Source organism: Kitasatospora sp. NPDC001225 (assembly GCF_053597855.1).
Map to the genome: position 1 here is coordinate 1 of NZ_JBSFJC010000021.1, position 55,959 is coordinate 55,959.

The 55,959-nt window shown below is 73.5% G+C and carries 50 protein-coding genes and 1 pseudogene (1 of these 51 only partly in view); 22 read left to right on the plus strand and 29 right to left on the minus strand.

Translation table 11 applies throughout. The annotated features are described in order from the left end of the window. Positions 1-236: pseudogene (locus ACWDCZ_RS09790) on the minus strand (hypothetical protein); the annotation flags it as partial. Positions 237-955: 719 nt separating this feature from the next. Between ACWDCZ_RS09790 and ACWDCZ_RS09795 the strand changes: the two are divergent. From ACWDCZ_RS09795 to ACWDCZ_RS09805, 3 genes are all read left to right on the plus strand, one after another. Further along, complete coding sequence (locus tag ACWDCZ_RS09795) at positions 956-1,375, plus strand: MerR family transcriptional regulator (RefSeq protein ID WP_449815662.1); 420 nt, start codon at positions 956-958, stop codon at positions 1,373-1,375. Between the two features lie 134 nt (positions 1,376-1,509). Further along, complete coding sequence (locus ACWDCZ_RS09800) at positions 1,510-3,141, plus strand: BCCT family transporter (RefSeq protein WP_049659793.1); 1,632 nt, start codon at positions 1,510-1,512, stop codon at positions 3,139-3,141. 120 nt (positions 3,142-3,261) lie between these two features. Continuing rightward, positions 3,262-3,441, plus strand: coding sequence for a hypothetical protein (locus tag ACWDCZ_RS09805; protein WP_049659792.1), 180 nt, complete (start codon positions 3,262-3,264; stop codon positions 3,439-3,441). A gap of 115 nt (positions 3,442-3,556) precedes the next feature. Here the strand turns inward: ACWDCZ_RS09805 and ACWDCZ_RS09810 are convergent, their stop codons facing one another. Further along, a complete protein-coding gene (locus tag ACWDCZ_RS09810) occupies positions 3,557-5,317 on the minus strand; it encodes a DUF2398 family protein (RefSeq protein ID WP_449815663.1) in 1,761 nt (586 codons plus the stop codon). 225 nt (positions 5,318-5,542) lie between these two features. Here ACWDCZ_RS09810 and ACWDCZ_RS09815 point away from each other — a divergent pair, with 225 nt between their 5' ends. Continuing rightward, complete coding sequence (locus ACWDCZ_RS09815) at positions 5,543-6,262, plus strand: lysoplasmalogenase (protein WP_449815664.1); 720 nt, start codon at positions 5,543-5,545, stop codon at positions 6,260-6,262. Between the two features lie 108 nt (positions 6,263-6,370). Here the strand turns inward: ACWDCZ_RS09815 and ACWDCZ_RS09820 are convergent, their stop codons facing one another. The 7 genes from ACWDCZ_RS09820 to ACWDCZ_RS09850 form a co-directional block, all read right to left on the minus strand. Further along, positions 6,371-6,994, minus strand: coding sequence for a hypothetical protein (locus ACWDCZ_RS09820; protein WP_049654489.1), 624 nt, complete (start codon positions 6,992-6,994; stop codon positions 6,371-6,373). 210 nt (positions 6,995-7,204) lie between these two features. Continuing rightward, complete coding sequence (locus tag ACWDCZ_RS09825; RefSeq protein WP_049654497.1) at positions 7,205-8,047, minus strand: exodeoxyribonuclease III; 843 nt, start codon at positions 8,045-8,047, stop codon at positions 7,205-7,207. Positions 8,048-8,134: 87 nt separating this feature from the next. Continuing rightward, positions 8,135-9,925 (minus strand): gamma-glutamyltransferase, encoded by a 1,791-nt coding sequence (gene ggt, locus ACWDCZ_RS09830; RefSeq protein ID WP_449815665.1) that lies wholly within the window; start codon positions 9,923-9,925, stop codon positions 8,135-8,137. A 139-nt stretch (positions 9,926-10,064) separates the two neighbouring features. Next, positions 10,065-11,171 carry an ROK family glucokinase gene (locus ACWDCZ_RS09835; protein WP_049654486.1) on the minus strand — a complete coding sequence of 369 codons (1,107 nt, stop codon included), beginning with the start codon at positions 11,169-11,171 and terminating at the stop codon, positions 10,065-10,067. Continuing rightward, positions 11,168-12,070, minus strand: a complete 903-nt coding sequence (locus tag ACWDCZ_RS09840; RefSeq protein ID WP_234348494.1) for an ATP-binding cassette domain-containing protein — start codon at positions 12,068-12,070, stop codon at positions 11,168-11,170. Before ACWDCZ_RS09840 ends, ACWDCZ_RS09835 begins: the two co-directional genes overlap by 4 nt. A gap of 38 nt (positions 12,071-12,108) precedes the next feature. Next, positions 12,109-13,155, minus strand: coding sequence for an ABC transporter permease (locus ACWDCZ_RS09845; RefSeq protein ID WP_449815666.1), 1,047 nt, complete (start codon positions 13,153-13,155; stop codon positions 12,109-12,111). After that, a complete protein-coding gene (locus ACWDCZ_RS09850; RefSeq protein ID WP_049654482.1) occupies positions 13,152-14,171 on the minus strand; it encodes a sugar ABC transporter substrate-binding protein in 1,020 nt (339 codons plus the stop codon). The genes ACWDCZ_RS09845 and ACWDCZ_RS09850 overlap by 4 nt, the downstream gene beginning before the upstream one ends. Before the next feature lie 362 nt (positions 14,172-14,533). On the opposite strand from ACWDCZ_RS09850, the gene ACWDCZ_RS09855 reads away from it, so the two are divergent. Next, positions 14,534-15,616 carry an alpha/beta hydrolase gene (locus ACWDCZ_RS09855; protein WP_241853029.1) on the plus strand — a complete coding sequence of 361 codons (1,083 nt, stop codon included), beginning with the start codon at positions 14,534-14,536 and terminating at the stop codon, positions 15,614-15,616. A gap of 80 nt (positions 15,617-15,696) precedes the next feature. Here the strand turns inward: ACWDCZ_RS09855 and ACWDCZ_RS09860 are convergent, their stop codons facing one another. Continuing rightward, positions 15,697-17,307 carry a PucR family transcriptional regulator gene (locus tag ACWDCZ_RS09860; protein WP_074004317.1) on the minus strand — a complete coding sequence of 537 codons (1,611 nt, stop codon included), beginning with the start codon at positions 17,305-17,307 and terminating at the stop codon, positions 15,697-15,699. 299 nt (positions 17,308-17,606) lie between these two features. Between ACWDCZ_RS09860 and ACWDCZ_RS09865 the strand changes: the two genes are divergently transcribed. The 6 genes from ACWDCZ_RS09865 to ACWDCZ_RS09890 all read left to right on the plus strand — a co-directional run bounded on the left by ACWDCZ_RS09865 (position 17,607) and on the right by ACWDCZ_RS09890 (position 24,881). Further along, positions 17,607-18,494: an FAD binding domain-containing protein gene (locus tag ACWDCZ_RS09865; protein ID WP_049654028.1), complete on the plus strand. Its 888-nt coding sequence runs from the start codon at positions 17,607-17,609 to the stop codon at positions 18,492-18,494. After that, positions 18,491-18,979 (plus strand): (2Fe-2S)-binding protein, encoded by a 489-nt coding sequence (locus ACWDCZ_RS09870; RefSeq protein ID WP_049654030.1) that lies wholly within the window; start codon positions 18,491-18,493, stop codon positions 18,977-18,979. The genes ACWDCZ_RS09865 and ACWDCZ_RS09870 overlap by 4 nt, the downstream gene beginning before the upstream one ends. After that, the gene (gene pucD / locus ACWDCZ_RS09875; RefSeq protein WP_449815667.1) at positions 18,976-21,342 is read left to right on the plus strand and encodes a xanthine dehydrogenase subunit D; all 2,367 of its coding nucleotides are present in this window, start codon (positions 18,976-18,978) and stop codon (positions 21,340-21,342) included. Before ACWDCZ_RS09870 ends, pucD begins: the two co-directional genes overlap by 4 nt. Positions 21,343-21,625: 283 nt before the next feature. Then, positions 21,626-23,125 carry an NCS2 family permease gene (locus ACWDCZ_RS09880; protein ID WP_449815668.1) on the plus strand — a complete coding sequence of 500 codons (1,500 nt, stop codon included), beginning with the start codon at positions 21,626-21,628 and terminating at the stop codon, positions 23,123-23,125. Positions 23,126-23,272: 147 nt separating this feature from the next. Continuing rightward, on the plus strand, positions 23,273-24,487 hold the full coding sequence (locus ACWDCZ_RS09885) for an XdhC family protein (RefSeq protein ID WP_449815669.1): 1,215 nt from the start codon (positions 23,273-23,275) through the stop codon (positions 24,485-24,487). A 100-nt stretch (positions 24,488-24,587) separates the two neighbouring features. Continuing rightward, positions 24,588-24,881, plus strand: a complete 294-nt coding sequence (locus ACWDCZ_RS09890; protein WP_049654035.1) for a hypothetical protein — start codon at positions 24,588-24,590, stop codon at positions 24,879-24,881. 18 nt (positions 24,882-24,899) lie between these two features. Here the strand turns inward: ACWDCZ_RS09890 and ACWDCZ_RS09895 are convergent, their stop codons facing one another. From ACWDCZ_RS09895 to ACWDCZ_RS09955, 13 genes are all read right to left on the minus strand, one after another. Beyond that, on the minus strand, positions 24,900-25,520 hold the full coding sequence (locus ACWDCZ_RS09895) for a LysE family translocator (protein ID WP_049654038.1): 621 nt from the start codon (positions 25,518-25,520) through the stop codon (positions 24,900-24,902). 94 nt (positions 25,521-25,614) lie between these two features. After that, positions 25,615-25,812, minus strand: a complete 198-nt coding sequence (locus tag ACWDCZ_RS09900; RefSeq protein ID WP_049654040.1) for a type II toxin-antitoxin system VapB family antitoxin — start codon at positions 25,810-25,812, stop codon at positions 25,615-25,617. 97 nt (positions 25,813-25,909) lie between these two features. Then, the gene (locus ACWDCZ_RS09905; protein WP_449815670.1) at positions 25,910-27,664 is read right to left on the minus strand and encodes an SDR family oxidoreductase; all 1,755 of its coding nucleotides are present in this window, start codon (positions 27,662-27,664) and stop codon (positions 25,910-25,912) included. Further along, positions 27,661-28,584 carry a M24 family metallopeptidase gene (locus ACWDCZ_RS09910; protein ID WP_449815671.1) on the minus strand — a complete coding sequence of 308 codons (924 nt, stop codon included), beginning with the start codon at positions 28,582-28,584 and terminating at the stop codon, positions 27,661-27,663. The genes ACWDCZ_RS09905 and ACWDCZ_RS09910 overlap by 4 nt, the downstream gene beginning before the upstream one ends. 13 nt (positions 28,585-28,597) lie before the next feature. Then, the gene (locus tag ACWDCZ_RS09915; RefSeq protein WP_117492621.1) at positions 28,598-29,686 is read right to left on the minus strand and encodes a PDR/VanB family oxidoreductase; all 1,089 of its coding nucleotides are present in this window, start codon (positions 29,684-29,686) and stop codon (positions 28,598-28,600) included. A 48-nt stretch (positions 29,687-29,734) separates the two neighbouring features. After that, positions 29,735-30,652: a metal-dependent hydrolase gene (locus ACWDCZ_RS09920; protein WP_049657802.1), complete on the minus strand. Its 918-nt coding sequence runs from the start codon at positions 30,650-30,652 to the stop codon at positions 29,735-29,737. A gap of 254 nt (positions 30,653-30,906) precedes the next feature. Beyond that, entirely contained in the window at positions 30,907-31,686 is a 780-nt protein-coding gene (locus tag ACWDCZ_RS09925) for an IclR family transcriptional regulator (RefSeq protein ID WP_449815672.1), read from the minus strand. Positions 31,687-31,937: 251 nt separating this feature from the next. After that, complete coding sequence (locus tag ACWDCZ_RS09930) at positions 31,938-33,398, minus strand: catalase (RefSeq protein WP_380738575.1); 1,461 nt, start codon at positions 33,396-33,398, stop codon at positions 31,938-31,940. A 116-nt stretch (positions 33,399-33,514) separates the two neighbouring features. Then, entirely contained in the window at positions 33,515-34,711 is a 1,197-nt protein-coding gene (gene alc / locus ACWDCZ_RS09935; protein WP_449815673.1) for an allantoicase, read from the minus strand. A 10-nt stretch (positions 34,712-34,721) separates the two neighbouring features. Next, the gene (gene allB, locus ACWDCZ_RS09940; RefSeq protein WP_388047877.1) at positions 34,722-36,128 is read right to left on the minus strand and encodes an allantoinase AllB; all 1,407 of its coding nucleotides are present in this window, start codon (positions 36,126-36,128) and stop codon (positions 34,722-34,724) included. Between the two features lie 147 nt (positions 36,129-36,275). Then, positions 36,276-37,418, minus strand: a complete 1,143-nt coding sequence (locus tag ACWDCZ_RS09945) for a glycerate kinase (protein WP_449815674.1) — start codon at positions 37,416-37,418, stop codon at positions 36,276-36,278. Positions 37,419-37,859: 441 nt separating this feature from the next. Then, a complete protein-coding gene (locus ACWDCZ_RS09950; RefSeq protein WP_449815675.1) occupies positions 37,860-38,747 on the minus strand; it encodes a 2-hydroxy-3-oxopropionate reductase in 888 nt (295 codons plus the stop codon). A 107-nt stretch (positions 38,748-38,854) separates the two neighbouring features. Continuing rightward, a complete protein-coding gene (locus ACWDCZ_RS09955) occupies positions 38,855-39,700 on the minus strand; it encodes a TIM barrel protein (protein WP_449815676.1) in 846 nt (281 codons plus the stop codon). Between the two features lie 272 nt (positions 39,701-39,972). On the opposite strand from ACWDCZ_RS09955, the gene ACWDCZ_RS09960 reads away from it, so the two are divergent. From ACWDCZ_RS09960 to ACWDCZ_RS09990, 7 genes are all read left to right on the plus strand, one after another. Next, positions 39,973-40,227 (plus strand): thiamine-binding protein, encoded by a 255-nt coding sequence (locus tag ACWDCZ_RS09960; protein WP_063780213.1) that lies wholly within the window; start codon positions 39,973-39,975, stop codon positions 40,225-40,227. After that, positions 40,224-40,604, plus strand: a complete 381-nt coding sequence (locus tag ACWDCZ_RS09965) for a helix-turn-helix domain-containing protein (RefSeq protein ID WP_449815677.1) — start codon at positions 40,224-40,226, stop codon at positions 40,602-40,604. The genes ACWDCZ_RS09960 and ACWDCZ_RS09965 overlap by 4 nt, the downstream gene beginning before the upstream one ends. 248 nt (positions 40,605-40,852) lie before the next feature. After that, positions 40,853-41,356: a 2-oxo-4-hydroxy-4-carboxy-5-ureidoimidazoline decarboxylase gene (gene uraD, locus ACWDCZ_RS09970; protein ID WP_449815678.1), complete on the plus strand. Its 504-nt coding sequence runs from the start codon at positions 40,853-40,855 to the stop codon at positions 41,354-41,356. 105 nt (positions 41,357-41,461) lie between these two features. Beyond that, complete coding sequence (gene uraH, locus ACWDCZ_RS09975; RefSeq protein WP_049653752.1) at positions 41,462-41,797, plus strand: hydroxyisourate hydrolase; 336 nt, start codon at positions 41,462-41,464, stop codon at positions 41,795-41,797. Between the two features lie 32 nt (positions 41,798-41,829). After that, a complete protein-coding gene (gene pucL / locus ACWDCZ_RS09980) occupies positions 41,830-42,750 on the plus strand; it encodes a factor-independent urate hydroxylase (protein ID WP_074004302.1) in 921 nt (306 codons plus the stop codon). 333 nt (positions 42,751-43,083) lie between these two features. Continuing rightward, positions 43,084-44,625: a nucleobase:cation symporter-2 family protein gene (locus ACWDCZ_RS09985; protein WP_449815679.1), complete on the plus strand. Its 1,542-nt coding sequence runs from the start codon at positions 43,084-43,086 to the stop codon at positions 44,623-44,625. A 67-nt stretch (positions 44,626-44,692) separates the two neighbouring features. Next, entirely contained in the window at positions 44,693-46,078 is a 1,386-nt protein-coding gene (locus ACWDCZ_RS09990) for an 8-oxoguanine deaminase (RefSeq protein ID WP_117492640.1), read from the plus strand. Between the two features lie 296 nt (positions 46,079-46,374). Here ACWDCZ_RS09990 and ACWDCZ_RS09995 read toward each other — a convergent pair whose 3' ends face one another. After that, complete coding sequence (locus ACWDCZ_RS09995; RefSeq protein ID WP_074004300.1) at positions 46,375-46,776, minus strand: allophanate hydrolase-related protein; 402 nt, start codon at positions 46,774-46,776, stop codon at positions 46,375-46,377. Positions 46,777-46,909: 133 nt separating this feature from the next. After that, positions 46,910-48,562 (minus strand): malate synthase A, encoded by a 1,653-nt coding sequence (aceB, locus tag ACWDCZ_RS10000; protein ID WP_449815680.1) that lies wholly within the window; start codon positions 48,560-48,562, stop codon positions 46,910-46,912. 202 nt (positions 48,563-48,764) lie between these two features. Here aceB and ACWDCZ_RS10005 point away from each other — a divergent pair, with 202 nt between their 5' ends. Both ACWDCZ_RS10005 and ACWDCZ_RS10010 read left to right on the plus strand, forming a co-directional pair. Continuing rightward, positions 48,765-49,562, plus strand: coding sequence for an IclR family transcriptional regulator (locus ACWDCZ_RS10005; protein ID WP_049653741.1), 798 nt, complete (start codon positions 48,765-48,767; stop codon positions 49,560-49,562). 174 nt (positions 49,563-49,736) lie between these two features. Then, positions 49,737-50,519: a hypothetical protein gene (locus tag ACWDCZ_RS10010; RefSeq protein ID WP_143204634.1), complete on the plus strand. Its 783-nt coding sequence runs from the start codon at positions 49,737-49,739 to the stop codon at positions 50,517-50,519. 138 nt (positions 50,520-50,657) lie between these two features. Here the strand turns inward: ACWDCZ_RS10010 and ACWDCZ_RS10015 are convergent, their stop codons facing one another. Next, positions 50,658-51,953 carry an esterase/lipase family protein gene (locus ACWDCZ_RS10015; protein WP_449815681.1) on the minus strand — a complete coding sequence of 432 codons (1,296 nt, stop codon included), beginning with the start codon at positions 51,951-51,953 and terminating at the stop codon, positions 50,658-50,660. 210 nt (positions 51,954-52,163) lie between these two features. Between ACWDCZ_RS10015 and ACWDCZ_RS10020 the strand changes: the two genes are divergently transcribed. Further along, a complete protein-coding gene (locus ACWDCZ_RS10020) occupies positions 52,164-52,493 on the plus strand; it encodes a MoaF-related domain-containing protein (RefSeq protein ID WP_049658181.1) in 330 nt (109 codons plus the stop codon). Positions 52,494-52,610: 117 nt separating this feature from the next. Here the strand turns inward: ACWDCZ_RS10020 and ACWDCZ_RS10025 are convergent, their stop codons facing one another. Further along, positions 52,611-53,753: an alpha/beta hydrolase gene (locus ACWDCZ_RS10025; RefSeq protein WP_449815682.1), complete on the minus strand. Its 1,143-nt coding sequence runs from the start codon at positions 53,751-53,753 to the stop codon at positions 52,611-52,613. A gap of 261 nt (positions 53,754-54,014) precedes the next feature. Further along, positions 54,015-54,635: a TetR family transcriptional regulator gene (locus ACWDCZ_RS10030; protein WP_380738600.1), complete on the minus strand. Its 621-nt coding sequence runs from the start codon at positions 54,633-54,635 to the stop codon at positions 54,015-54,017. 137 nt (positions 54,636-54,772) lie between these two features. Here ACWDCZ_RS10030 and ACWDCZ_RS10035 point away from each other — a divergent pair, with 137 nt between their 5' ends. Further along, positions 54,773-55,537, plus strand: coding sequence for an SDR family NAD(P)-dependent oxidoreductase (locus tag ACWDCZ_RS10035; protein ID WP_117492648.1), 765 nt, complete (start codon positions 54,773-54,775; stop codon positions 55,535-55,537). A 126-nt stretch (positions 55,538-55,663) separates the two neighbouring features. Here the strand turns inward: ACWDCZ_RS10035 and ACWDCZ_RS10040 are convergent, their stop codons facing one another. Continuing rightward, on the minus strand, positions 55,664-55,959 hold the 3' portion of the coding sequence (locus ACWDCZ_RS10040) for a GNAT family N-acetyltransferase (protein ID WP_449815683.1). Its footprint extends 196 nt past the window's final position; only the last 296 of its 492 coding nucleotides appear in the window; the start codon falls outside the window, past its right edge; the stop codon is at positions 55,664-55,666.

Here is a 55,959-nt window from a genome sequence, read left to right on the forward strand (position 1 = left end):
GGCGCGGCCGGGACCGGCGCGGCGAGCGCCCCGGCGGCGGAGGCCGCCCGCAGCAGCGTCCAGCGGTCCACGCCGTCGGCACGCGCGCCGTCCCGGGCGGCCCGCGTCGGCTCGGCCCGCCTCCGGTCGGCCCTGCTCCGATCGGCCTGCCTCCGGTCGGTCTGCCTCCGGTCGGCGGGCGTCGGATCGGCCGGCGTCGGGACTGCTTCGTTCGGGGTGCGGACCTCGTCGTCCATGAACGGCGTTCCTTCCGTTTCAGCGTGGTCGGTTTCGGCGCAGCGCGCGACCGCGGCCGCCGCCGGGGCCCGCGGGCCGTCCTGGACGGGCTTCCGCTCCCCGGTCTGACCTACTCACCGGTGTGGACTCCTACCGTTCCCATTGTGTCGGCGAAACCCCGCCCCGCAGCGGAGCACCCCATGTCAGCCACCCCGCCCGCCCGGATCGTCCGGGGTCCCGGCCCGGAACCGCCGCTCGCCCACGGGGCCGGGGTCAGCGCCCGGACACCTTCGATCTGGCCGGATACCCGCTCGGCGCCGCCGTCGCCGTCCGGATCGCCACCCGCCGCCCCGGGCGGGTCCGCTCGCTGCCACTGCTCGCCGGCGTGGCCGGGGCCCGGCCCGGTGGCGGACGCTCTCCGAGCTGTTCATCGACCTGGCCGACCGGCCGGACGAGCTCGCCCCGCTGCGGGAACATCCCAAGTCCCCGGTGCCGGACGGCTTCCGGCAGCGGTTCCGGCCCGCCGCCCGGACCGACGTCCGCGCCGAACCGGCCGCGACAGGCGTCCCCACCCTGGTCGCCGGCCGGGCTGATCCCCGGCGCGCGCCTGGCCGAACTCACCTGCGGGCGCCTGCCGGTGGCCGGGGCGCTGCCCGAACTGCGCGACGTACTGCCGGAGTTCCTCAGGAGCCGAGCCTCCCGGGGGAACACCCCGGCAGGCGGCGGCGTTCGCCCGGTCATGCGCATCGGAGAACTCGCCCGCCTGACCGGGGTGTCCACCCGCCTGCTCCGCTACTACGAGGAACAGGGCCTGCTCCAGCCGGACCGCACGGCGGCCGGCTACCGCGAGTACGGCGAGGAGGACACCGTCCGGGTGTGGCAGGTCCGCAGCCTGCTCGCGGCCGGTCTGAGCACCCGGGTGATCGCCGAGCTGCTGCCCTGCGCCACCGGTCCGGTCCCCGTCCTGGAGGCCTGCCCGGAGCTGCTCGCCATCCTGCGCGGCGAACTCGCCGACCTGGACTCCCGGATCGAGGACCTCAGCCGCAGCCGCCGGGCGCTCTCCCACTACCTCGCCACCGCGCGCGACTCCGGGCCCGACCACGGACGGCAGCACGGGCCCGAGCACCGGCACGACTACGGCGAGGAGCAGGCGGCCTGACGGGACGTAGGTCCCGACCCCGCGCTTCCCCGGCGCGCCGTCCCTCCGCTCACGGAGCGGACTGGACATAGTGCGACATACAGCTTGAATCCGAGCGTGCCGACGCACGCCGAGTATGTCGAGGGGTCCATCCGATGAGCAGCCAGCCGCCCCAGTCCGACCAGCCCGTGGAGGAGCCCGACGAACCCGCCGCGACCCTTCCGGCCGACCGGGCGGTGTTCGGCATCGGCGCCGTCCTGGTCCTGGCGGTGGTCGCCTGGGGCGTCTTCGCCGAGGACTCGCTCGGCCGCACCTCCGACACCGCGCTCGGCTGGGTGCTGCACAACTTCGGCTGGCTGTTCGTGGTGGCCGCCGACGTCTTCCTGGCGCTCAGCGTGCTGCTCGCGTTCAGCCGCTTCGGCCGGATCCGGCTCGGCCGCGACGACGACGAGCCCGAGTTCTCCACCCTCGCCTGGATCGCCATGATGTTCAGCGCCGGGATGGGCATCGGCCTGATGTTCTACGGCGTCGGCGAGCCGCTCCAGCTCTTCGCCACCCCGCAGCCGGGCTCCGGCCTGGAGCCGCAGAGCGCGGCCGCCGCCCAGCAGGCCCTGGAGTTCTCGCTCTTCCACTGGACCCTGCACCCGTGGGCGATCTACGCGGTCGGCGGCCTGGCCCTCGCCTACACCACCTTCCGCAAGGGCCGGGGCAACCGGGTCTCCGCCGCCTTCGTCCCGCTGATCGGCCAGCGCGGCGCGGACGGCTGGGCCGGGCGGACGATCGACCTGCTGGCCGTGTTCGCCACCGTCTTCGGCTCCGCGACCAGCCTCGGCCTCGGCGCGCTCCAGGTCGCCGACGGGCTCGGCTACATCACCTCCGTCCGCAACACCCAGAACGCCCAGCTGATCATCATCGGCTCGCTGACGGCCGCGTTCGTGGTCTCCGCGTTCTCCGGGGTGCACAAGGGCGTGAAGTGGCTCTCCACGGCGAACGTCGTGCTGGCCTCGCTGATCATGGTCTTCGTCTTCGTGGTCGGCCCGACGGTGTTCGCCCTGGACGCGATCCCCTCCTCGGTCGGCGGCTACCTCTCCGACCTGCTCGGGATGTCCACCCAGACCGGCGCCTTCACCGACGAGAGCTGGCTCGGCTCCTGGACGATCTTCTACTGGGCCTGGTGGCTCTCCTGGGCGCCCTTCGTCGGCACCTTCATCGCGCGGATCTCGCGCGGCCGCACCATCCGGCAGTTCCTGCTCGGCGTGCTGCTGGTGCCCAGCGGGGCCACGGTCATCTGGTTCTGCGTGATGGGCGGCACCGCGATCCGGCTGTCCACCACCGGCGCGGCCGACCTGGTCGCGACCATCCCGCAGGGCCCGGAGGCCTCGCTGTTCGAGATGCTGCGCGCGCTGCCGCTCGGCTCGGTGACCAGCGTGGTCGCGGTGCTGCTGGTGATGACCTTCTTCATCACCAGCGCCGACTCGGCCTCGCTGGTGCTGGGCTCGCTCTCCAGCCGGGGCTCGCTGCACCCGCGCACCTGGCTGGTGGTGGTCTGGGGCGTGCTGATGGGCGGGGTCGCGGCGGCCCTGCTGCTAGCCGGCGGGCTCACCGCGCTCCAGAACGCGACGATCCTGGTCGCGCTGCCGTTCGTGGTCGTGATGCTGCTGCTGTGCGTCTCGCTGGTGAAGGAGCTCCGCGAGGACCCGGCCGCCGCCCCCGCCCGCTTCCACCCTCCGCACGGCCTGCGGGACGCCGTCCGGGAGGTCGTCGGCGAGTCGGGCACACGCCGCTGACCTGCGCGTACGCCTCGCCCGGTGACGGGTGGGGCGTACGCGGCCAACCGACGCCCAACCCCCGTCCGGACTTCACCCGCACGTACCGACCGTTCACGCCGCCCTGGAAACCTCCCTGTCATGAACGCCAGCCCTCAGGCGCCCTACCAGGAACCGCGCTTCCCCCTGCCCCAACGGCACCGCCGGCTGCTCGCCGTCACCGCCGTACTCACCTCCATCGCCCTCGGCACCCTGGGCGTCGGCGCCACCGTGGAAACCGTCGAACACGGCCCCCTCGCGAGCGCCTCCGCCAGCAAGTAGCCCCTGCTCCACCCAGCACCGCGGTCCCGTTCCGGGCCCGGTGCTTCTTGCTTTCCGCTCACCGGCGGCGGAGCCGGGGCGGCGCGGTGGGCGCCGCCGCCACGGCGGCGGTCCGCTACGCCGGCTGTCCGGGGCGGGAGTGGCGGCCGGTGCCGGGGGTGGGGTGGAGGTCGGGGGCCGGGGCGTAGCGCGCGGCCGGGGGGCGCAGGCGCCAGGCCGGGGGGCGGGTGGGGTGGGGGGTGGGGGTGATCAGGGCGAGGCGGTGGAGCACGTCGAGGGCGTCCCGCCGCAGGGCGGTGCGGTCGGCGAGGTAGCGGGCGGGGAGGCCGAACTCGTCCGCGATGTCGCCGAGGACACCGTCTATCAGCGCGTCCGGGATCGGGACGTCGCCGGCCACCGGCTCGTCGGGCAGCGGGCGGACCTCCTCGACCAGGCGCTCGACCAGCAGCAGGGCGGCCTGGGTGAGGGTGCCCCCGCCGGGGAGGGCGAGGTCGGTGAGTTCGGCGGCCGGGTCGAGCAGCGCGACGCCCTCGGCCCGCAGTTCGGCCTCCAGTCCGAGGAACTCGGCGAGCGCCGCCGGGCCGCTGAGCCGGTGCTCGTCCAGCCAGGCGCGGTGCTCCTCGGGGAGGTCGGCGGCCAGGACGGCGGGCGTCTCGGCGAGCAGGCGGCGGACGGCGGTGGCGGGCTCGGCCTCGGCGGCGCGGCGGATCAGGTCGGCGGCGTCGTCGGCGAGGGCGGGCGGGCCGGCCGGGACGGCCCGGGCGAGTTCGCGGTCCACGGTCAGCACGAAGGAGTCGTCGGCCGGGCCCTCGGCCGGCAGCTCGCCGAGCACCTGCCAGCCGGCCAGCGCGGCCAGCGCCATGGCGAGGTCGGTCGGTTCGGCGGTGAGTTCGGGGGCGGCGGTGTTCATCGCGTCGAGCAGCCGCCGGTAGCCGAGCTCCTCCGGGGCGTCGACCAACAGGGCTAGCGCGAGGGCGAGTTGGGCGTACCCGGCCGGGGTGAACGGAGTGCCGGTGACGGGGTGTTCGAGGCGGCGCGCGGCGCCGGGGCCCAGGCCGGCCTTGCAGAGCCGGGCGTGCCAGGGGCCGACCACGAGGCGGTAGCCGAGCAGGGTGTCGAAGCGCTCGGCGAGCCAGTCGCGGTGACGGCGGATCAGCGGGAAGCCGTCGGCGTGCGGGCCGGAGGCGGTGACCAGCGGGTGGGCGAGCAACAGCCGGGCGGCGATTCGGCGTTCGGCCGCCGGGAGCTCCTCGCCGGAACGATCCTGCGCCACGCCGGTGGGCGGTGCCACCCGCGTGCGTTCGGGCCTGCGGTGCCGGCCCGGCCGGCCCGTCTTGGCCCCCGACCGGACGACGGGCAGGGCGGCGTCGTCGCGCCGGGCGCGGCGCAGTCCGCCCTCGGTGCGGTCCTCGCGGGGGCGTACGGGCGTGGCCAAGTGCGCGGTGGGGCCGTGCCACCAGCTGACGCCGGGATCGGCGGCGGGCTCGGCGGCGGTGCCGAGGTGGCGGGCGGGGTAGAGGCCGAAGGAGGCGGTGCAGAGGTCGTCGGCGGTGCCGGGGGTGGCGGCGGCGAACCAGTGGGCCAGGCGCAGCAGCCCCGGGTCGGGCGAGAGCGTCGTGTCGACGGCCGGAGCGGCCGACGCCTGCGGGCCGTCAGCACCGCTCCCCATGGCCGCCCCCGGCGTCCTGTCAGCGGGACCGGAGGAGCGGCCCGCGTCGGACCCGGAGGCACCACCGGCGTCGGGACCAGCCTCGGGACCGGCTTCGCGTACGGCGAGGACGGCGGCGGCGGTTCCCCGCCCTGCCCCGCCCGTGCGTCCGTCCGGCCTGCCGGCGGCCACCCGGGTGGCGCCGACCGCGTAGTCCTGCTGATCCATGTCGGGGTCCAGACTAGACGGTGCCCGGGCCACCCGACCGCAGCAACCGCCCTCCTGAGGAACTCTCCGCAAGAGCCCTCGAAGCGGCCGCCCGCGCTCCGCTCACCGGCCGCCCCGTCATCCGCCGCACCCCGCCCGGGTTACGCACCGGTAACCGACCCTTCCACCGCCGGTCCGGCTCCTCTAGGGTCGGTCCGAAGCAGCGGATCACCGAGAGGCGCACGCATGACCGTCCGTACCACCACCCGCGTCGGCCTCGGGGCGCGCCTGCGCTCGGCCACCGGCCTGCTGGGCGGCTTCGCGGCCACCTCGGCGGCGCACCTGGGCGCGATCGCCTCCGGCGCCTCGGTGCTCCAGAACGCCACCAAGCCGGCCTTGATGCCGCTGCTGGCCGCGCACAGCGTGGCGGCGGCCGCGAAGGCCGGGCGGGAGGCGCCGAAGCTGCTGGCACCGGCGCTGCTGCTGAGCGCGGGCGGCGACGTGCTGCTCCAGCTGAAGAACGACCCCGCGTTCCTCGCGGGCATGGGCTCGTTCGCGGCGGCGCACGTCTGCTACGTGACGATGTTCGTCCAGCGCGGCGCGCTCACCGACCGCCGCCGGGCCCTGGTGGTCGCGGCCGCGTACGCGACGGCCTGGGTGGCCCTGGTCGGGCAGCTCTGGCCGGACCTCGGGGACCTGCGCGTCCCGGTGGCCGGCTACAGCCTGCTGCTCGCGTCGACGGCCGTCACCTCGGTTGGGCTGGGCTGGCGGACCGGGCTGGGCGGGGCGCTGTTCCTGCTCTCCGACACGCTGATCGCCACCCAGCTGGCGAAGTGGCGGGAGCTGCCGGGCCATCAGTTCTGGATCATGGCGACCTATGTGCTGGCCCAGTACCTGCTGGCCGACGGCACCCTCCGGCACCAGGACCGGCTGCACCGCGAGGGCGCCGAACCGCGGACCGCCTGACGCACCGGAGAACCGGAGAACCGGCACGCCGTCCCGACACGCCGCCGCGCCGCCGATCCCGTCGGGATCCAGCGGCGCGGCGCAGGGGCGCAGTGGGGCGCGAGGCCTTCAGGCACCGCGCCTCCGCAGCAGCCAGAAGCCGCCGACACCGCCCGCGACCAGCGCGAGGCCGCCGGCCAGCTCCCCCGGGTTCGCCGCGACCGAGCCACCGAGGCCGGTCTGCACGGCGCCGTGCGGGGCGACCTGCTGGTTGCCGGCGCCGGACTGCCCGAGCGAACCAGCCCACTCCCCCGCGGCCTCGCCCCACTCGCCGAGACCCGGGTTCTTCTGGGGGTTCTTGTCGCCGCCCTTGTCGCCGCCCCTGTCGGGCACGGCCACGGTGGTGACCGTGACGCTGGTGGCGAAGGCCCCGCCGTCCGGGCAGGTGCCGTCGACCTTGCTGTCCCCGGCGTGCTGGCCGGCCAGCCGGGCGGAGCCGCTGTGCTTGCCGTCGGGGCCCAGGGTGAGGGTCGCCGGGCCTCCCTCGAAGGCGGCGGAGCGGGCGGTGATGGTCTTGGCGTCGGGCTTGTCCGACTTCTCGCAGGAGACCGTGACCGTCACGGTCTGGCCCGGTGCGGCCTGGGACGGGCTGACCGACGCGGAACCGTCCCTGGCGGATGCGAGGGGGGCCGTCAGGCCGGTCAGCGCCGTCGCGCCGATCAGGGCGGCGGCGGCCGTACGCATGGGGCGCATACCGGAACCTCCGGGATTCTCGGGCGCAGCCGGGGACTCCCATGTCCACGTGGTCGAGCAACTGCACCCGGTCATTCACCGACGGTAGGGACGCGCCCCACGCTCGGCCAGCGCTCACGACCGTTCGGGTTACGACCTGTGACCCGTCGTGACGCCCGCGGCGGGGCTCAGCCGTGGCGCTCACGCGGAGTGGCGCTCACGCGGTGCGGCTCAGAGGTCGAGGTCCACCACGACCGGCGCGTGGTCCGAGGTGCCCTTGCCCTTGCGGGCCTCGCGGTCCACGTAGCTGTCGGTGACGGCCTCGACGAAGGGCTTGTTGGCGTAGGTGAGGTCGATCCGCATGCCCCGGTTCTTGGGGAAGGCCAGCTGGCGGTAGTCCCAGTAGGTGTACGGGTGGTCGTACTTGAGCGGGCGGGGCAGCACGTCCTGGAGGCCGATCCCGTCGAGGGCCGCCAGTGCGGCGCGCTCGACCGGGGTGACGTGGGTGAGGCCCTCGAAGGCGGCGGCGTCGAAGACGTCGTCGTCGGTCGGGGCGATGTTGAAGTCCCCGAGGACGGCGAACGGGCGGGGGCCGGCGGCGTCCTCGGTGGCGGCCTTGCGCAGCGCCTCCAGCCACTCCAGCTTGTACTGGTAGTGCGCGTGGCCGACCTCGCGGCCGTTCGGCACGTAGACCGACCAGACCCGGACCGGGCCGCAGGTGGCGGCGATGGCGCGCGGCTCGACCTCGGGCAGCAGGGCGCCGTCGGCGAAGTAGCCGGGCTGGTCGGGGAGGCCGCGCACGACGTCGTCCAGGCCGATCCGGGAGACGATCGCGACGCCGTTCCAGCGGCCGTTGCCGTGCGCGGCCGTCTCGTAGCCGAGCTCGCGGACCGCCTCGTACGGGAAGGCGTCGGCCGCGCACTTGAGCTCCTGGAGGCAGAGCACGTCGGGCTTGGCGCTCTCCAGCCACTCCAGGAGCTTGGGCAGCCGCGCGGTGACGGAGTTGATGTTCCAGGTGGCGATGCGGACGGTCACGGCGGGCGGCCTTCCCGGTGGTTCGGTGCGGACGGACATGCAGTCGGGCATACGGACGGGGTGGGCCGCCCCTCGTGCGGGAGGCCCACCCCGAACATACCGCCCGGCACCGACAGGCCGGCCCGGTCAGCCCGCGGGCCGGACCACCGCAGCCGAGCCGCCGCCGCGCCGCACCGGCTCGGCGGCGGCCACCCAGCGGCCGTCCGGCAGCCGTTCCACGCCGGTGGCGGCACCGATCTCGCCGCCGTTGACGAAACTGTGTCCGAGGCCCTCCAGCGCGGCCCGCTCGGGCAGTGCCAGGAAGGCGGGCTCGGCCTGGGTGGTGGCGCTGTTGCGCTGGCTGGCGCGCGGGGCGGCGATGGCCTGCTCCAGGCTCAGGCCCCGGTCGAGCCGGCCGAGCAGCACCTGGAGGGTGGTGGTGATGATGGTCGCGCCGCCGGGGCTGCCGGTGGCCAGCAGCGGCTCGCCGTCGCGCAGCACGACCGTCGGGGACATCGAGGAGCGCGGCCGCTTGCCCGGGCCCGGCAGGTTGGGGTCGGGGACGCCCGGGGCGAGCGGGGTGAAGTCGAAGTCGGTCAGCTCGTTGTTGAGCAGGAAGCCCCGGCCGGGGACGGTGATGCCGCTGCCGCCGGTCTGCTCGATGGTGAGCGTGTAGGAGACGATGTTGCCCCAGCGGTCGGCGACCGTCAGGTGGGTGGTGTTGGGGCCCTCGTACGGTTCGGGGACGGCCTGGCCGGTGTCGGCGCAGGGGGCCGGGTGGCGCGGGTCGCCGGGGGCGAGCGGGCTGGTCAGCGCGTGGTCCGGGCTGATCAGGCAGGCCCGGGAGGCGGCGTAGCGCTCGGAGAGCAGTTCCCTGGTGGGGACGTCGCTGAAGGCCGGGTCGCCGACCCAGCGGTTGCGGTCGGCGAAGGAGATCCGGGAGGCCTCCAGGAAGTGGTGGTAGTACTGGGTGCCGCTGTACGTGGAGACGTCGCCGCCGTCCTCCAGGATGTTGAGCGCCTCGCCGACGGTGGTGCCGCCGGAGCTGGAGGGGGCCATCGCGTAGACGTCGTAGGCGCCGTGGGAGACGTGGGTGGGCGCCTGGTCGCGGACCCGGTAGTCGGCGAGGTCGGTGGTGCCGACCCTGCCGGGGCGGGCGGTGCGGCCGGACGCCGGGTCGACCGGCGGGTGCTGCACGGTGTTGGCGATGTCCTTGGCCAACTCGCCCTGGTAGAAGGCCTTGACGCCGTCCTTGGCGAGCAGCCGGTAGGTGGCGGCGAGGTCGGGGTTGCGCAGCACGCTGCCGGTCTCGGGGGGCTTGCCGTTCGGCAGGTAGAGCGCGGCGGTGGCCGGGAAGTCCTTGAACCGGGCGTAGTTGTCGGCGGTCTGGCCGCGGAAGGTGTCGTCGACGACGAAGCCGTGGTCGGCGATCCGCTCGGCCGGTTCGAGGTTCTGGGCGAGCGAGCGGGTGCCCCACTTGCGCAGTGCGGCGTCCCAGGTGGCGGGGGTGCCGGGGATTCCGACGGACAGGCCGCTGGTGACGGCGTCGGCGAAGGCCAGCGGTTTGCCGTCCTCCAGGAACAGGCCGCTGTCGGCGGTGCGCCCGGCCGTCTCCCGGCCGTCGATGGTGTGCACCCGGCCGGTGGCGTGGTCGTAGTAGACGAAGTACCCGCCGCCGCCGATGCCGGAGGAGTACGGCTCGGTGACTCCGAGGGCCGCGGCGGCGGCAACGGCCGCGTCCACCGCGTTGCCGCCCTTGCGCAGCACCTCGATGCCGGCGGCGGTGGCGTCGGCGTCGACGGTGGCGACCGCTCCGCCCCGGCCCACCGCCTCGGGCGCCTTCGTCGGCGGGGTCGCGGCGCCGGCCGGTCCGACGCCGGACCAGACCAGCGCGGTGGCGAGCAGCAGTGGTGGTGCGAGACGGGTCAGAGCCCTCATCCGAATCCTCCTGAGTCTGCGTCAACTCAGTTGTTCCACAGGAGGGATGATCCGACAACCACACCGCGCCGCTACCAACGGGTAGTTGGCGGGGCGGGCGGGGGCGCCAGGAGAACAGCCGGCAGGCGCCCCCACCCCGCTACAGCGCGCTGCGCTCCACCCGCCGCCGCTTGATCGTGCGGAAGCGCCGCGCCACCTGCCGGGCCAGGTCGGCCGCGCCGACCAGGCCGGCCTCGTTGCCGAGGGCGGCGTGCACGATGGCGGCCTCCGGGCGGAACCCGCGCCCGGTGAGGGTGCGGCGGAAGGTGTCCCGGGCCGGACCGAGCAGCAGGTCACCGGCCTCGGAGACCCCGCCGCCGATCACGAAGCGGCCCGGGTCCAGCGCGGCGGCCAGGTTGGCGATGCCGACGCCGAGCCAGGTGCCGACCTCGTAGAGCAGCTCGGTCGCGACCGGGTCGCCCTCCTGGGCGGCCTCGGTGACCAGCGGCCCGGTGATGCCCTCGACCGTGCCGCCCGCCCGGGCCAGCAGCGGCTGCACCACCGGCGACTCCTCGGCGACCAGCTCGCGCGCGTCGCGCACCAGGGCGTTGCCGGAGGAGTACTGCTCCCAGCAGCCCCGGTTGCCGCACGGGCAGCGGTGGCCGCCGGGCAGCACCTGCATGTGCCCGAACTCGCCCGCCAGGCCGTACTTGCCGCGGTCCACGTAGCCGTCCCGGACCACCGCGCCGCCGATGCCGGTGCCCAGGGTGAGCATCACCATGTGGTCCTCGCCGCGCCCGGCGCCGAAGCGCCACTCGGCCCAGGCGGCCGCGTTGGCGTCGTTCTCCACGATCACCGGGAACCGCAGCCGCTCGCTGAGCGCCTCCCGGAGCGGCTCGTTGCGCCAGTTGAGGTGCGGGGCGAACAGCACCTTGGAGCGGTCGGCGTCGACCCAGCCGGCCGCGCCGATGCCCACGGCGTGGACGTCGTGCCGGTCGGCGAGCTGGAGCACCAGCTCGACGATGACGTCCTCGACCACCTTGGGGCTCTTGCTCTTGTGCGGCGTGTCCGTGCGCAGCTTCTCCAGCACCTTGCCCTCGCCGTCCACCACCCCGGCGACCACCTTGGTGCCGCCGATGTCGACACCGATCGTGGGCAGCCGCAGTATCCCGGCGGGCAGGGCGCGGCGGCGACGCTCGGCGCGCGGGCCGAGGCCGAGCAGGGTCGGCAGGACGGGTGGCCGGGTGCTGCCTTGGGAGCCGGTCACGGCTGCGGACGCTCCTCACGGGTGTCGGGTTCTCGGGGGTCGGATTCTCCGGAAGCCGATTCTCCGCCACCGGGGAGTCCGGTGCCGGAGCCGCCGGGGGCGGAGCCACGGGGGTCGGAGAGCGACGGTCGGGCCAGCTCGTGCGAGAGCTCGGCGAGGTCGGAGCCGCCGGCCATCTCGGTGGTGAGCTGTTCGAGGCTGATCTCGGCACGCGGATGGCTGCCCGCCATCCGGCCCCGCCGGAGCAGGGTGAAGTGGTCGCCGACCAGGTACGCGTGGTGCGGGTTGTGGGTGATCAGCACGACCCCGAGCCCGGCGTCGCGGGCGGCGGTGACGTACTTGAGCACCACCCCGGACTGCTTGACGCCGAGCGCGGCGGTGGGCTCGTCCAGGATCAGCACCTTGGCGCCGAAGTGCACCGCGCGGGCGATCGCCACGCACTGGCGCTGCCCGCCGGAGAGGGTGCCGATCGGCCGGTCGACGTCGTACAGGTCGATGCCCATCCGCGCGAGCGCGTCGCGGGTGGTGGCGCGCATCCCCTCGGCGTCCAGCCGCAGGCCGCCCCAGCGGCGCATGCCCTGCTCGGAGCCGAGGAAGAAGTTGCGCCAGACCGGCATCAGCGGGACGACCGCGAGGTCCTGGTAGACGGTGGCGATGCCGCGGTCCAGGGCCTGGCGCGGGGAGTCGAAGCGGACCGCCTCGCCGCCGACGGTGACGGTGCCCTCGTCGTGCTGGTGCAGCCCGGAGATGATCTTGATCAGGGTGGACTTGCCGGCCCCGTTGTCGCCGAGCACGCAGCTGATCTCGCCGGCCCGCAGGGTCAGCGAGACGTCCTGGAGCGCCCGGACGGTGCCGTAGCTCTTGCCGACGCCGTCGAGGGAGAGCAGTTCGGTACCCATGGCTTCCGTGTTCGTCGCGGCCCCCGTGAGGTCCGTGTTCATCGCGGCCCCCGCTCGGCCCGGCGCTTGACGTAGGCGTTCAGCAGCGCGGCCAGCAGCAGCATCGCGCCGAGGAAGAACTTGAACCAGTCCGGGTTCCACTGGGCGTAGATGATCCCCTTGCTGGCCATGCCGAAGATCAGCGCGCCGAGCGCGGAGCCGACCACCGAGCCGTAGCCGCCGGTGATCAGGCAGCCGCCGATGACCGCCGCGACGATGTAGATCAGCTCGTTGCCGACGCCCTCGCCGGACTGCACGGTGTCGAAGGAGAACAGCAGGTGCTGGCCGAGCACCCAGGCGCCGAAGCCGACGCCCAGGTACAGCAGGGTCTTCGTCCGGGCGACCGGCACGCCGACCGCGCGGGCCGCGTCCGCGTCGCCGCCGACCGCGAAGATCCAGTTGCCGAAGCGGGTGCGCAGCAGCACCCAGCTGCCGACCACGAGCAGGCCGAGCCACCACCAGACGGTGGCCTTGACGGTCAGCCCGCCGACGGTCACCTCGGAGGCGAACAGCCAGCGGCAGGCGGCGAAGCCCTCCATGTCGGAGATCGACTTGGTGGAGACGGTGCCGGAGATCGCCTTGGTGACGCCCAGGTTGGCGCCGGTCAGCATCAGGAAGGTGCCGAGCGTGACGATGAAGCTGGGCAGCCTGGTGCGGCCGAGCATCCAGCCGTTGAACCCGCCGATGGCCAGCGTGGTCGCCAGCGAGACCAGCACGCCGACCCAGGTCACCGCGGTGAACTGGTACGAGACCATCGAGGAGGTCAGCGCGGCGGTGGTGACCAGCACGCCGGCCGACAGGTCGAACTCGCCGCCGATCATCAGCAGCGAGACCGGCACCGCCATGATCCCGATGGTGGAGGCCGCGTACAGCACGGTGCCCAGCGAGGAGACCCGCAGGAACGGTTCGGCGGCGACGGCGAAGACCGTGAAGACCGCGACGGCGGCGATCAGCGAGCCCAGCTCGGGGCGGGCGAGGAGCCGCCGCAGGGCCGCCGGACGGCCGTCGACCAGGCCGTCGTGGGCGAGGAGGTCGGGGGTGCTCACCTGGTCCCCCTCGCGACGTACTCGGCGAGCGCGTCGGCGTTGTCCTTGGTCAGGATCTGCGGACCGGTCTCGACGGGCTTGCCGCCGCCGAGCATGTTCAGGTTGTACTTGTACAGCCAGACCAGGTCGACGCCGGTGTAGCCCTGGAGGTAGGGCTGCTGGTCGACGGCGAAGCCGACGCTGCCGGACTTGAGCCCGGACACCACCTGCGTGCCCAGGTCGAAGGTGTCCAGCTCGACGGTGCGGTGGGCGTCCTGGACGGCCTGGAGGCCGGTGGCGGCCATCGGGCCGGAGAGGGTCAGCACGGTGTCGATGGACGGGTCGGCCTGCAGCTTGGCGGAGATCGCGGCGCGGGCGTCGGGCATGTCGACGCCGTTGACGTAGAGCACCTGGAAGGCTCCGCCGGACTTGGACTGGGCGCCGGAGCAGCGCTGCTCCTGGCCGACGTTGCCCTGCTCGTGGATCACGCAGAGCACGTTCTTGCGGCCGCGCGAGGCCAGCTCGGTACCGGCCGCCTGACCGGCGGTGGACTCGTCCTGACCGATGTGGGTCAGCGCGCCGAACTTCTGCGAGTACTCCTGGCCGGAGTTGATCGTGATCACGGGGATGCCGGCGGCCTTGGCCTTGCCGAGGACGTCCGCCATGGCGTCGCCCTTGGCGAGGGTGACCAGCAGGCCGTCGACCTTCTGGTCGATGGCGGCCTGGACGAGCTGGACCTGGTTCTGGGTCTGCGCGTCGTTGGAGTACAGGAAGGTGATGTTGTCCTTGGCGGCGGCCTGCTCGGCGCCCTTGCGCACAGTGTCCCAGAAGGCGTCGCCGGCTCCGGCGTGGGTCACCATGGCGACCTTCCAGCGCGGAGTCGAGACGGCGCCGCCGCCGGTGGCCGCGGCCTTGGCGCGGGCCTCCTCGGCGCGTCTGCCTCCAGTACTGCTGCAACCGGCCACGGCGACCGCGAGTGCCAGGACGGCACACGCGGGCCAGAGGCGGTGGGACGGGCGAAAGCGGGTGATGCTCATCCCCATAGTCTCCCTGCCCGTGCCGCGCGGTATCGCACCGCCTCGCCCGGCAGCGCGAACGGCCTGGGAGGTAAGGTGCCCCGGGGGACCTTTCCTGGTAGTTCGCTGAACATCTGGTCCGGACGACGTCCGTTCGGGTGGCAGACTAGGCGCCGATCCGAAGGCGGTTCATCACAAGAAAGTGATGTTCCTCTCAGGTTCCGCACAGATTCGGACGGCAACCGATCACCGGTCCATCGCCGTCTGATGCCATTGACGTGCGTTCGGGCGAGTGGGCCCCGGGCGGCGTGCGACCCGGATACGAGAACTCGATGGAACTGACAGGTACGCCATTCTTCCTCCTCACCGTCATCCTGGTGCCGGTGTCCATCACAGTGGCGTTGCTGTTCTGGGGGAAGGTCGGCGGCCCGCAGCCGGTACGCTACCTCACCCGGATCGTCATGATCATGTTCTGCCAGGTCACGGCCGTCCTGATGGTCTTCGTGATGGTCAACAACGCCAACCTGATCTACGGCAACTGGGACGACCTGCTCGGCACCGGCAACCACGTCCGCGCGGTGCCCGTGGTGGCACCGGTCGACCCGGCCGCGGCCGCCGCCGGCGGCCAGGGCGCCGAGCCCGCCAAGGAGCCGCAGAAGGTCAAGCAGAGCTTCGGCGGCGTGAACGACCCGCTCGTCCCGAACGACGTGCAGCGGACCGAGCTCAAGGGCCAGGTGTCCGGGGTCGACGGCGAGGTGCTGGTCTGGCTGCCGCCGCAGTACAACGACCCGGCGTTCAAGGACAAGAAGTTCCCCGTGGTCGAGCTGATCCCGGGCTACCCCGGCTCCTCCTCCACCTGGTACGGCACCCTCAAGGTCTCCGAGCAGCTCAAGCCGCTGATGCAGCAGGGCAAGGTCGCCCCGTTCATCCTGGTCTCGCCCCGCACGAAGCTGCTGAACAACCAGGACGCCGGCTGCACCGACATCCCCGGCAAGATCAACGCCGACGCCTGGGTCACCCGCGACGTCCCGCAGATGGTGCTGGACAACTTCCGCGCGGACCCGTCCGCGGACCGCTGGGCGATCGCCGGCTACTCGGCCGGCGCGCACTGCGCGGCCAAGCTGTCGCTGGCCCACCCCAACCGGTACCGGGCCGCCATCGCGATGTCCGGCTACAACGACCCGGCCCAGGAGCCGGACTCCCTGGTCGGCAAGGACGCCAAGCTGCGCGAGGCCAACAACCCGGTCAACATCCTGAAGACCGCCCCGCAGCCGCCGAAGGTCGCCCTGCTGGTCAGCGGCTCCAAGGGCGACGGCTACGAGGACGGCGAGGCGATCCGCGCCGCGGCCAAGGCCCCGACCACCGTCCAGGTCGAGGAGGGCACCGGCCCGCACACCACCGAGCAGTGGAAGAAGATGGTCCCGGCCGCCTTCCAGTGGCTGACCTCGGTCATCCCGGTCCAGTAGGCCGGCGGCAGCGAACCGTACGGGAAGGGCCCGCCGCGACCGAGGTCGCGGCGGGCCCTTCCGCTTGTCCGGACGCGGCGTCAGGCCAGCTCCAGCGCCAGGTAGAAGTCCACCCGGTCCTCCAGCCGGGAGAGGTCACGCCCGGTCAGCTCCTCGATCCGGCCGATCCGGTACCGCAGGGTGTTCACGTGGACGTGCAGCTGGGCGGCGCAGCGGGTCCAGGAGCCGTCCGAGCGCAGGAAGGCCTCCAGGGTGCGGACCAGGTCCGCCTGGTGCTCGATGTCGTACGCGATCACCGTGTCCAGCAGCCGGCTGCGGAAGGCCCGGCGCACCTCGTCCGGGACGGCGGCCAGCAGCAGGACGTGCGAGGCGAGCTCCTCGGGGCCCGCGACGCAGACCCGGCCGACCCGGGAGGCGGCGATCCGGCGGGCGTGCCGGGCCTCCTCCAGGGCGCCGCGCAGGCCGCCGGCCCCGGCCGCGGGGGCGGAGACGCCGAGGGTGATCCGGCCCTCCGAGCCGAGCCCGGCCTCCAGCGGGGCGAGCAGTTCGCGCAGGGCGTCGGCGGGCACCGGGGCGTCCAGGACGGGCAGCACCACCACGGCGCCGGTGCCCGTCCCGGCGACCAGGGCGCGGTCGGAGGCGCCGCCGAGCGCCTCCTCCAGCACCGCCCGTACGGCGCCCTCCGGCAGGCCGGTGCCCTCGGCGCTGAGCACCAGCCAGGAGCCGTCCTCCGCCTGGGACTTGGCCCCGGGGCCCTCGTAGCGGGCGGCCATCGCCGAGGAGGCGTACAGGGCGCGGCCGACCTCGGCCGGGTCGGCGTCGCGGCGCAGCAGGGCGAGCAGTTCGTCGGCGAGGCGGCGGCGCAGCCGGCGGCCCTCGTCGCGGCGGTGGCGCTCGGCGGCGACCAGCCGGGCCAGGTTCTCGGCGAGCTGCTGGCGCTTGGTGGTCCACTCGGTGACGTCGCCGGCCACCGCGAGCACCCAGTCGGCCAGCAGGCCGCCGCCGGCCGGCGGCTCGTCGTGCTCGGCGGAGGCCGGGGCGGGCAGCAGCGAGAAGGAGCCGGCGGCCAGTCGGGCCCGGTGCGGGGGGCGGCGGCGCTGGCGCTGGGCGGCGAGGTGGGCGCGGACCAGCTGGTCGCGGTCCTGGGCGGAGAGCCGGTCGGCGGGGCCGGCGATCACCGCGCCGGTCGGGGTGAGCACCCAGCAGTCCAGGTCGAGGTCGCCGCCGAGCAGGTCGAGCACCGCGTCCAGTCCGCCGCCGCCGGCCGCCGAGACCAGCAGGCGGTGCCGGTCGACCAGGGCGGCGAGGTCGGCGGCGCGGTCGGCGGAGACCTGGCGGCCGATGAACTCGGTGACGGTGCCGAAGGCGATGTCGTCGGGGACGGCGAGCAGCGGCATCCGGTGTCGGCGGCAGGCCTCGACCAGGTCCTCGGGCACCGGGCCGACCTCGGCCTCGCCGGCCGCCAGGGCCACCGCGCCGCCGGCCGCGAGGGTGCGGACGAAGCGCTCGGAGTCGGCCGGGACGGTGCGCCAGAGCATGCCGGTGAGCACCAGTTCGCCGCCGTGCAGGTAGCGGCCCGGGTCCTGGAGGTCCGTCGTCATCACGCCGCTGACCTGCCGGTCCAGCTCTTCCTCGGCCGCGAGCAGGCGCAGTCGCGGGGCGCCGGGGGCGAGCAGGTCACGGACGCGCATCCGCGGACTCCTTAACGGGGGCTTGGGGGGAGGGTGAAGGGGTAACGATAGGGCCAGTCCGGCCGGGCGTCCGCCCGGGTCCGTAGCCCGCGCGTCACGGCCGGATTACGGTCGTAGGTAGCACCCGGCGGACACCTGGGCTGCGAGGTTCTCCTCCTTAGAGGAACGTACAGGATGCCGGGCGGGCTCACAGCCGGGGCTTCATGCCATCGGTGACTGCCAGCGGGCCGCGTCGCGGCGGTTCACTGGGCGACACGCCGCCGGGCACCCGGCGGGCGACGACTTGAGGAGACACCCGCATGGAGTTCCTTCGGCCCGCCACCTGGGACGAGGCACTCGCGGCGAAGGCCGAGTACCCGACCGCGCTGCCCGTTTCGGGCGGCACGGACGTCATGGTCGAGCTGAACTTCGACGTGCACCGGCCATCCGCGATTCTCGACCTGAACCGCATCACCGAACTCGCCGAATGGTCGAACGACGGCGAGGTGGTGAGGCTCGGCGCCGCGGTCCCGTACGCCCGGATCATCGCGGAGCTGTCCGGTCCGCTGCCCGGGCTGGCCCTGGCGGCCCACACCGTCGGCTCGCCGCAGATCCGCAACCGCGGCAGCGTCGGCGGCAACCTCGGCGCGGCCTCCCCGGCCGGCGACTCGCACCCGGCGCTGCTCGCGGCCGGGCGGGACGTGTTCGTCGAGGCGGCCTCGGTGCGCGGCACCCGGCTGATCCCGATCGACGACTTCTACGTCGGGGTGAAGCGCAACCTGCTGGAGGCCGACGAGCTGATCCGGGCCGTGCTCATCCCGGTGGCGGACGGGCCGCAGCAGTTCTCGAAGATCGGCACCCGCAACGCCATGGTGATCGCGGTCTGCGCGTTCGGCTTCGCCCTGCACCCGCGGAACGGGACCGTCGGCACCGGCATCGGTTCGGCCGCCCCCACACCGCGCCGCGCCGTCGAGGCCGAGGAGTACCTCCAGGGCGTGCTCGCCGAGCGCGGGCTGTGGGAGTCCGGGGAGCTGCTGGGCGCCGAGGTGGTCCAGCGCTTCGGCGAGCTGGTGAAGGCCGCGGCCTCGCCGATCGACGACGTCCGCGGCACCGCCGACTACCGCCGGCACGCGCTCGCCGTGATGGCCCGCCGCACCCTCACCTGGACCTGGAACGACTACGGCAAGCAGATCAGGAGCGCGGCATGAAGGTCACTTTCACCGCCAACGGCAGGCCCGTCGAGGCCGACGACGTGTGGGAGGGCGAGAGCCTGCTGTACGTGCTGCGCGAGCGGGTCGGCCTGCCCGGCTCGAAGAACGCCTGCGAGCAGGGCGAGTGCGGCTCCTGCACGGTCTACCTGGACGGCCTCCCGGTCTGCTCCTGCCTGGTCGCGGCCGGCCAGGTGCAGGACCGCGAGGTGCGCACGGTCGAGGGCCTGGGCACGGAGGACGGCGAACTGGGCCTGGTCCAGCAGGCGTTCGTCGACGCCGGCGCCGTCCAGTGCGGCTTCTGCACCCCCGGCCTGCTGGTGCAGACCGACGCGCTGCTGGCCGAGGACCCGCAGCCGAGCGACGACGACATCCGCGAGGCGCTGTCCGGCAACCTGTGCCGCTGCACCGGCTACGAGAAGATCATGGACGCGGTGCGGCTGGCCTCGGCCCGCACGTGCGCGGGGACGGAGGGCGCGGCATGAGCGCGCGGACCATCCAGGGGCAGAAGAACCTGCAGAACATCAACCAGGCGGCCAAGGACGGCATCGGCGGCTCACCGCTGCGCCCGGACGGCAACCTGAAGGTCCGGGGCGAGTTCGCCTACTCCTCCGACCTGTGGCACGAGGACATGCTCTGGGGCACGGCGCTGCGCTCGCCGCACCCCCGGGCGAACATCCTGTCGGTGGACGTCTCCGAGGCGCTCAAGGTGCCCGGGGTGTACGCGGTGCTGACGCACGAGGACATCCCCGGCTCGAAGTACTACGGCCTGGAGATCCAGGACCAGCCGGCCCTGGCCATCGACCGGATCCGCTACCACGGCGAGGCGATCGCGCTGGTCGCCGCCGACCACCCGGAGACGGCCCGCCGGGCGGTGAAGAAGATCGCGGTCGAGTACGAGGTGCTCACCCCGATCGTCACCGAGGAGCAGTGCCTCGACCCGGAGACGTACGGGTACGTGCACGAGCCGCACGAGTACAAGTCCCACGCGTACGGCAACATCTGCCACGAGCAGCGGCTGGTCTCCGGCCGCGGCGTGACCGACGAGGTGCGGGCGCTGGCGGACGTGGTCGTCAGCGGCGACTACGAGGTCGGCATGCAGGACCAGGCCTTCCTCGGCCCGGAGTCCGGCCTCGCGGTGCCCGCCGAGGACGGCGGCATCGACCTCTACATCGCCACCCAGTGGCTGCACGTCGACCGCCAGCAGATGGCGCCGGTGCTGGACCTGCCGGAGGAGAAGGTCCGGCTGACCCTGGCCGGCGTGGGCGGCGCGTTCGGCGGCCGCGAGGACCTGTCGATGCAGATCCACGCCTGCCTGCTGGCCCAGCACACCGGCAAGCCGGTCAAGATCGTCTACTCCCGGGACGAGTCCTTCTTCGGCCACGTCCACCGCCACCCGGCGCGGATGCACTACGAGCACGGCGCCACCCGGGACGGCCGGCTGGTCTACGCCGACTGCCGGATCGTGCTGGACGGCGGCGCGTACGCCTCCGCCTCCCCCGCCGTGGTCGGCAACGCGGCCTCGCTCGGGCACGGCCCGTACGTGATCCCCAACGTGCGGATGCACGCCATCGCGCTGTACAGCAACAACCCGTCCTGCGGGGCGATGCGCGGCTTCGGCGCGGTGCAGGCGGCGTTCGGCTACGAGTCGCAGATGGACAAGCTGGCCGCCGCCCTGGGCATGGACCCGGTGGAACTGCGGCAGCTCAACGCGATGTCCGAGGGCGACTTCATGCCCACCGGCCAGCAGATCGACTCCCCCGCACCGGTGGCCGAACTGCTGCGGCGGGCCAAGGAGATGCCGCTGCCGCCGCCGCTGGACACCGAGCACCTGGACGTGCGCCGGCTGCCCGGCGCGCTGTCCAACACCTCGCACGGCGAGGGGATCGTCCGCGGCGTCGGCTACTCGGTCGGCATCAAGAACGTCGGCTTCTCCGAGGGCTTCGACGACTACTCCACCGCCCGGGTGCGACTGGAGGTGATCGGCGGCGAGCCCGTCGCCATGGTGCACACCGCGGCGGCCGAGGTCGGCCAAGGCGGCGTCACCGTGCACGCCCAGATCGCCCGCACCGAGCTGGGCGTCGAGCAGGTCACCATCCACCCGGCCAACACCGAGGTGGGGTCGGCCGGTTCGACCTCCGCCTCGCGCCAGACGTACATGACCGGCGGGGCGGTGAAGCTGGCCGCCGAGGCGGTCCGCCGGGAGCTGTTCGACAAGGGGCGCCGTCGCTACGGCTGGACCCACGACGACCTGGTGCTGGCCGACGGCAAGGTGGTGTCGAAGAGCGCCGGCGCGCTGGTCTCCATCGTCGACCTGCTCGGCGACGAGGCCGTCGAGCAGACCCGCGAGCACCACCACCGGCCCACCCAGGCCTTCGACAAGGAGACCGGCCAGGGCTTCGGCCACGTCCAGTACACCTTCTGCGCCAACCGCGCGGTGGTGGACGTGGACGTGGAGCTGGGCCTGGTCAAGGTGGTCGAGCTCACCGCCGTCCAGGACGTCGGCAAGGCGCTCAACCCGCTCTCCGTGGTCGGCCAGATCCAGGGCGGCTGCACCCAGGCGCTGGGGCTCGCGGTGATGGAGGAGATCATCGTGCGGGAGGGCAAGGTGCGCAACGCCTCCTTCACCGACTACCTGATCCCCACCATCCTGGACACCCCGCCGATCCCGGTGGAGGTGCTCGAACTGCCCGACCCCAACGCCCCGTACGGGCTGCGCGGGGTCGGCGAGGCGCCGACCGTCTCGGCGACGCCGTCCATCGTGGCCGCCATCCGCAACGCCACCGGGCTGGCGCTCAACCGGATCCCGGTCCGGCCGGAGCACCTGACCACCGAACGGCCGCTCTGACGGCCCGAGTTCGTCCTCCCCGGGGCGGCGACCGTCTTCCCCGCCGCCCCGGGGGACGCCCCCACTGCCCGGAGGCGTCCCCGTACACCCGCTGCCCTGCCCACGCCGGGGCCCGCAGCGGTGCGCACCACCCTCTGATGCACCACACCCTCTGATGCACCGCGGGCACTCCCCCGCTGCTCATGAGTGCCCCCGTGAGTCGATACGTCCCCCTACGCCGCTTCGTTGACCGGCGGTCAGGTCGGCTCGCCCACCCCAACCCCCTTTGACACTTGGGATGGACATGACCAGGATCCCCACGGAGCCCGGCACCACCGAAGACAGACCCGCCGAGGACGGACCCGCCGGGAACGAACCCGGCACGTCGCCCCCGGACACCCCACGCCCCACCGGCGCACTGGACGCCTACTTCAAGATCTCGGCCCGGGGATCGACCCTCGCCAACGAACTGCGCGGTGGGGTCACCACCTTCATGGCGATGGCGTACATCATCCTGCTCAACCCGCTCATCCTGAGCGGCGCGGACGCCACCGGCGCCAAACTGGACCCCGCCGCGCTGACCACCGCCACCGCGCTGGCCGCCGCCGTCACCACCGTCCTGATGGGCCTGGTCGGCAACGTGCCGCTCGCCCTCGCCGCCGGGCTCTCCGTCTCCGGCGCGGTCTCCGCGCTGGTCGTCCCGCACACCACCTGGGCACAGGCCATGGGCCTGTGCGTGATCTACGGCCTGCTGATCGTGCTGCTGGTCGTCTCCGGGCTGCGCGAGCGGATCATGAACGGCATCCCGCTGCCGCTCAAGCACGCCATCACCATCGGCATCGGCCTGTTCGTCACGGTGATCGGCCTCTACAAGGCCGGGTTCATGCACACCGGCGGCCCCACCCCGCTCTCGCTCGGCCCGACCGGCGAGCTGTCCGGCTGGCCGGTGCTGGTCTTCTGCGTCACCCTGCTGGCGATCTTCGTGCTGATGGCGCGCGGCGTCCGCGGCGCGATCCTGCTCGGCATCGCCGGCGGCACCGTGCTCGCGGTGATCGTCAACCGGGCCGCCCACGTGCCCGCCGGGGCCTGGCGGAACTCGGTGCCGGTCTGGCCCGGCAGCCCCGTCTCCGCACCGGACTTCGGCCTGTTCGGCCACGTCGACCTGTTCGGCGCGTTCGGCGGCCACGGCATGGGCGCGATCAGCGCCTCGGTCGCGGTGTTCACCCTGGTGCTGGCCGGCTTCTTCGACGCGATGGCCACCATCATCGGCGTCGGCACCGAAGCCGGACTGGCCGACCGGCGCGGCCGGATGCCCGGACTGTCCAAGGCGCTGTTCATCGACGGCGCGGGCGGCGCGGTCGGCGGCCTGGCGGGCGCCTCCGGGCAGACCGTCTTCGTCGAGTCCGCCACCGGCGTCGGCGACGGCGCCCGCACCGGACTCGCCTCCACCGTCACCGGCGCCCTGTTCGCGCTGATGCTGTTCTTCTCGCCGATCGCCGGGATCGTCCCGGTCGAGGTCGCCTCGGCCGCCCTGGTCGTGATCGGCTCGATGATGATGAGCCAGGCCCGGCACATCGACTGGTCCGACCGCGAGGTGGCCGTCCCGGCCTTCCTCACCTGCGTGCTGATGCCGTTCACGTACAGCATCACCGCGGGCGTCGCGGCCGGCGTCATCTCGTACACCGTCATCAAGGCCGGGCTGGGGCGCTGGCGCGAGCCCGGGGTGCTGATGTGGATCCTCACCGCGGTGTTCGTGGTGTACTTCGCGATCACCCCGGTCAAGTCCTGGCTGGGCGTGCACTAGGCACCCGGGCGCCTTCGCCCTGTTCGCGCCCGCCTCGGGCAGGGCCTCGGGGCAGGACCGCCTTGGGCACCACCACCGCCGTACGGGATCGTTTCCCGTACGGCGGCGTCTCCCGCTACTGTCGAAACCGTGTAAGGAGCCTCCCCCATGCAGGACATCGCCGAGCAGCTGCGGGCCTGGCACGCGTCCGGGCGCTCCTTCGCCGTGGCCACCGTGGTCGGCGTCTCCGGCAGCGCTCCGCGCGACCCCGGGGCGGCGCTGGCCGTGGACGCGGACGGCGAGGCGGTCGGCAGCGTCTCCGGCGGGTGCGTCGAGGGCGCGGTGTACGAGCTGTGCCGGGCCGCCCTGGCGAGCGGCGAGCCGGTGCTGGAACGCTTCGGGTACAGCGACGAGGACGCCTTCGCGGTGGGTCTGACCTGCGGCGGCGTCCTGGACGTGTTCGTCCAGCCGGTGGTGCCGGGGGCCGACGCCGGGCTGGACACCGGGATCGCGCACATCGCGGCCGGCACACCGGTGGCCCTGGTCCGGGTGATCGCCGGACCGGGCGGGGCGGGCGGGCTGGTCGGGGCCACCCTGGCGGTCACCGCGGACGGCGTGGCCGGCGCGCTCTCGCCCACCCCCTCGACGGTCGGCGCCCTGGAGCGGGCGATCGTCGTGCGGGCCCGGGCGATGCTGGAGGCCGGACGCACCGGCCGGCTGGTGCTCGGCCTGGACGGCCGCCCCTGCGACGAACACGGCCGGGGCACCGTCACCTGCTTCGTCGAGTCGTACGTGCCCGCGCCGCGGATGCTGGTGTTCGGGGCGATCGACTTCGCGGCCGCGGTGGTGCGGATCGGCAAGTTCCTCGGCTACCACGTGACGGTCTGCGACGCCCGGCCGGTCTTCGCCACCGCCCGCCGCTTCCCGGAGGCCGACGAGGTGGTGGTCGACTGGCCGCACCGCTACCTGGACTCCCAACTCGGCCGGATCGACGGACGCACCGTGCTCTGCGTGCTCACCCACGACGCCAAGTTCGACATCCCGCTACTGGAACGCGCCCTGCGGCTGCCGGTCGGCTACGTCGGCGCGATGGGATCGCGCCGCACCCACCGGGACCGCGCCGCCCGGCTCCGCGAGGCGGGGCTCACCGAGGCCGAACTGGCCCGGCTGCGCTCCCCGATCGGCCTGGACCTCGGCTCCCGCACCCCGGAGGAGACGGCGGTCTCGGTCGCCGCCGAGATCGTCGCCCACCGGCGCGGCGGCAGCTGCCTGCCACTGAGCGCCTCGGACGGGCCGATCCACCACGACCTGTCGCGCACGGGGACGGAGGGTGACGGGGGCGGCGCGGCCGACGGCCCGGCACCCCGCACCCACGCGGCCTGAGCCGGGAGCGGCTCCGGCACCGCTCACGTTGCGTGGCCACCGGCGCGGCGGGAGGCTGGAGTTGCGGACTCGCCCCGAGCCCGGGGAAGGAGCGGGCATCATGCGCGCCCTGCTGGAGGTCGAAATCGACACCGCGGCCTCGAACAAGCTGATCAGCGACGGAACGATGGCCGAAGGGGTCCAGCGCATACTGGCCCAACTGAAGCCGGAGGCGGCCTACTTCCTCAACCGCAACGGGAGCCGCGGCATGGTCATGGTCGTCGACGTCCCGGACGAGGCCTCGCTGCCGTCCATCGCCGAGCCGTTCTGGACCCAGCTGAACGCCACCGTCGACCTGCACATCTGCATGAACGCGGACGAACTCATGGAAGGACTGAAGCGTCTCGGCCGCTGAGCCGCCGGAGGTCCCGCTCTAGTCGGTCAGCGCCAGCTTCACGCCGAAGCCCACCACCACCGCGCCGGTCACCCGGTCCATCGACCGCCGGGCGGCCGGCCGGCGCAGCCAGCCGCGCAGCACCCGGGCGAAACCCACCAGGACGGTCGACCAGAGCAGGCCCTCCACGACGTGCACGCAGGTCAGCGCCACACCGGCGGCGAAGTGCGGGACGCCGACCGGGATGAACTGCGGCAGCACGGCCACGTAGAAGACCCCGACCTTGGGGTTCAGCAGATTGGTCAGCGTGCCCCGCCGCCAGCCGTGCGCGAACCCGCCGTCCTCCGGCTCCTCCTCGGCCGCCGCCTCACCGCCCCGGTTGCGCAGCATCCCGATGCCCATCCACACCAGGTACGCCGCGCCCGCCCACCGCAGGACCTCGTACGCCACCTGCGAGGCGGTGAGCAGCGCCGTCACCCCGGCCGAGGTCAGCGTCCCCCAGATCAGCGTCCCGGTCTGGATCCCCAGCACGACGCCCCACGCCTGCCGGCGCCGCCCCAACGCGGAGGTCCGCAGGACCAGCGCCGTGTCGAGCCCGGGCGTGAGCGTGAGCAGCCCCACGACGAGGGCGAAGGACCACAGGGCCGTTGTCATCTCCATGGGCCTCGATGCTCTCACAGCCCCGGAGGGACCTCGTCAAGCGGCCGTCGCTCAGTCCGCCGACCCCGGCGGGACGACCCACTCGGTGGAGCGCTCACTCACCCTTTTCCACCGGCCCGGTGAGATCGGGCAGCCCACCGTCCTCGAGCCAGGTCGTGAAGACCTGGCGCTTGCGACGCTTCACCGCATCCTCGAGAGCGGCGTTGACGGTGGCGGTCTTGGTCGTCGTACCGAAGATCTCCGCAGCCTCGGCCAGCAGGTCGTCGTTGATGTCCATCACGGTACGGGCCATGACCAACCTCCCGAGCGAAGCGGGGTCTGCGATATCGGGTTCGACCGTATCCGATATCGCAGGCCCCACGGGGCCCGATCGGCCGTTGTTCACCCGGTCAGGTGACGTTGAGGCGGGCGGCGAGGCGCAGCAGGCCGGGGCTGAGGCGGGAGAGGAAGCGGGCGGCCTTGGCCTCGGGGGTGACGGGGACGACGGGCCTGCCGGTGCGGACGGCGGTCACGATCGCGGTGGCGACCTTCTCCGGGGGGAAGCCGCGGCGGGCGTAGAGCTTCGCGGCGCGGGCCTGCTTGGCGGCCTGCTCGGTGGAGGTGGTGGCGGAGAAGGTGGAGGTGCGGGTGATGTTGGTGTTGACGATGCCGGGGCAGATGGTGGAGACGCCGATGCCGTGGCCGACGAACTCGGCGCGCAGGCAGTCGGAGAGCATGAACACCGCGGCCTTGCTGGTGGCGTAGGCGGTGAGCGCCTTGGACGGCAGGTAGGCGGCGGCGGAGGAGACGTTGACGATGTGGCCGCCCCGGCCGCGGTCGGCCATCAGGGTGCCGAAGGCGCGGCAGCCGTGGATCACGCCCCAGAGGTTGACGTCCAGGACCCGCTGCCACTCCTTCTCGGTGGTCTGCAGGAACGTCCCGGAGTGGCCGATGCCCGCGTTGTTGACCATGACGTCGGGCACCCCGTGCTCGGCCGCGACGGTCTGCGCGAAGGCGTCCACCGCGGCGCCGTCGGAGACGTCCACCCGGTAGGCGTGCGCCGGCGGGCCGATCAGCGAGGCCAGTTCGGCGGTGCGCTCGGCGGCCGCGAGGTCGAGGTCGCAGACCACCACCCGGGCGCCGTCCTCGGCGAAGGCGAGCGCGGTGGCCCGGCCGATGCCGCTGCCGCCGCCGGTGACCACGACCAGCCGGCCGTCGCCCTCCTCGGGGCGGGCCCGGCCCTCGTCGGTGCGGGTGGTGAACTCGCGGACCAGTCCGGCCACGGTGGCTCCCTTCTCCAGCAGCGCCGACCAGTGGCCGGCGTGCAGCGTCCTGCGGGTCAGGTTCGGCGCCCAGCGCTCCAGCCCCTCGGAGAGGTAGGTGCCGACGTACCGGTCCCGGGTGAGGGTGATCAGCTGGACCGGCACCTCGGTCGGCCGCTCGCGCGGACTGCCCAGGGTGGGGCGGAAGTTGGCCCGGTACAGCTCGATGCCGCGGACCGCGTCGCGGCGCAGGGTGGGCTGCGGGTGGTCGGCGCGCGGGGTGACGTGCTCCAGGTCGCGCAGCACCCTCGGCCAGGCCCGGGCCAGGCCGAGGCGCCAGACGCCGGGGGCGAGGTAGGGCAGGTGGAAGGCGGTGATGTACCAGGAGTGCAGGCCCTGGTGGAGCAGCTGCCCCAGGTGGCGGGGGGTGGGGCGGCGCAGCCGGTGGCGCAGCCAGTGGCCCATGTGGTCCAGGCTGGGGCCGGACAGGGTGGTGTACGAGGCGATCCGGCGCTCGGCGCCGGGTGCGGTGACGGCCTCCCAGGACTGGATCGAGCCCCAGTCGTGGGCGAGCAGGTGCACCGGGCGGTCGGGGCTGACGGCGTCGGCGACGGCGAACAGGTCCTCGGCGAGGTGCTCCAGGCGGTAGCCGGACCGGTCGGCAGGGGCGGCCGACTCCCCGGCGCCGCGCACGTCGTAGCGGACCACGTGGTGGTCGCGGGCGAGGTCGGCGGCGATGTCGTCCCAGACGGTGTGGGTGTCGGGGTAGCCGTGCACGAGGAGGACGGTGGGGGCGGCCGGGTCGCCCTGCTCGAAGACGGCGAGCGGGAGGCCGCCGGAGTGGACGGTCCGGCGGCGGACCGGGGGCTTCGTCCGCGCCTGGGGCTTCGTCGGGAACGTCATCGGGTGGCCTCCAGGGTGGTCGGCTCGGCGGCGGTCGGCTCGGCGGTCTGCTCCGTGTCGGTCAGCTCCGTGGTGGCCGGCTCGGTGGCGGCGGCGGTCCAGCGGCGGACGTGCGGCAGGTCGTCGTCGAGCCAGTAGGCGTCGTCCTCGGTGACCACCAGCAGTTCCTCGAACTTGATGCCCACGCCCCGGAAGCCGATGTGCGGCTCGACCGCCCACAGCCCCGGGGTGGGCGCGTGCCGGGACGACCGCCCGTCGGCCCAGAGCGGCGAACGGCCGTGCAGCCGCTCGGTGACGAGCTCGCGGCCGAGGGTCTGGAGGGTGCGCACGCCGAAGCCGAAGACGTTCACCCCGGCCGGGCCGCGCGCGGTGTTGCGGGTGACCTGGTGGCCGATCACCCGGCCCGGGTAGACCTGGTGGCGGTTGTCGTAGCCGTGCGCGGCGATCTGGGCGTCCACCGCGGCGTACACCTCGGCGAGCGGCCTGCGGGCCCGCACCTCGGCGAGGATCAGCTCGCGGTAGACCTTCAGGTCGGCGGCCAGCCGGTCCCAGACCCGGTTCTCGCCGACCTTGCCGCCGTAGCCGATGTCGGCGGTGTAGCCGTCCACCACGGGCGCGCAGTCCAGCACGTACGGCATGCCCTCCTCCAGCCGGCGGTTGCCGGCGAAGAACTGGAGCGGGGTGTGGAAGTGCCGGAACGCCGTCCGGTCGCCGAACCAGGCGAAGGGGACGTGGAAGAAGTCCTGCACCCCGGCGGCGACCAGGCGGCGGCGCAGCTCGGCGGTGGTCTGCCGCTCGGTGACGCCGGGTTCGATCCAGGCGGCGACCTGTTCGGCGCAGTGGTAGGCGAGTTGCTGGGTCTCGCGGAAGCGGGCGAGGTCGCGCTCGGTGTAGCGGAAGGCGGGGGTCGCTTTCGCCATGGCGGAGCTCCTTCTAGAGGTCGAGCACGAGGGTCTCACCCTCGGCGGCCCGGGAGACGCAGGGCAGCAGGGCGCCGGCGGCGCGCTGCTCGGGGGTGAGCCTGCGGTCCCGGTGGTCGGGCGAGCCGGCCAGCAGGCGGACCTCGCAGGTGCCGCAGAAGCCCTGGTGGCAGGAGTACGGGAGGTCCGGACGGGCCTCGCGCAGCACGTCCAGGGCGGAGCGGTCGGCGGGGACGTCGAGGGTCGGGCCGTCGGTGCCGAGTCGGACGGCGAACGGCTCGCCGTCGGTGACCGGGGCGGCGCCGAAGCGCTCGAAGTGCAGGGAGGCGGCCGGGGAGCCGTCCAGGGCGCGCTGCACGGCGGAGAGCATCGGGGCCGGGCCGCAGCAGTAGACGGCGGCGCCGCGCGGGGCGTGGGCGAGCAGTTCGGCACCGGTGGGGACGCCGCCGTGCTCGTCGTCGGTGCGCAGCACCACCCGGTGCGGGTCGAGGGCGCGCAGCTCGTCCGTGTACGGGAGGGTGTCGGCGCTGCGGCCGACGTGCACCAGGCGCCAGTCCAGGCCGTGCCGCTGCGCCTCGCGGGCCATCGGGAGCAGCGGGGTGATGCCGATGCCGCCGGCCAGCAGGAGGACGGCGGGCTCGGCGCAGAAGGCGAAGCCGTTGCGCGGGCGGCGGGCGGTGAGCCGGGTGCCGGGGTGCAGGGCGTCGTGGACCTCGACGGACCCGCCGCCGCCCTCGGGCAGCCGCCGGACGGCGATGCGGTAGGCGGCGCGGTCGGCCGGGTCGCCGCTGAGGGAGTAGTGGCGCTCGCGGCCGGAGGGCAGGACGAGGCGCAGGTGGGCGCCGGGCTGCCAGCCGGGCAGCGGGCCGCCGGAGGGGTCGGCGAGCCGCAACTCGACGACGTCGGCGGCCGGTCGGCGGCGTTCGGCGACGACCAGCTGGAGCGGCGGGGTGGGACGGCTGAGCGGGCGCCGGGGGTTGCGGCGCAGCAGGGGGCTGCCGAGGGCCGGGGAGTAGCGGTCGCCGAAGGCGGTGAGCCGGCGCATGAAGCCGTCGGCGCGGGGGCGGCCGTAGAGGTCGGGGGGCGGGGCGAGCGGGTCCATCCGGCGGGGTCCTTGGGGTGAGGGGGGGAGAGGGGGCTGTCGCCCGCGTCAGCCGCGCCCGGCGGCCGCGCGGGCGGCCGGGGAGGCGGCGAGGTAGCCCAGCGCCTGGCTGGACGAGCCCTCCTGGGTCGGGTGGTAGCCCGGCCGCAGGTAGCGCAGCCCGGAGCGGACCGACTTGACCGGGTCCGGCAGCAGTCCGCGCTTGGCGATCCGGCCGGCCTCCCGCCAGGTGGGCTTGAGCCGCCCCGCCAGGGTGGGGTCGGCGGCGAGCAGGAACCGGGCGCCGCGCACCCAGAGGTGGACCAGCAGCGGCCCGGAGACGGCCATTCCGCGCACCCGGCGGAGGTAGCCCGGGTCCAGGTGGACCATCAGGTCGTAGGCGACGCTGCGGTGCTCGACCTCCTCCGCGCCGTGCCAGCGCAGCAGGTCCAGCATCGTCGGGTCCGCCTTGGCGCGGTCCAGGCCCGGGGAGTTGAGCGCCCAGTTGCCGAGGAAGGCGGTGAAGTGCTCGATCGCCGCGATGAAGGCGACCCGCTCGATGACGTTCTCGCGCTGCCGGGCCGGCGACAGCCCCGGCTTGTCGCCGAGGACGCGCTGGAACAGCCAGGAGATCTGCCGGACGTACGGCCGCGGGTCGAGCCCCTGGCCGAGCAGGTGGTCCAGGACCTCCTGGTGCGCTTCGGCGTGGATGGCCTCCTGGCCGATGAACCCGAGGACCTCCTCGCGCAGTTGCTCGTCCCGGATGAGCGGCAGCGCCTCCTTGAACACCTTGACGAACCACCGCTCGCCCTCGGGCAGCAGCAGGTGCAGCACGTTGATGACGTGGGTGGCCATCGGCTCGTCCGGGATCCAGTGCAGCGGCAGCCGGGACCAGTCGAAGCGGACGTCCCGGGGCTCCAGCACGAGGCTCTCGTGCACGCGTGCGGCGGGCGCGGCGAGGGCGGGGACGGGGGTGGAACGGGGCATGGCAGGCCCTCCTGACCTGGGGGCGGCGGCTCGGCTCCAGGGAAACGTACTCGCGGGTAGCCATCGGGACAAGGGGTTCGGCACCCCTTATCGACATCGAGTCTAATAAGTGACGCGCACCGTCGGGCGACGCGCGCGGCCGGACGCCGCCGGACGCCATCGGACACCGTGGGGAAACACGGGAAACGCGGGAGGCCCCACCGGTCTCCCGGCAGGGCCTCCTCGACGTCACGCGCGCGACGGCCGCCCCGCCGTCAGACCGCCATCGCCAGCATCAGCGGCGCCGCCCGGGCCGCCAGCAGCTCGGCGGCGGCCTTCAGCTTGTGGATGTTGTCCGCCGGCATCGAGGTGGCCAGGCAGCCGACCGTGCTGCCCGCCGTGATCGGCACGGCCGCGCACACCGTGCCCAGCGCGTACTCCTGGATGTCCAGCACCGGCACCGTGGCCGGCTGCCGCTCCAGCCGGTGCATCAGCTGGTCGGCGTCGACGACGGTGCGGGAGGTGAGCCGGGCGACCGGGTGCCGGGAGAGGTGGTCGCGCCGGGCGTCCGCGTCCAGCTGGCCGAGCAGGCACTTGCCGATCGCACTGGCGTGCGCGGTGGCCCGGAAGTCCACCCACTCCTGCACGGCCGGGGCGTAGTCGGCGGCCGAGACCGCCTCCACCGACAACTCCCCGTCCTGGTACCGGGTGAAGTACACGGCGGCGCCCAACTCGTCCCGGAGTTCGGCGAGCTTGCGGTTGAGCCGGGCCTTCACCAGCTGCTCCCGGTTGTGCTGGCCGAGCAGGGCGAAGGTGCCGCCCAGCAGCCAACCGCCGTCCTGGCACTGGAGGTAGCCCTCGACCTCCAGGATCTCGGCGAGCCGGCGCACGGTCGGCAGCCCGAGCGAGGTCTCCCGGGCGAGGGCCACCAGGGTGGCTCCGTCGGAGTGGCGGTCGACCGCCTCCAGCAGTCTGAGGGCGTGCTGCAGGGAGGTGAACGGGCCCGTCGGACCCTGGTCAAGCGCGGCGTGACGACCCGGGGCTGGTGTCGACATGTCGTCCCCTTCCGATGTCCCCCCACGGAGCGACCGCGGGCGCACACCAGCCTATCGACCCGGCGGCTCCGACGACTGCCGTCCGTACATATCCGTGGACAATCCGTGCAGGCCCACCGGCCGACCTGGGCGGACGCGACGGGCCCCTCCCCCATTGCCCGGGAGGAGGGGCCCGTTCCGCGGCCGCCCGGTACGGGCCCGGCGGCCACGAGGGTGGCGGTGCGGAGGATGGTGCGGACGGTGCGGGCGGGTCAGCCCTCGTCGCCCGCGCGCAACTTGGCGACGGCGGCGGCCAGTCGGGCGCCGTACTCCTCGTCGGCGGCGTGGAAGTGGGCGAGGTTCCGCTCCACCACGTCGTCGCGCGAGACCTGCGCCAGGAAGCCCGCGATGTTGCCGACCAGGCGGGTCTTCTCGCCCTCCGACATCAGCCGGTACAGCTCGCCGGCCTGGAAGAAGTCGTCGTCCTTGGTGTGCGCCGGGGTGGTGTAGGTGCCGGTGTGGCCGCTCACCTTGACCGGCGCGGCCGTCGCGTCGCCGGTCTGGACCGGACCGTCGTACGAGTTGGGCTCGTAGTTCCTGCCGCGGCCGGCGCTGTTGGCGGCCATCTGGCCGTCCCGGCCGTAGTTGGCGGCCTCGGTGGCGCGCGGGGCGTTCACCGGCAGCTGGGTGTGGTTGACGCCGAGGCGGTAGCGCTGGGCGTCCGCGTAGGCGAACAGGCGGCCCTGGAGCATCTTGTCCGGGGACGGGCCGATGCCGGGCACGAAGTTGTTCGGCGAGAACGCGGCCTGCTCGACCTCGGCGAAGACGTTCTCCGGGTTCCGGTTGAGCACCAGGCGGCCGACCTTGACCAGCGGGTAGTCGGCGTGCGGCCACACCTTGGTGAGGTCGAAGGGGTTGAAGCGGTAGTCCGCGGCCTCGGCGACCGGCATCAGCTGGACGTAGAGGGTCCAGGACGGGAACACCCCGCGCTCGATGGCCTGGTGGAGGTCGCGCTGGTGCGAGTCGGCGTCGCCGCCGACCACCTCGGCGGCCTGGTCGCCGTCCAGGCAGCGGATGCCCTGGTTGGTCTTGAAGTGGTACTTCACCCAGTAGGCGTCGCCGTCGGCGTTGACCCACTGGTAGGTGTGCGAGCCGTAGCCGTTCATGTGGCGGTAGGAGGCCGGGATGCCCCGGTCGCCGAACAGCCAGGTGATCTGGTGGGTCGAGGCCGGCGAGTGGGCCCAGAAGTCCCAGACGTTGTCCGCCTCCTGCACGCCGGTGTACGGGTCGCGCTTCTGCGAGTGGATGAAGTCGGGGAACTTGATCGGGTCCTTGATGAAGAACACCGGGGTGTTGTTGCCGACGAGGTCGTAATTGCCCTCCTCGGTATAGAACTTGAGGGCGAAGCCGCGCGGGTCGCGCACCGCGTCGCTGGCTCCCAGGTTGCCGGCCACGGTGGAGAAGCGCAGGAAGACCTCGGTGCGCTTGCCGACCTCGGAGAGGAAGCCCGCCCGGGTGTACCGCGCGACCTCGTCGGTGACCTCGAAGTAGCCGTACGCGCCGGAGCCGCGGGCGTGCACCACGCGCTCCGGGATGCGCTCGCGGTTGAACCGGGCCAGCTTCTCCAGCAGGTGCTGGTCCTGGATCAGCAGCGGACCGTACTCGCCGGCCGAGGCCGAGTTCTGATTGTCGGCGACCGGGGCGCCGGACTCCGTGGTCAGGATCTTGGGCATGGAGGGTCCTTCAGGTGTCGATAAGCGCGGTGCGTGGAGAGTGAAGTGACGGATCGTCAGATTCGTTCGCCGGAAAAGGTTCCCTGGGGTTCCCGACGAGCGGATCCGACGGGCCGTCAGTTTCCGAGCAGGCTCCGGACGACGGTCGCGGCCGCGGCCGGGTCGGCCGCCGGGCGGGCGGCGGTCAGCGCGGCGGCCTCGTCGGCGGTGAGACCGGCCCGAGTGAGGGCCGCGACGGCCTCGGCGGCCGGGAGGGCGTTGAACCAGCGCAGCGCGAGGGCCGCGCGGCCGGCCCCGGTGAGGCGGCCGGTGAGCCGGAGGCGGGCGAGGCCGCCGTCCGGGTGGACGTTGATGCGCACGTGGGTCACCGGGCGGCCGGCGTCGAGCCGGAAGCGGTGCCGGGTGTCGGGCTGGAGCCGCGTGCGGGGCAGGAGTTCGAACCACTCGCCGTCGGCCGGGTCGGCCCCGGTCGAGGCGTCGAAGCCGATCAGGTCGGCCCAGCCGGGGGCATTGGCGACGAAGTAGGAGGTGTCCACTTCGGCGGCCAGGACCTCACCGCCCCCGGCCAGGGCGATCTGCACCCAGTCGTTGGCCTTGTCGCGCCGACGCCGGGTCTCCCAACCGTCGCCCATGACGGAGGCGCGGCCGGGAGCGTTCAGGTTGTGCGGGGAGGAGAAGTAGCGGTCGGAGGCCGCCTCGGCCACGCCGCCGTACTCCTGGGCGGCCAGGTCGAAGGTGAGGCCGTCCAGTTCGCGCGGATCGGGCAGCACCTCGCCGTGCACCCGCAGCCGGGCGACCCCGCCGTCCGGGAAGATGTTCAGCCGTACGTGGGTGTAGCGGGTGCCGTCCGCGACGGCGAACTCGTGGGCGGTGTCGCCGTCGAGCGCGGTGCGCGGCACGATCGTGGTCCACTCGGCGTCCTGGAGCTCCTCGGGCGAGGGGTGGCCGGGGACGGACGCGGCCTCGACCGAGGCGGTCTCCGGGTAGTTGCCCGTGAAGTGGGCGGTGTCCACGATCACGCCGCGGACCACCCCGGCGGCGCCGAGCCGGACGATCGCCCAGTCGTGGTCCTCGTCGGTGGGGTGCGGCTGGTCGGCGGAGACGCCGCGGCGGCGCTTGGACTCCCAGCCGTCCATGATCTGGCCCTTGTGGCCGAAGGTGTGCGGGCGGAACTCGGCCGGCTTGGCGACCAGCAGGTTCTCGGCGTCCGCGAAGGTGTCCTCGTTGGTGGCGACGACGCCCGCCCCGAGCAGTCGGGAGGCCAGGTCGACCAGCTCGGTGAAGGGAGCACTCGGGGTGTCGGCAGTGGTCACTGACTCTCCTTTAGGCGCGTTCGGACGGGATGGGGGTGGCGGTGGTGAAGCGGGTGGGGTCGGCCTGCGGCCGGGCGAGCTGCCGGCCGAAGGGGCGGGCCGCCGGGTCCACCTCGCGGCCGCGCAGCCAGGTGGCGCGCACCGCGCCGGTGAGGGTCCGGCCCGCGTACGGGGTCACCGGGTTGCGGTGGTGCAGCCCGCTCGCGCGGACGGCGAACCCGCCGTCCGGGTCGAAGGCGACCAGGTCCGCGTCGTGGCCGGCGGCGATGGCGCCCTTGGTGCCGGTCAGGCCGACCAGTTCGGCCGGTCCGGCGGACATCCAGCGCACCACGTCGGCCAGGGTGTGGCCGCGGCGGCGGGCCTCGGTCCAGACGGCCGGCAGGCCCAGCTGGAGCGAGGCGATCCCGCCCCAGGCGGCCGCGAAGTCGCCGCTGCCGCCGTACTCGGGCAGCAGCTTGAGGTCGGGGGTGGACGGCGAGTGGTCGGAGACGACGGCGATGAACTCGCCGCGGCCCAGGGCCTCCCAGAGCGCGTCCCGGTTGGACTCATCGCGGATCGGCGGACAGCACTTGAAGGCGGTGTCGCCGTCCGGCACCTGCTCGGCCGCGAGGGTCAGGTAGTGCGGACAGGTCTCGGCGGTCACCCGTACGCCGTCCTCGCGGGCCTGCCGCAGCAGCGGCAGCACCGCGGCCGAGGAGACGTGCAGGACGTGCACCCGGGCACCGGTGCGCCGGGCCGCGTCGAGCAGCCGGGCGACGGCCGCGGTCTCCGCGTCGGCGGGCCGGGAGGCCAGGAAGTCCCGGTAGTGGACGCCGGGTTGCTGCGGGGCGGCGGCGAGCACGGCCGGGTCCTCGGCGTGGATGATCGCCAGCGCCCCGATCCTGGCCTGCTCGGCCAGCGCCGCCTCCAGGTCGGCGGCCTCGACGTGCGGGAACTCGTCCACCCCGGAGGGGGCGAGGAAGCTCTTGAAGCCGAACACCCCTGCCTGGTGCAGCGGTTCGAGGTCGGCCAGGTTGCCGGGGACGGCGCCGCCCCAGAAGCCGAGGTCCACCCAGGCCTGGCCGTCTGCGGCCTTCCGCTTGAGCGCCAGCCCCGCCACCGTGGTGGTGGGCGGGATCGAGTTGAGCGGCATGTCGACGATGGTGGTGACGCCGCCGGCCGCGGCGGCCCGGGTGGCGGTGGCGAAGCCCTCCCACTCGGTGCGGCCGGGCTCGTTGACGTGCACGTGGGTGTCGACCAGGCCGGGCAGCAGGGCGGTGTCGCCGAGGTCGACGAGCTCGCCCTCGCGGGCCGCGAGCGAGCCGTGCGGGGCCGTACGGGCGATCCTCCCGTCCTGGATCAGCACGTCCGCGGGGCGCTCGCCGTCGGGCAGGACCGCCCGCCGGGAGCGGATCACCGTCGGCTGGCTGAAAGGCATGGGGGACCTCCGGAACCTGGGAGTCGAGGGTGTCGGAACACGGGGGAGGCGAGGGATTGCCGGGAGCCTAGGCCCGCCTTCAACAAAACGTCAATGGAGGAACATTCGAGGGATCACCGCGCGGGAAGGTCGCGCACGCACCGGGGTTCAGTGCGACAGGAGCTCCTCGGCCAGCCGCTCCCCCGCGAGTTCGGCCAGCTCGGCGGCCCTGGTCATGCTCTCCCCCGGCCGCTCGGCCAGGTCGGTCAGGGCGATCGCGGCGGTGAAGCCGGCGGCCCGCCACTCGGGCTCGGAGAGCTCCAGCCGGCCCGCCACCGCGGCCACCCGGACCCCCGCCCGGGCGGCCGCCGCGGCGACTCCGGCCGGGGCCTTGCCGTGGAGCGTCTGGGCGTCCAGACACCCCTCCCCGGTCACGACGAGGCATGCCCCGCGCACGGCCCCGTCGAAGCCCAGCAGGTCGAGCAGCAGCTCGATGCCGGGGCGCATGGTCGCGCCGAGCAGGGCCAGGGCGGCGAAGCCCACCCCACCCGCGGCGCCGGCGCCGGGCGCCTCCCGGACGTCCCGCCCGGTGGCCTCGGCGACCAGGTCGGCGAACCGGGTCAGCCCCGCCTCCAGCACCACCAGGTCCCCGCCGTCGGCGCCCTTCTGCGGGCCGTAGACGGCGGCGGCACCGCGCGGCCCGAGCAGCGGGTTGTCCACGTCGCAGGCCACCACGACCTCGACCCCGCCCAGGGCCTCGGCCAGCGGGCCGGGGTCGATCTCCGCGAGCCGGCGCAACGCGGCACCGCCGGGCGGCAGTTCGGCCCCGCCGGCATCGCGCAGCCGTGCCCCGAGCGCCTGCACCATGCCGGCGCCGCCGTCCGTACAGGCACTGCCGCCGAGGCCCAGCACGATCCGCTTGGCGCCGAGCGAGACCGCCTTGGCGATCAACTGGCCGACTCCGTAGGACCCGGCCGCGAGCGGGGCGGTGCGGCCGCCGGGCAGCCGGGCGAGGCCGGAGGCCTGCGCCAGCTCGACCACGGCGGTGTCGTCCCGGACGGCCAGCGCGGCGTCCACCGGCAGGCCGGTCGGGCCGGCCACCTTGGCCGGGGCCCGGCTGAAGCCGGCCGCGAGCGCGGCGGCCAGGGTGCCCTCGCCGCCGTCGGCGACGGGCAGTTCGCGCACCTCGGTACCGGGCGCGGCGCGGCGGATGCCGGCCGCGATCCGGGCCGCCGCCTCGGCACCCTCCAGGCTGCCCTTGAACTTGTCGGGGGCGACGACCACATGGCCCTGGTGGGGGGTGGGGGGCATGGCGCGCTCCTCGCTTCCGTACGGGTCTGGCGGTGGTTCCGGGACGTGCGTCCGGCTGACGTGCGTCCAGCATGGGCCCGGGTGCTCCGGGTGGCCAGCGCCTCGGCCGGGGCGGCCGGGGAGGCCGGAGGTGACCGTGGTGTCCGGAGCGGCCCGCTCCAGGAGGGTGCGCCCCTCCCCGCCGTTCCCCTCGTCCCGCTTCCGACGTACGAGGGGCTCCCCTCGGCAGGGAGGGGCCCTGGCGACGCGTACCAGGCACGACCGAAGTGCCCCCAGGGGGACGTACGCGTCACCGGCTTGGATCGACCGACGGGCGGGCGGATGAGCCCCGGCCCGCACGCCGGTCGGGTCCGGCCTCCTGGCGGCGCGGGCACGACCGGATAGGTACACGCCACCAGGAGGAGTTCGGGGCCGGGGGCTCCGCGCGGGAGCCCCCGGCGGTCACGCGGCCTCGCGCCCGGAGAGCCGCTCGACGCCGCGCAGCAGCGCCGAGTGGTCGAGCGAGCCGTCGCCGTTGGCCCGGGCGGAGGCGACCAGCTGGGCCACCACGGCGCCGACCGGCAGCGCGGCGCCCACGGCGCGGGCGGCGTCGGTGACGATGCCCATGTCCTTGTGGTGCAGGTCGATCCGGAAGCCGGGGGCGAACTCGCGGTTCAGCATGTTCGCCCGCTTGCGGTTGAGCACGGTGGAGCCGGCCAGGCCGCCGCCGAGCACGTCCAGCGCGGCCGCGAGGTCGACGCCGGCGTTCTCCAGGAACACCACTGCCTCGGCGAGCACCTGGATGTTGACCGCGACGATCAGCTGATTGGCGGCCTTGACGGTCTGGCCGGCGCCGGCCGGGCCGACGTGGACGACCGTGGTACCCAGCGCGTCGAACAGCGGCCTGGCCTCGGCGAAGTCCTCGGCCGCACCGCCGACCATGATCGACAGGACGGCCTCGACGGCGCCGGCCTCGCCGCCGGAGACCGGGGCGTCCAGGGTGCGGACGCCCTTCGCCCTGGCGGCGGCCTCGACCCTGATCGAGGTCTGCGGGGTGATCGAGGACATGTCGATCACCAGGGTGCCGGGCCTGGCGTTCTCCAGCACGCCGCCCTCCCCCAGGACGACCTGCTCGACCTGCGGGTCGGCCGGGACCATGGTGATGACCACCTCGGCGTCCCTGACCGCCTCCGCGATGCTGCCGGCGCCGTGGCCGCCGAGCGCGACCAGGGCGTCGATCGGCGGCCGGGTGAGGTTGAAGCCGGTGACGTGGTGGCCGGCCTTGACCAGGTTGGCGGCCATCGGGCTGCCCATGATGCCGAGGCCGATGAAGGCGATCTTGCGGCTCATCGCGTCGAGTTCCTTACGTGTGCGGGTGGGAGGTCGGGTGGGTCGGCGGTGCGCTGCCCGCCGCTCGAACCGGGCACTGCCCGGCGGTGCGCGGCTGGGCGGCTCCGCTACTGGGCGGCGCGCAGTTCGCGCGGCAGCCACCCGAAGCTGTCGGCGCTGACGCCGCCGGAGGGGCGGTACTCCAGACCGATGGAGCCCGCGTAGCCCGCGGCCGTGAGCCGGGCGAACAGGTCCTCGAAGTCCAGCTCGCCGGTGCCGGGCTCGTTGCGGCCCGGGGTGTCGGCGATCTGCACGTGGCCGATGCGGTCGGCGTGGGTGTCGATGACCGCCGCCAGGTCCTCGCCGTTCCTGGCCAGGTGGTACAGGTCGCAGAGGAACCTGGCGTTCCCCAGGCCGGTGGCGGCGTTGACCCGGTCGACCACCTCGACCGCGGCGGCGGCCGAGACCAGCGGGTAGTCCGGCGACTCGGCCCTGTTCAGGGCCTCGATCAGCAGGACGGCGCCGATCCCGTGCGCGGCCCGCGCGGCGAGCACCAGGTTCTCCAGTGCGAGCGCGTCCTGCTCGGCCGGGTCGACGCCCTCGACCCGGTTGCCGTACAGCGCGTTGAGCGCGGTGGCGCCGAGCGAGGCGGCGAGTTCGGCGGCGACCGGGAGGTTGGCGCGGAAGCGGTCCCGCTCGGCGGGCACCGAGACGGTTCCGCGGGCGCCCTTGCTCAGGTCGTCCAGGAGGTTGAGGCCGGTGAGCCGCACGCCGGCGTCGGTGAACGCCTTGCGCAGCGCGTCCAGTTCGGCCGGCGAGGGGTCGTGCTCCGCGCCGAAGGGCCACCACAGTTCGGCGGCGGTGAAGCCGGCCGCGGCGGCCGCGGCGGGGCGCTCCAGGAGCGGCAGTTCGCCGAACAGGATCGACAGGTTGACCGTGAAGCCGTGCTTGGCAGCCGCCGTCACGTCGCTCACCTCTCATCTCTCTTCCTTCATCCGCAACTTCCACAATCCGGAAGAGGGATTCTGTGTGGTGGAAGCATCTCCGGCCCGCCGAGCGGGTGTCAAGGGAGTCGCAACATTTTGTTGAAGCAGTCCCGAGGGGCCCTGCCGGGTACCCCGAGGGCACACCGGGGCAGCCCTGAGGACACCCCGAGGCCACACCGGCGGCGCGCCGTCCGCGGGGGCCGGACCGTTCGATCCCCCGACCCCTGCCCGCCCGCACCCCCGCTCGCTACAGTGACCCCGTGCGATTGATGGTGGAGTTCACGACAGAACCGTTCGAACTGGACACGTTCCCGGAGCACGCCGCGGCGGCTCGCCGGGTGGTCGACGACGCCGGCCTGGACGTCTCGGTCGGCCCCTTCGGCACCGGTGCCGAAGGCGGGGCCGAGCAGGTCCTCGCCGCGGTGACCAAGCTGCTCAAGGAGACCCTGGACGCCGGGGCGACCCGGATCTCGGTCCAGGTCAGCGTGCTGGGCGAGGAGGACGGTACGCCGTGACCGAGAACGTGGAACACCCGCTCGCCGCGGCGGTGAAGCCGCTGCTGGCCGCGGTCGGCGCGACGCACGTCCCGCTGGACGAGGCGAAGCCCGACGATGTGGTCCTGGAGTGGGAGGGCACCCCGGCCCTGGCTGTCCGGCTGCCGCACCTGAGCAGCGCGTTGGACCGGCTGCTCGCCGAGATGACCCGGCAGTTCGACGGCCGCCCGCTGGCCGAGCTCGACCGCCTGGAGAAGCAGTGGGTCGTCGCCCTACTGGAGGAGCGCGGCGCCTTCACCGTCCGCCACGGCGTGGAGACCGTCGCCTCCGCCCTGGGCGTCAGCCGCTTCACCGTGTACAACTACCTGAACCGCCAGGACGGCGCGAAGTCGTCCTGACGCTCCGGTTCGACGCCCTCCGGGGCGTGTGCGCGCCCCCGCTCCGGGGGCTTCCGAACGGGTGACCCCGCCGACACGACAGGACCGGATCGGCCTGCGGCGGGGCACACTTGGCGAATCGCACACGAAAGGGCCCGACATCGGGGCCCGGTTCAAAACGTAACCACCAACCGTTCAACAAAGTGTTGACGGCCGGGTGGGGCCGATCTAGCTTTTCCGGGTGGCACCACTCTTCAGGAGGTCCACCCGTGACCAACCACCCCCACACCCTTGACGTCCTGGCCGCGACCGATGCCGCGGCGCTGGAAGGGATCCTGCTGGAGGTCTGCTCCAGCCCCCGCTGGGCCGCCGCGGTCGCCGCGGCCCGGCCCTGGTCCGACCGCGACACCCTGCTCGCCGCCAACGCGGCGGCCATGGCGTCACTGACGACCGAGGACCTGCGCGACGCGATGGCCGGCCACGCCCGGATCGGCAGGCCGACAGTCGGCGACGCCATCTCCGAGCGCGAACAGGCCGGAATCCAGGGCGTGGACCAGGCGGTCCTCGACGCGCTGCACGAGGCCAACGCCGCCTACGAGGCCAAGTTCGGCCACGTGTTCCTGATCTGCGCGACCGGCCGCACCGCGGTCGGCATGCTCGCCGCCCTGCGCGAACGCCACCCCAACGACGCCGCCACCGAGGCGGAGATCGTCCGCGGGGAGCTGCGCAAGATCAACGACATCCGGCTCGACCGCCTGCTCGACGCTTCCTGACACTCCGTCATATCGCGCTTTCTCCCATCCTCCTTGCCAGACACTTCCGGCATCCACTGATGCTGACGCACCATCACTTCTGCCATCAGTAAGGTCACTTCACCCATGACTGGCATCTCCACCCACGTGCTCGACACCAGCCTCGGCCGACCGGCCGAGGGCGTCCCGGTCGAGCTCGCACTGCACACCGAGGGTGGCTGGCAGGTGCTCGGCACCTCCGCCACGGACTCCGACGGCCGGGTCAAGGACCTGCCGGCCGTGGAGGCGGGCTCGGTCGTCCGGCTGCTCTTCGACACCGGCGCGTACTCCGCGTCCACGTCCGCCGAGCCGCCGTTCTTCCCCGAGGTCTCGATCGTCTTCACGGTCGCGCCCGAACAGCACCACTACCACGTGCCGTTGCTGCTCAACCCGTTCGGATACTCGGTCTACCGCGGAAGCTAGTGGACCGACCTGGAAAGCTTAGGAGCCACGTCATGGCCCACGTGCTCGGTCAGAACCAGTACGGCAAGGCGGAGAACCGCATCGTCCGGATCCACCGCGACTCCACCCGGCACGAGATCAAGGACCTGAACGTCTCGGTCTCGCTCCGCGGCGAGTTCGAGGACGTCCACCTCACCGGGTCCAACGCCAACTGCCTTCCCACCGACACCACCAAGAACACCGTCTACGCCTTCGCCAAGGAGCACGGCATCGAGTCGGCCGAGGCGTTCGGCATCCTCCTGGCCCGCCACTTCGTCGACGACACCGAACGCGGCGTCGTGCACAGCGCCCGGATCCGGATCGAGGAGTACTCCTGGGACCGGATCCGGACGCCGGACAGCTCGGCCCGCTTCATCGGCTCGGAGGAGGTCGGCCACTCCTTCGTCCGCAACGGCCAGGAGGTCCGCACCAGCGAGATCGTCTACGACGGGGAGTCCGTCCAGGTCATATCCGGCCTGAAGGACCTGGTCGTCATGAACTCCACCAACTCGGAGTTCTGGGGCTACATCAAGGACGGCTACACCACCCTCCAGGAAGCGTACGACCGCATCCTCGCCACCCAGGTCACCGCCCGCTGGAAGTTCGGCTACAGCGGCCGGGACGGCGAGGCCCAGCCAAACTGGAACCGCTCCTACACCCACGTGAAGCGGCACCTGCTGGAGGCGTTCGCCGAGACCTACTCCTACTCGCTGCAGCAGACCCTGCACGCGATGGGCACCCGGGTCCTCAACAACCGCGCCGAGGTGGACGAGGTCCGCCTCGAACTGCCGAACAAGCACCACTTCCTGGTCGACCTGGAGCCGTTCGGCCTCAAGAACGAGAACGAGGTCTACTTCGCCGCCGACCGCATGTACGGCCTGATCGAGGGCACCGTGCACCGCGAGGGCGTCGTCCCGGTCATCCCGGTCGCCTGACCTCCCCCACCCTCGGCACCCTCAGCACCCGCACCACCAGGTGGACGCCGCCCGGAATCGCCGCATCCCCCGGTCCCCACGGGCCGGACGGCCGGGCGGGCCGCCCCACCGGCCCCATCACCAGGCACCACCCGCACCAGTTAGTTCTTCTCCACCTCCACCCCCACCCACCGGAGTTCGTGTCTGCCTCGCGGCGGCCGGCCCGGGGCACTGGAGAGCCCGGCCGAGGGATCCTTGCACCGCCGTCCCGCCCCCGGTCGTACCAGCACCAGCACCAGCCGCACTCCAGCGCCACGGGCGCGCCGGGAGCCACGGGCACAAGAGGGGCTCGACATGGCACCCAGCAACACCACCAGTACAGACGGCGGTTCCACCCCGGAGAGAACGCAGGACCCGGACGGCACGGACGGCACGCCGGCGCACCGCACCGGCAAGCCGCCCCGGCCCGGAACCCATCCCGTGGACGAGTTGCTGCCCCCGGTGAAGCTGTTCTCCACCGGACTCCAGCACGTCGCCGCGATGTACGCGGGGGTCGTCGCACCCCCGCTCATCGTCGGCGCCGGCGTCGGGCTCTCCCCCGCCGAACTCGCCCTGCTCATCTCGGCCAGCCTGTTCACCGCCGGACTGGCCACCCTCCTCCAGACCCTCGGCATCTGGAAGATCGGCGCGCGACTGCCGTTCGTGAACGGCGTCTCCTTCGCGGGGGTCGCGCCCATGATCGCCATCGCCAAGGGCTCCATCGAGAAGACGGGAGGACCGAAGGAGGCCCTCCCGGTGATCTTCGGAGCGGTGATCGTCGCGGGGCTCCTGTGCTTCCTCGCGGCACCGTACTTCTGCAAGCTCATCCGGTTCTTCCCCCCGGTCGTCCAGGGCACCGTGATCACCCTCATCGGGGTGTCCCTGCTCCCGGTGGCGGTCAACTGGGCGCGCGGCGGTTCGCCGGGCGCCCCCGGGTACGGCTCCATGCGGGCCGTCGGCCTCGCCGCGATCACCCTCGTCGCGGTGGTGCTCTGCAACCGGCTGCTGCGCGGGTTCTGGCAGCAGCTGTCCCTGCTCATCGGCCTGGCGTTCGGCACCCTGATCGCCTTCCCGCTGGGGCTCGCCGACTTCGGCGCGGTCAAGGACGCGAAGGTCTTCTCGCTCCCCTCCCCGTTCCACTTCGGCGCGCCCGTGTTCGACGCCGCCGCGATCGTCTCGATGTGCATCGTCATGGTGGTCGCGATGACCGAGTCCACCGCCGACATGCTCGCCCTCGGCAGGATCGTCGACCGCGAGGCGGACGAACCCACCCTCGCCGCCGGCCTGCGGGCCGACGGCCTGGCCACCGCGCTCAGCCCCGTCTTCAACGGCTTCGCCGCCAGCGCCTTCGCCCAGAACATCGGGCTGGTGGCGCTGACGAAGATCCGCAGCCGCTTCGTGGTCGCGGCCGGCGGAGGCATCCTGGTCCTGCTGGGGCTGTTCCCCGTGCTGGGCTCGGTCGTCTCCCTGGTGCCGCAGCCCGTCCTCGGCGGCGCCGGGATCGTGCTCTTCGGCACGGTCGCGGCCAGCGGCATCCGCACCCTCGCGGAGGCCGGCATGGAGTCCGGGTCGAACACCATCCTCGTGTCCGTCGCGCTCGGGGTCGGCATCGTCCCGATCGCCGCGCCGACGTTCTACGACTCCTTCCCGGAGGCCGCCCGGACCCTGCTGCACTCGGGGATATCGGCCGGCTGCGTGGTGGCCGTCCTGCTCAACCTGCTCTTCCACCACGTCGGGGCCGCCCGTCGCTCCAGGCCCGGCCAGGGCTCCGACGCGACGGTACCGGCGGCTCCGACGGCTCCCGCGGTGCCGTCGATGCCGACAGGTCCCACGGTTCCGACGGCGACGCCGTCCTGACCGGCCCCGGGAGGGGCGCGCACCACGGTGCGCACCCCTCCCGGCCCTCCCCCCTAGGAGTCACGCCATGGCAGTCCAGCCCCCGCCCACCGACCAGCGGACCGTGATCGAGAACGTCGCGATCGCCACCGTGGACGCGAACGACACCGAGTACGCCCGCGGCCACGTGGTCCTCCTCGGCAACACCATCGAGGCGGTGGGCGACGGCCCCGCCCCCGCGTGGCTGGACAACGTGGTGCGCCGGATCAACGGCGAGGGCCACCTGGCCACCCCCGGCCTGGTCAACACCCACCACCACTTCTACCAGTGGATCACCCGCGGCCTGGCCCAGGACGACATCCTGTTCGACTGGCTGGTCGCCCTCTACCCGACCTGGGCGCGGATCGACGAGCGGCTCGTGCACGCCGCCGGCCAGGGCTCCGCCGCCGCGCTGCTCAAGTCCGGCTGCACCACCGCCTCGGACCACCACTACGTCTTCCCGAAGGACGGCGGCGACATCCTCGGCGCCTCCATCGAGGCCGTCCAGGAGCTCGGCCTGCGCTTCACCGCGCTGCGCGGCTCGATGGACCGCTCGAAGAAGGACGGCGGGCTGCCGCCGGACCACGCGGTCGAGGAGCTGGACGACATCCTGGCCGCCTCCGAGACCGCCGTGGACCGCTACCACGACTCCTCCTTCGGCTCGATGCTGCACATCGCCCTCGCGCCCTGCTCCCCCTTCTCCGTCTCCACCGACCTGCTCCGGCAGTCCGCCGAACTCGCCCGCCGCAAGGGCGTCCGGCTGCACACCCACGGCTCGGAGACGGCCGAGGAGGAGGCGTTCTGCAAGGAGCTGTTCGGCATGGGGCCGACCGACTACTTCGAGTCGGTGGGCTGGCTCGGCGAGGACGTCTGGATGGCGCACTGCGTGCACATGAACGACTCCGACATCGCCAAGTTCGCCGAGACCGGCACCGGCGTCGCCCACTGCCCGTCCTCCAACGCCCGCCTGGCGGCCGGGATCGCGCGGGTGCCCGACATGCTCCGGGCCGGCGTCCCGGTCGGGCTCGGGGTGGACGGCACCGCCTCCAACGAGTCCGGCGAGCTGGGTACGGAGCTGCGCAACGCCCTGCTGATCAACCGGCTGCACGGCTCCCCCGCCGCGCTGACCGGGCGGCAGGCGCTGCGCCTGGGCACCATGGGCGGCGCCCGGGTGCTCGGCCGGCAGGACGAGATCGGCTCGATCGAGGTCGGCAAGCTCGCCGACCTGGCGCTGTGGAAGATCGACGGGGTCATGCACTCGTCCATCGCCGACCCGGTCGCCGCGCTCACCTTCGGCGCGCTGCCGCCGCTGTCGGTGCTGTTCGTCAACGGCAACGCGGTGGTCGAGAAGGGGCAGCTGACCACCGTCAACGAGGACCGGATCGCACGCGACTGCGCCCGCGCCGCCCGCGAGCTGGCGGCGCGTCCGGTCTAGGGCCGGTCCGGTCTGGGTCGGTCCGGTCTAGCGCCGGTTCGGTCCGGTCCGGGGCCGGTTCGACGCCCACCCCGTACTCCGGGGGCGCCCAGGGACGGTGCGCCCCCGGGCTCCGCGCACCTCGGGGCGACGGACGGACGACAGTGGCGGACGGATGACAGCTGACAACTTTCGTCATCTGTTATCTGTTATCTGTCGCCTGTTATCTGTCGTCTGTTCGCCGTCATCGGTGCGCGGACCGCAGCCCCGGACCCACGGCGAGGGTCCGGGGCTGCCGGCACACCCGGCGGCAGCCGTCAGGCCGTGCGCCCGATCGACGCCAGGTAGGCGCGCCAGCCGCCGTGGTGGGTGATCTCCCGGTGGACGCCGCGCTCCAGCTCGCCCCGGGAGAGCAGCATGGACAGGCACGCGGAGCCGTCCTCCAGCTCGATGACGCCCAGTTCCAGCTCCCGCGGCTCCCCCGGCAGGATGACGTCCCGCAGCCGCTCCAGGGGGATGTCGTACAGCTCGCCCTCGATGGCGGTGTCCGCCTCCGGGTCGGCCAGCAGTCCCGGGCAGACGTCCGTGCCGCCGCTGTGGTCGATGGAGAAGAAGCGGTAGCCGGGGGCGGTCCTGGCCGGCCCGATCAGCGAGTCGGCGACCTTCGCGTGGAAGGGACCGCCGACCATTGCCTGGCCGTTGAAGAACATGCGCGCCATGGGTGAACTCCTTACGTGGACAAGACCGTTCCGTACGGCGACGAGAGGACAGGTGGGATTCGTCGCCGTACGGAACGGAGTGGTGGACCGCCGGCGCACTACAGCCGGGCAGGCTCCGGTGGGCAGGTCGGGATCAGCCCAGCAGCGGGAGCGCGGGGAGGGTCAGGAAGTCCACGAACTCCTCGGCCAGGGCGACCTGTTCGAAGAGCCGGGCGGCCTCCGGCCAGCGGCCGGCGCCGTAGGCCTCCTCGCCCAGTTCGGCGAGGAGTTCGGCCAGCTCCGCGGCGACCAGGGAGCGGACCAGGTCGGCGGTGGCCTTCTCGCCGGTGTCGGAGAGCACGACCCCGTTGTGGATCCACTGCCAGATCTGCGAGCGGGAGATCTCGGCGGTGGCGGCGTCCTCCATCATGTTGAAGATGCCGACGGCCCCGAGGCCGCGCAGCCAGGCCTCGATGTAGCGGATGCCGACCTGGACGGCGTTGTGCAGCCCCGCGCGGGTGCAGGTGCCGCCGGCTCCGGCGATGTCGAGGAGCTGGGCGGCGGTCACCGGCTCGGCCGGGCCGGGGTTGTCCTTCTGGTGGGGCCGCTCGCCGAGCACCGCGTCGAAGGAGGCCCGGGCGACCGGCACCAGGTCGGGGTGGGCGACCCAGGAGCCGTCGAAGCCGTTCCCGGCCTCGCGGTCCTTGTCCGCCTTGACCTTCTCCAGCGCGGCCGCGTTGACCTCCGGGTCGCGGCGGCTCGGGATGAACGCGGCCATGCCGCCGATCGCGTGGGCGCCGCGCCGGTGGCAGGTCCGCACCAGCAGCCGGGTGTAGGCGGCCATGAACGGCGAGGCCATGGTGACGGTGTTGCGGTCCGGCAGGATGTAGTGCTCGCCCGCGTCGCGGAAGTTCTTGACGATCGAGAACAGGTAGTCCCAGCGCCCGGCGTTGAGGCCGGCCGCGTGGTCGCGCAGCTCGTAGAGGATCTCGTCCATCTCGAACGCGGCGGTGATGGTCTCGATCAGCACGGTCGCCCGGATCGTGCCGTGCGGGATGCCGAGTTCGGCCTGGGCGTGGGTGAACACGTCGTTCCACAGCCGGGCCTCGAGGTGGCTCTCGGTCTTCGGCAGGTAGAAGTACGGGCCGGAGTTGGGGTCCTCGGCGCCCTTGGCCAGCAGCCGGGCGGCGTTGTGGAAGAAGTAGAGGCCGAAGTCGACGAACGCGCCGGCCACCGGGGTGCCGTCGACCAGCAGGTGGTTCTCGTCCAGATGCCAGCCGCGGGGGCGGACCACGACGGTGGCGAGCTCGGCGGCGGGCTTGAGGGTGTACGCCTTGCCGGCCGCGCCGGTGAAGTCGATCCGACCCTCGAAGGCGTCGGTCAGGTTGACCTGGCCGCCGACCACGTTCTCCCAGGTCGGGGAGGTGGCGTCCTCGAAGTCCGCGAGCCAGATCCGCGCCCCGGAGTTGAGCGCGTTGACGACCATCTTGCGGTCGGTCGGCCCGGTGATCTCGACCCGGCGGTCCTGGAGGGCGCGGGGCGCCTCGGCGACCTTCCAGTCCCCCGCCCGGATGTCGGCGGTGTCGGGGCGGAAGTCCAGCGTGCCGGTGGCGGCGATCTCGGCGCGGCGGGCCTTCCGCCCGGCCAGCAGCTCCTGTCGGCGCCCCTCGAAGGCCTGATGGAGCCCGGCGACGAAGGCGAGCGCCTCCGGAGTGAGCACCCCCTCCGCCCGGGGGACGCGAGGACCGGCGACAGTGACGACCGGAGCGGCGGGCGAGGCGCCGACGGGCCCCTGATCTGCAGCCATGAGCAGGACACTCCTAAGACGGTTGAGCCTGGCGGAGGGAGCTCCGGTGGGAACTTCCTCAGGGAACTTCCTCGATCGGTACCCGCCTGTCGGCGAGTTCGATTCTGTAAGGTGGAGACTAGTTTCCGCGATACAGAATTTCAACGGTTTGTTGAAGAGATCGCCGGGACTCTACTCCTCCCCGACAGTGAAGGAAACGCCGGTGGTTGCGACCCCCGACCCAGCATCGACGACAGGCGCCGACCGCGCGGGCGGCGGCGTGCAGTCCGTCGAACGCGCCTTCCAACTCCTGGAGGCGCTGGCCGACTCCGGCGGCGTGGCCACCCTCAGCGAGCTCTCCACCACGTCCGGCCTCCCGATGCCGACCATCCACCGGTTGGTTCGTACCCTCGTGCAGCAGGGCTATGTCCGCCAGGACACCGCGCGCCGCTACACCCTCGGCCCCCGGCTGATCCGGCTCGGCGAGACGGCCGGCCGGCTGCTCGGCAGCTGGGCCCGCCCGTACCTGGCCGAGCTCATGGAGGCCACCGGCGAGACCGCCAACCTGGCGGTGCTGGAGGGCGGCGAGGTGGTGTACGTCGGCCAGGTGCAGTCGCGCCGCTCGATGCGGATGTTCACCGAGGTCGGCCGACGGGTGCAGCCGCACTGCACCGGCGTCGGCAAGGCGCTGCTCGCCCAGCTGCCCGAGGACGAGGCCCGCGCCGTGCTCGGCCCCAACCCGCTGCCAGCGCACACCGAGTACACGGTCACCGACCCGCAGGAGCTGATGCGCCAGCTCGCCGAGGCGCGCGAGCGCGGCTACGTGGTCGACGACCAGGAGCAGGAGATCGGCGTCCGCTGCATCGCGCTCGCCGTCCCGGGCGCGCCGACGCCCACCGCGCTCTCGGTCTCCGGCCCGGAGGCCCGCATCCGGGCGCTGGAGGAGCAGGCCGGAGCCGCCTCGCTGGTACCGGTGATGCACCAGATCGCGACCCGGCTGGGCCAGGTCCTCGCTCCCTGACGGAACGTCAACCTCCCTTGCCCGCCGACCCGGTTGGCACGGCGTGCCGCGTCATCCGTTCGGGCGGACGACGGGCGGGTTGCCGCCCAGCTGCGGCAGTGGCTCCGCCACCCTGGTGCCGACGCGGCCCGCAACGGCGCGGGCGGCCGGGACGCGAGGGCAGGGTGAGCGGGGATGGAGCAGCAGTACCGGGACGCATGGGAGGGCGCGCGGGGCGGTGGGGTCCGGGGAGGTGAGGTCCGGACCGATGGCGTACGGGCCGGTGGCGTACGGCGCGCCGCGAGGGGCCGGGGGTTCGGCGGGGCCGGGCTGGTCGCGGCCGTGGCGGCGGGGTGCGCGGTGACGGTACTGGCCACCGACCCGGTCTGGGCGCTGCGGCGGCCCGAGCCCCGGCCCGCCGTGGAGGTCGTCGCGGCCGGTGCGCCCTCGCCGTCCACCCTGCCCGCACCGGCGACGCCCACCGCCTCGACCCTGCCGGCCCCGGCCAAGCCCGGAGCCGGGTCCGGGGCCGGGTCCACCGCCGGGTCCGGGACGGCCGAGGCCGCCGCGCGACCGTCCGACTCCGACCTGGAGGTGGTCCGGATCGACCCGGACGCGGCCGCGCCCGGCGGCACCACCACCATCCACGCCTTCGTCGGCAACGGCGGCCCGGAGACCACCGCCTCCCCGTTCACGGTCGCGATCACCCTGCCGGAGGGCGTCAGCCCGGAGGGCCCGTTCTTCCCGTCCACCTGCCAGGTGGTGAGCCGCGGCCGCGTCGTGCGGTGCGTGTTCGCGCCCGGGCTGCGGGAGGGGCGCAGCGCGACCGCCCTCATCCCGGTCCGGCTCGCCCCGGACCTGCCGGAGGGCAGGCTGAGCGGCGGCTCGGTCGCGGTGCGCAGCGCGGACGACCGGTACGAGGGCAACAACCGGCAGCCGTTCGACATCACGGTGGCCGGGACGGCCGCCGGTTCCTGAGCCGTGTGGGCCGCGCGGTCCCGTCGGCGGGGTCGGCCCTGCCGACGGGACCGTCCTGCCGGTGGCGGGCGGGGCGCCGCACCCGCCGTGGTGCCGACCAACAGCCCTGTGCGGCAGTCGAGTTGACCGGCTTGAGGCTCAGCTCAGCCAGGCGTTGACCTGGCTCGCCGCGTCCGGCGCCCAGGCGAGCTCCAGGTGGTTCAGGCCGCCGAGCAGCCGGGTGCCGCCGACCGTCGCGATGCCGGTGGTGTCCAGCGCGCTCGCGGTGAAGACCAGGCCGTCGCTCGGCCCGCGGCCCTCGTTGAGCACGCCCGGGATGTCGGCGGACCCGCCCGCCAGCAGGTAGGTGCGCACCGCGGCCGGGATGCCGGCCTGCCGGAGCGGGGCGATCAGCGAGCCCGCGTCGATCGCCGCCTGGATGCCCTGGCCGGAGGTGTAGAAGCCCTGGCCGCCGTAGTAGGTGGTCCACCAGTCCTGCGCACTGCTGTCCACCCCGTAGGTGCCGTCCCAGCGGGCGAGCAGCTGGCGCTGGCCCGGGTAGCAGTCGTAGCCGCCGCTCGGCAGCACCCCGAGGCAGGGCTGCGCGGTGTACGTGCCGTAGCAGGTCATGGAGAGGTGCGGGGACGGCGCGTTGGCGGTGCCGCCGCAGGCGGGCCAGGTCACCAGGTCGAAGTCCCAGCCGTGCGCGTACACGTAGTCGAGCCCGCCGTGCGGCCCGCCCAGCGTGACCAGCCGGCGCACGTCGCCCGCGTACGCCCTCCCCCAGGAGGGCTTCACCGAGGACACGTACGCCCGGGCGGCGACCTCGCCCTTGCTCCAGGCCACCACGTCGACCTGGGGGACCCCGAGCCGGGCCCGGATCAGCGCGACCGCGTCGCCGACCGCCTGCGCCTGGAGCAGGTTGTCGCCGTGCTTGTGGGCGAAGCCGATCGCGAAGACCCGGTGGCCGGTGCCGGCCAGGTACTGGGCGAGCCCGGTGGACGGGCAGTTCGCGGCACCGCAGGCGCCGCTCTCCCCCGGGTTCGCCCAGGCCCGGTCGGCGTTGTCGTTGGCGCCGTGGACCAGCAGGACGGGGGTGGCCTGGGCGCCGGTGTCCCAGCCGGCGGCGGAGTAGAGCAGGAACCGGGCGGAGGAGGGCCGACCGGTGCCGAAGTACGTCCGGCGGGCGCCGTCCTGGTCGCCGCGCCCGTCGGCGGGGAACTGCTCGGCGCCGAAGCCGGGGGTGGTGTCGAGGTAGCGCTCGACCTTGGCCCAGCCGTTGCCGGGGGCGGGGAAGGTCGCTTCCAGGGTGAGGGGGGCGGCCGCGGCCCGGGCCGTACCCGCCTGCGCGGCGGTGGGGGTGCCGAGCAGGGCGGCGGCGAGGGTCAGGAGCACGGCGGCGAGGGCGGTGGGGACGCGTCTCGCGGGGCCGGGGCGTGTGGGGGTACGTCTCATGGCCGGACGCTAGGGCCGGCGCGCGGCCCTGCCCATGTGCCGGTCGCACACCCGGGCCGCCGCGTGGTGGCGGACCGTACCGTGGCCTTTGCCTGACCGAGTGCGCCCGGTCGGATAAATTGGAAGCCTGACATCATCCGCCGTGCACAAGAGCGGCGAGCCCGACCGGGTGCTCGCCACGACCTGACAGAGACGAGGACCCGCCCCACCATGACCGCGCCCCTGCCCGCCTTCGCCGGCCGCACCTACCTCTTCCGGGTCGACAACGGCGCGGCCTTCCGCAACACCTACTCGGCCGACGGCACGCGGCTGCGCTGGGAGGGCCTCGGCGAGTCCGCGGGCCAGTGGGAGGACGTGCGCCTGCACGTCGCCGAGGTCGCGCCCTCGATCTACTTCGTCAGCTGGACCGAGCAGAGCGGGATCACCGTCAGCCACGTGATGGACCTCGGCAGGCTGACCGTGCGGGCCTTCTGGACCTTCGAGGGCGAGGGCGGCCGGGTCGGCCAGCTGCACACCGGGACGCTGGAGCGGGTGGCCTGAGCGGCGGGACCGCCGTACGACTCCTGAATGACCGAACCCCCGGGGCCGTGGCTCCGGGGGTTCGGTCGGTCAGGCCCGGTCGTCCAGGATCGGTCGGTCAGGCCCGGCCGGTCAGGCTCATGCGGACTGGTTCGGCACCTTGAGGTGCTGGGACAGCCACTCCAGCGAGGAGGGCAGCAGGGCGCTCCAGGTCTCGAAGTTGTGGCCGCCGTTCTCCAGCATGCTGTACGAGGCCTTCATCGGGCTCTGCACCGCGTCGACGAAGGCCTCGGTCTGCTGCCGGTAGTCGCCGTCGCCCTTCTTGGTGCCGGCCAGCAGCACGGACACCTTCGGCTGCGGCAGGTTCTTCAGCCGCCACAGCAGGTTGGCCTCGTCGCGGCGCTGCTTGCTGCCGCCGAAGAGGTCGCCCGTGGTCGGGTCGTCGGCGGCGTCGTAGTAGGCGGAGAGGGCGACGGCGGTCGGGAAGACGTCCGGGTGGCGCATGGCCAGCTTGAGCGCGCAGTAGCCGCCGGTCGAGTTGCCCATGAAGGCCCAGGCCTGCGGGTCGGTGGAGACCCGGTAGCTGGCCTGGATCGCCGAGGGCACGTCCTTGGTGAAGTAGGTGTCGGACTGCGGGCCGTTCGGGACGTCCTCGCACTCGGTGTCCTGGGGCAGCGCGGGCGAGGGGCGCACCAGGACCATGACGGTCGGCTGCATCCGCCCCTCCTGCAGCAGCTTGAGCGCGGCGCCCGGGTAGTTGAAGCGGGTGATCAGGTTCTCGGCGATTCCTGGGAATCCGGTGCTGACGATCACGGCCGGGAACTGCTTCTGGGCGTACTCCGGCTGGAAGTACTGCGGGGGCAGGTAGACGTAGCCCTCGGTGGACAGCCGGCTGGCCGCGCCGTCTATCCGGACCTTGCGGATCTCGCCGGACTGGGCGGGCTCGCGGCCCATCGCGCCGCCGCCCTTGACCGCGGCCTGGCCCATCGTCTCCACCATCAGCCGGCCGGAGGCGTCCGCCTTGTTGTGGATGACCACCGGGCCGGTGTCGCCGGTGCCCAGCAGGTCGTCCCAACTGCTGTAGAAGGCGAAGTAGTTGTTCGCGACCAGGCCGAGCGCGGCGAGCACCGCGAGCTGGGTGGCGAGCAGTGCGCCGATCCGGCCGAGCACCGACTGCCAGGTCTTCTTCGCGAGTCTGGGCCACAGCCAGACCGTGCCGACCATCATCACGACCGCGATCAGTGCGGTCAGCGCCAGCACCTTGTGGCTCGTCAGACCCATGTCCCGCTTGCTCCCACGCCTCGAACTCCAGTCCCCTCCGCTGGGGACATCCGAGGAGGTCACCCCGGTTCCCCCGCCGGGGCGCGAGGACCAACCCTAACGCCAGCTGGGAGGAAGCTGACCGCGGCTGGGAGGTGACGGGGAGCCGGGCTGACAGATGACAACGTTCAGATAACAGATTTCGAAAGTTGTCATCTGAAATCTGTCAGCGGTCGGCTGTCTCCCGTCAGCCGGAGCGGGCGGGGTGGGCTGCGCCCGGGCTCAGCCCACCCGCTCCCAGAGCCGCAGCCCCGCCGTGAGCTCGCGCATGCAGCGCGCGCCGAGGTCCTGCGGGGAGCCCGGACCGGCGAGGGGCGCCTCGGAGGAGGCCCACTGCTCCAGGGCCACCCGGATCGCCGCGGTCGCGGCGGCGGCGGCCAGCCGGATCTCCAGCGGATCGGTGCCGTCCGGGCAGCGCTCGGTGAGGGCGACCCGCAGCCGCGCCTCCGAGTCGGCGTGGACCCGCTGCCAGGTGGCGTTCAGCTTCGGGTCGCGCAGCAGGCCGCGGGCCCACCGCATCATCTCCGCCCGCGCCTCGTCGGCCGGGGTCAGCGACGCGACCGCCGCGCGCTCCAGCGCCTCGCGCAGCGGCAGGTCGGCCGGGCTCGCCGCGAACAGTTCCACCCACTCCTGCCCGCCCGACGCGAGCAGCGGGGCGACGGCGTCCTCCTTGACGGAGAAGTACCGGTAGAAGGTGCGCAGCGAGATGCCCGCGGCGAGGGCGATCTCCTCGGCGGTGACCGCCTCGGCTCCCCGCTCGGCGAAGAGCGCGGCGGCGGTACGGGCGATCTCCAGTCGGGTGGCCTCACGGCGGCGCTGGGTCAGGGTCGGGCGTCCGGTCACAGGGCCAGCCTACGCGGACGCATGCCAAGGTGGCACGTCACGATGATCTGGCACGTCCAGCCTTTTTGGCACAACGTGCCACTCAGGCGTACCGTGGTTCCCGAGGTCGAGAGACCACGAACGAACGGAGTACCACCATGGAGCGCTTCAGCGGACGGAACGTCCTGATCACCGGCGGCGGCTCGGGCATCGGCCAGGCCACCGTGCACCGGATCCTCGCCGAGGGCGGGAAGGTCGTCGCCGTCGACGTCAACGAGGACGGCCTGAAGAAGACCCTGGACCGCGCCACCGCCGAGGGCACCGCGGACCGCCTGACCATTCAGGTCCTGGACATCTCGGACGAGGCGGCCGTCGTCGCGGGCGTCGCCGAGGCGACCGCCGGCCTGGGCGGCCTGGACGTGCTGGTCAACGCGGCCGGCATCCTCCGCTCCTCGCACACCCACGAGACCAGCCTGGAGTTCTGGAACAAGCTCCTCGCGGTGAACCTGACCGGCACCTTCCTGATGACCCGCGAGGCGCTCCCCGCGCTGCTCGCGGGCGGCCGGGGCGTGGTGGTCAACTTCAGCTCCACCTCCGCGAGTTTCGCCCACCCGTACATGGCCGCGTACGCCGCGACCAAGGGCGGCATCCAGTCCTTCACCCACGCCATCGCCTCGGAGTACTCGAAGCAGGGCCTGCGCGCGGTCTGCGTCGCGCCGGGCAGCATCGACAGCGGCATGACCCACAACCCTGGCCTGCCCGCCGACGCCGACTTCAGCCTGCTGGCCAAGCTCTCCCCCGCCCTCGGCCAGGGCTTCGCCGGCCCGGAGACGGTGGCCGGCGTGATCGCCATGCTCGCCTCCGACGACGGCGCCTTCGTCACCGGCACCGAGCTGCGGATCGACGGCGGCACCCACATGTGACCGGCTGATCGCCCCCTCGGTCCGGTCGAAGGCGGGGCCTGTGCCGTCCCCCGTACGGCGCAGGCCCCGCCTTCGCGTCGCTGTCGCTGTCGGAGCCGGAGCCGGGTGCGGCGGCGGTCGGTCAGGTCACCGCAGGGGCTTCCCGAGCAGGAGTTCCCGGGTGACCCCGTCGGCGAGCAGGTCGCCCGGCTCCGCGAGCGGGGCGAAGCCGTGGCGGCGGTAGAGGGCGAGCGCCGCTTCGTTGCCGGGGAGCACGGCGAGGCGCAGCGTGGTCCCGCCGGTGGCGCGGGCCCAGCGCTCGACCTCCTCGACGAGCCGGTCGGCGACGCCCCGGCCGCGCGCCCGCGGGGCGACCCAGAGCGAGCGCAACTCCCGTACCCCGTCCGGTGATCCGGGCAGGCCGCCGACGAGCCCGACCGGGT

Coding starts and splice junctions, on each gene's coding strand:
- ACWDCZ_RS09795 (WP_449815662.1), top strand. CDS start 956: ATGCGCATCGGAGAACTCGCCCGCCTGACCGGGGTGTCCACCCGCCTG.
- ACWDCZ_RS09800 (WP_049659793.1), top strand. CDS start 1,510: ATGAGCAGCCAGCCGCCCCAGTCCGACCAGCCCGTGGAGGAGCCCGAC.
- ACWDCZ_RS09805 (WP_049659792.1), top strand. CDS start 3,262: ATGAACGCCAGCCCTCAGGCGCCCTACCAGGAACCGCGCTTCCCCCTG.
- ACWDCZ_RS09810 (WP_449815663.1), bottom strand. CDS start 5,317: ATGGATCAGCAGGACTACGCGGTCGGCGCCACCCGGGTGGCCGCCGGC.
- ACWDCZ_RS09815 (WP_449815664.1), top strand. CDS start 5,543: ATGACCGTCCGTACCACCACCCGCGTCGGCCTCGGGGCGCGCCTGCGC.
- ACWDCZ_RS09820 (WP_049654489.1), bottom strand. CDS start 6,994: ATGCGCCCCATGCGTACGGCCGCCGCCGCCCTGATCGGCGCGACGGCG.
- ACWDCZ_RS09825 (WP_049654497.1), bottom strand. CDS start 8,047: ATGTCCGTCCGCACCGAACCACCGGGAAGGCCGCCCGCCGTGACCGTC.
- ggt (WP_449815665.1), bottom strand. CDS start 9,925: ATGAGGGCTCTGACCCGTCTCGCACCACCACTGCTGCTCGCCACCGCG.
- ACWDCZ_RS09840 (WP_234348494.1), bottom strand. CDS start 12,070: ATGGGTACCGAACTGCTCTCCCTCGACGGCGTCGGCAAGAGCTACGGC.
- ACWDCZ_RS09850 (WP_049654482.1), bottom strand. CDS start 14,171: ATGAGCATCACCCGCTTTCGCCCGTCCCACCGCCTCTGGCCCGCGTGT.
- ACWDCZ_RS09860 (WP_074004317.1), bottom strand. CDS start 17,307: ATGCGCGTCCGTGACCTGCTCGCCCCCGGCGCCCCGCGACTGCGCCTG.
- ACWDCZ_RS09865 (WP_049654028.1), top strand. CDS start 17,607: ATGGAGTTCCTTCGGCCCGCCACCTGGGACGAGGCACTCGCGGCGAAG.
- ACWDCZ_RS09870 (WP_049654030.1), top strand. CDS start 18,491: ATGAAGGTCACTTTCACCGCCAACGGCAGGCCCGTCGAGGCCGACGAC.
- pucD (WP_449815667.1), top strand. CDS start 18,976: ATGAGCGCGCGGACCATCCAGGGGCAGAAGAACCTGCAGAACATCAAC.
- ACWDCZ_RS09880 (WP_449815668.1), top strand. CDS start 21,626: ATGACCAGGATCCCCACGGAGCCCGGCACCACCGAAGACAGACCCGCC.
- ACWDCZ_RS09885 (WP_449815669.1), top strand. CDS start 23,273: ATGCAGGACATCGCCGAGCAGCTGCGGGCCTGGCACGCGTCCGGGCGC.
- ACWDCZ_RS09890 (WP_049654035.1), top strand. CDS start 24,588: ATGCGCGCCCTGCTGGAGGTCGAAATCGACACCGCGGCCTCGAACAAG.
- ACWDCZ_RS09895 (WP_049654038.1), bottom strand. CDS start 25,520: ATGGAGATGACAACGGCCCTGTGGTCCTTCGCCCTCGTCGTGGGGCTG.
- ACWDCZ_RS09900 (WP_049654040.1), bottom strand. CDS start 25,812: ATGGCCCGTACCGTGATGGACATCAACGACGACCTGCTGGCCGAGGCT.
- ACWDCZ_RS09905 (WP_449815670.1), bottom strand. CDS start 27,664: ATGACGTTCCCGACGAAGCCCCAGGCGCGGACGAAGCCCCCGGTCCGC.
- ACWDCZ_RS09910 (WP_449815671.1), bottom strand. CDS start 28,584: ATGGCGAAAGCGACCCCCGCCTTCCGCTACACCGAGCGCGACCTCGCC.
- ACWDCZ_RS09915 (WP_117492621.1), bottom strand. CDS start 29,686: ATGGACCCGCTCGCCCCGCCCCCCGACCTCTACGGCCGCCCCCGCGCC.
- ACWDCZ_RS09920 (WP_049657802.1), bottom strand. CDS start 30,652: ATGCCCCGTTCCACCCCCGTCCCCGCCCTCGCCGCGCCCGCCGCACGC.
- ACWDCZ_RS09925 (WP_449815672.1), bottom strand. CDS start 31,686: ATGTCGACACCAGCCCCGGGTCGTCACGCCGCGCTTGACCAGGGTCCG.
- ACWDCZ_RS09930 (WP_380738575.1), bottom strand. CDS start 33,398: ATGCCCAAGATCCTGACCACGGAGTCCGGCGCCCCGGTCGCCGACAAT.
- allB (WP_388047877.1), bottom strand. CDS start 36,128: ATGCCTTTCAGCCAGCCGACGGTGATCCGCTCCCGGCGGGCGGTCCTG.
- ACWDCZ_RS09945 (WP_449815674.1), bottom strand. CDS start 37,418: ATGCCCCCCACCCCCCACCAGGGCCATGTGGTCGTCGCCCCCGACAAG.
- ACWDCZ_RS09950 (WP_449815675.1), bottom strand. CDS start 38,747: ATGAGCCGCAAGATCGCCTTCATCGGCCTCGGCATCATGGGCAGCCCG.
- uraH (WP_049653752.1), top strand. CDS start 41,462: ATGACTGGCATCTCCACCCACGTGCTCGACACCAGCCTCGGCCGACCG.
- pucL (WP_074004302.1), top strand. CDS start 41,830: ATGGCCCACGTGCTCGGTCAGAACCAGTACGGCAAGGCGGAGAACCGC.
- ACWDCZ_RS09985 (WP_449815679.1), top strand. CDS start 43,084: ATGGCACCCAGCAACACCACCAGTACAGACGGCGGTTCCACCCCGGAG.
- ACWDCZ_RS09990 (WP_117492640.1), top strand. CDS start 44,693: ATGGCAGTCCAGCCCCCGCCCACCGACCAGCGGACCGTGATCGAGAAC.
- ACWDCZ_RS09995 (WP_074004300.1), bottom strand. CDS start 46,776: ATGGCGCGCATGTTCTTCAACGGCCAGGCAATGGTCGGCGGTCCCTTC.
- aceB (WP_449815680.1), bottom strand. CDS start 48,562: ATGGCTGCAGATCAGGGGCCCGTCGGCGCCTCGCCCGCCGCTCCGGTC.
- ACWDCZ_RS10010 (WP_143204634.1), top strand. CDS start 49,737: ATGGAGCAGCAGTACCGGGACGCATGGGAGGGCGCGCGGGGCGGTGGG.
- ACWDCZ_RS10015 (WP_449815681.1), bottom strand. CDS start 51,953: ATGAGACGTACCCCCACACGCCCCGGCCCCGCGAGACGCGTCCCCACC.
- ACWDCZ_RS10020 (WP_049658181.1), top strand. CDS start 52,164: ATGACCGCGCCCCTGCCCGCCTTCGCCGGCCGCACCTACCTCTTCCGG.
- ACWDCZ_RS10025 (WP_449815682.1), bottom strand. CDS start 53,753: ATGGGTCTGACGAGCCACAAGGTGCTGGCGCTGACCGCACTGATCGCG.
- ACWDCZ_RS10035 (WP_117492648.1), top strand. CDS start 54,773: ATGGAGCGCTTCAGCGGACGGAACGTCCTGATCACCGGCGGCGGCTCG.